The sequence below is a fragment of the Caballeronia sp. NCF2 genome (genome assembly GCF_023631205.1).
GTDB classification, from domain to species: Bacteria; Pseudomonadota; Gammaproteobacteria; order Burkholderiales; family Burkholderiaceae; genus Caballeronia; species Caballeronia zhejiangensis.
In genome coordinates, this window is record NZ_JALQDN010000046.1 from 1 (window position 1) to 52,599 (window position 52,599).

Consider the following 52,599-nt stretch of genomic DNA (forward strand, 5'->3'; position numbering starts at 1 on the left):
GCCGCGTCGGCGGCGTCGAGTGTCTCGGGAGCCGCCGCCGCGAGCAAAGCGGCGGCGCAGAGCGTCAACACGGCGACCGACGCGCTCACAAGCGCCAAGGCGAGCGCAAGTTCGCTCTCGACGAGCGCCGGCGGGTTGCTTTCGAATTGAACGTGTCGGAATGGTCCACCCGGCGGACCAATTCTTACCTCGTCTCACGCATGCGAGTCGCCCGCAAACAGCGCGAGATATCCTTCCGGGTCGACCGGCTTCCCGCCCACACGCACCTCGAAATGCAGATGCGGTCCCGTGGATCGACCCGTCGAGCCCACCTCGGCGATAGTCTCGCGCGGCTCGACCTGCTGTCCGACGCGCACTTCGATCTTCGAAGCGTGAGCGTATCGCGTGATAAAGCCGTTGCCGTGATCGATCTCGACCGTATTGCCATAGCCCGGCATCGGTCCGGCGTGGATCACGCGGCCGCCGGCGGCCGCGAGAATCGGCGTACCTGTCGGGGCGACCAGATCCACGCCCGGGTGGAAACTCAGGTGACGATTGAACGGATCCAGACGGTTTCCGAACGATGAACTCGTTCGTCCGAACGCGAGCGGACGACGCCCCGGAAAGGCTTCCCACGCCGCCTCGTGCTGCGCCGCGTCTTGTTCGAGCGCGTCAAGCGTCGTCGCCAGGCAGTCGAGTTCGTTGCTTCGGTTTCGCGGCTCCGGCCGCGCGTCGGCGGCCTGGCAAGGGCGGGGCGGAAGCTCTGGGCCGCCCGCTGCGTCGCTGGAGGCCGCGCGCACCGAGGCCACTGCGCTGGTCGCCGTGGCGCGCGGCGGTTTTGCGCGCAAGCGTTGATCGAACCCACTGAGCGTGTCCAACTGCGCAGCGAGCCGCTCCACGCGCGCATCGAGCGCGGCGTTCGACGCCTTCAGACGCGCGAGCTCATCGGCGTTGTAAGGGGCTCGGGCGTATCGGACGGCGGCGGGCTCCTGCGCACGCCGCATCTGAACGTCATACTGGCCCAGCGCGAGACCGCCTGCCAGCGCCAGCACCGCCACCGAGCAGGCAGTACCAACGATGGCGCGCAGCGCGCCTCGCCGCATCACGATGTAAAGATCGTTTTTCGAGCGCGAGATGACTGACACCACCCTTATCTCCCTGCAATCAGTGCGAGTTTTGAGATGGTAGGAGCGCGCCGGATCTCGGCCTATCGGACGAATCAGAGAAATTTGGGACAAGAGTCGATTCCGCGGCCTGCGCTATATCCGCTCATACATTCCGCCCTATATAAACAATAAAAATGTTTTGCTTTCATAGATGGTTCTTCTCCCTCAACATGAAGTGATCCGAAAAAGCACTGGAGCGAGACATGGAAAGCACCGCGGATTTGAAGCGCTATGAATTGCTGATCAATGGCGAGTTCGTCCCGCCGAGCGGAGGCGACTACTCGACGAACCTCGATCCTTCGAACGAGAATCCGATCGCCCACGTCGCGCAAGGCACATCCGCCGATGTCGACCGCGCGGTGCAGGCGGCGCGCGCCGCGCTCAAGCCGTGGAATGCGATCCGCGCCGCCGAACGCGGCCGAATCCTGATGAAGCTTGCCGATCTCCTGCGCGAAAATCAGGAAGAACTCGCGGCGCTCGAAAGTCTCGATGCCGGCAAGCCGATCTCCGGTGTACAACGCCAGGACGTGCCCGCCGCCATCGATACGCTCGCCTACTATGCCGGCTGGTGCGACAAGATCAACGGCCAGGTCGTGCCCGCACGCCCCGACGCGCTGACCTACACCGTGCGCGAGCCGATCGGCGTCGTCGCGGCGATCGTGCCGTGGAATTTCCCGCTGATGATCGGCATGTGGAAGATCGCGCCCGCGCTCGCGTGCGGCTGCACGCTGATCGTCAAGCCGGCCGAAATCACGCCGCTTTCGGCGCTGATGGTCGGGCGGCTCGCGCTGGAAGCCGGCGTGCCGCCGGGCGTGCTCAACATCGTGACCGGCAAGGGCTCGGTCGTCGGCGATTCCCTCGTCGCGCATCCGGGCGTCGACAAGGTGACGTTCACCGGCTCGCCGTCCGTCGGGCGCGGCATTCTGCAGGGCGCGGCGGGCAACTTCAAGCGCGTCACGCTCGAACTAGGCGGCAAGTCCGCCAACGTGATCTTCGCCGATGCGAACATCGACGGCGCCGTGCGCGCGGCCGCATCGGGCATCTTCTTCAACGCGGGGCAAGTCTGCTCGGCGGGCTCGCGCATTCTCGCGCAGCGCGCCGTCTACGACGAAGTCGTCGAGCGCCTCGCCCAGCGCGCGCAGACGATCAAGCTCGGCGATCCGTCCAAACGCGAAACCAACATGGGCCCGCTCATTTCCGCCAAGCAGATGAAGAGCGTGCTCGACTACGTGGACATCGGCACGGGCGAGGGCGCCTCGCTCGTGACAGGCGGCAAGCGCGCGGGCGAACGCGGCTATTTCGTGGAGCCGACGGTGTTCGCCAACGTCGAGCACGAGATGCGCATCTCGCAGGAAGAGATTTTCGGGCCGGTCGCGAGCGTGATCCCCTTCGACGACGAAGCCGACGCGCTGCGCATCGCCAACGGCACCGCGTACAGTCTCGCAGCGGGCGTCTGGAGCGCGGATATCGGCCGCGTGCATCGCATGGCCGCGGAATTGAAAGCGGGCACGGTCTGGGTCAATACCTACGGTTTCACGGACGTGCGCCTGCCGTGGGGCGGCGGCGGCGACTCGGGCTTCGGCCGCGAACATGGCGACGTCGCCATCGAGAATTTCACCGAGCCGAAGGCGGTCTGGGTGGCGCTGACGCCTTGACGGAATGAACGCCGCGGCCAACCGCGGCGAAAGGGAAACGGGCGGTCCGACTCATCGAACCGCCCGTTTGGATCGGAAAGACCCGTCAGACGCGCGCCGTTTCCTCGTTGCGCGCCCGCCAGAGCCGCGCCCGCTGCGTGCTGTCTTCATATTGGACCGTGTTTTGCCGGCAGGCTTCGATTGTCGAATTCTTGCGCTCGACGATCGCCTGGCAAAGAAACTCGGCGCTGTAGGCCGTCAGCAAATGCGGAGAATGGGTTGCGATGTACTGTGCGATCTTCCCGTAATCGCTATCCGCCGATGCCAGCGCGCGATACGTCTGCACATCCCAGCGGAACATCAGGTCGAGTTCTTCGAAAGCCGTGTTGAACGCGCAGACTTGCGCCTGAAGTTCGCGGTCATCGTCGTGCGTTGCATGGATCATGATCGTCTCCTGTATGGCCGTGGGGCTTGAATGCAGGATAGAAAAGTCAATCCATATACGATAGTTAAAGTTTTTTCGCTTATCTATTCAGAAAAAATTATGCGTTCGGTTTGCCCGTCTTCGCGACGATTTGCGTGATCGCTTCGATCTGCGCTGCGCCTTCTTCGATCAGAAACTGCTTGAACGCAAGCGCTACCGGCGGTAGCCGCTTGTTGTTCCGATGCACGACGAACCAGTTGAGCATCACGGGAAAGCCCTCGATATCGAGCACCGCCAGCTTTCCGACCTGCAATTCCATGCTGATCGTGTGCGCGGACAAGAAGCTCAGGCCCATGCCGGCGATCACCGCCTGCTTGATCGTCTCCGTGCTGGTGATTTCCATCGCGACGTTAAGGTTCGGCAGCCGTCCGCCGAATCCTTCTTCCATCGAATTCCAGGTGTCGGAGCCACGCTCGCGCACGATGAACGGTTCGTCGGCGAGCGCTTCGAGCGGCAAGTTCCTCCGTCCGACGAGCGGATGATCCGGCGGCGCGACGATCACGTACGGATGGGGCGCGAATGAGACGTTCACCGTGTCCATATCGCGCGGGGGGCGGACCATCACGGCGAGATCGGTGAGATTGTCGGACAGCTGATGCAGCAATTCCTCGCGATTGTGTACCGCGAGATTGAGCCGGACATCGGTATTGCGCTGCGTGAACGCGGCGAGCAAGCGGGGGAAAAAGTAATCGCCGGCGCTGATCACCGCGACGTTGAGCGTGCCGCCCGCGATGCCTTTGAGTCGGGCCATCGCATCGTCGGCTTCGCGGAATTGCTCCAGAATCGCGCGGCTGTAGTGAAGCATTTCATTTCCGGCCGGCGTCAGATAGATTTTCTTGCCGAGCTGCTCGAACAGCGGCAGCCCGGCGTGCTCCTCCAGTTGCTTCACCTGCGTCGAAACAGCCGGCTGCGTAAGGTAGAGCTCTTCAGCGGCGCGCGAGAAACTCAGTCGACGGGCGACGGTCTCGAAGATCTTGAGTTGACGCAGGGTGGCGTTGCGCAGCACAGCAATCCCTCATCCATTAACGATCACTAATTTATACAATAATTTTTTCTAACTTTCCTTAATCGTTTTTCTCCCCCACGATGCTTTCACGTCCGCGAAAGTTGTAAGGCGGACGGGTGCGCCAAGAACGAAGGGCCACGCCAGACCCCAGGCATCGGCCAGTTTGCCGCAAAGCAACATGAGCACACCCGCAGCATGGAAGCCCGCAAACGCTGCATAACCCATCCGGACTTTATTGGGAATCGCTTTGAAATGATTCTTCGATCGCCTGAAGCGGATGTTTGCCGGATGTGCGAATCGATCGCCCACCTCAAAACGCGCGACATGCGCAATACCCGTGACCGGCGGCCTCACGCCCATGCCGCCTGGACCGAGCATTTCCCCTGACCGACCGCTCGCCGCCGACGCACCGCGCCGGCTTCTCGCAGCACATCAAGCGCCGTACGAGCGCTAAGACAGATAACGGAGACAGACATGGCAAGCGCAGACACGGTTGTGTCCGGGCAATCGCACGGGCGTCACCACAACAGATGGATCCAGCTCGCAGTCGGCATCGTATGCATGGGGCTGGTCGCCAACCTCCAGTACGCATGGACTCTTTTCGTCGTTCCGATGGATGCGAAGCACCATTGGGGTCAAGCGGCGATTCAAACCGCCTTCACCATCTTCATCGTCACTGAAACGTGGCTCGTGCCCGTCGAGGGCTGGCTCGTCGATAAATTCGGACCGCGCCCGGTCGTGATGGGCGGCGCACTTTGCGCCGCCATCGGCTGGATGATCGACGCCCACGCCACCACGCTCACGCATCTGTACATCGCCGCCGTGGTCGCAGGTATCGGCGCCGGTTGCGTGTATGGCACCTGCGTCGGCACGGCGCTCAAGTGGTTCCCGGACAAGCGCGGTCTCGCGGCGGGCCTGACCGCTGCTGGCTTCGGCGCGGGCGCGGCTGTCACGGTGATTCCGATCTCGAACATGATCCAGAGCTCAGGCTACGAGCACGCGTTCATGTTCTTCGGCATCCTGCAGGGCGCGTGCATCTTCGTGCTCGCGCTGATGCTCGTGCGGCCGAATCCGCCGAAAGGCATCGTGCCGGCCAAGCGCATCGTGTCGACGAAGATCGACTACACGACAGGACAGATGGTGCGCTCGCCGCTCTTCTGGGTGCTGTATCTGATGTTCGTGTTCGTCGCGGCGGGCGGCGTGATCGCGACCGCGCAGTTCGGGCCGATCGCGAAGGAATACGGCTTCGCCAAGATGCCGGTGAATCTGCTCGGCGTAACGCTGCCGCTGCTCGCGATGACGCTGTCCATCGACAATCTGTGCAACGGCTTCACGCGTCCGCTGTGCGGCTTCATCTCGGACAAGATCGGCCGCGAAAACACGATGTTCATCATCTTTCTCGGTGAAGGCGTCGCGCTGCTCGGGCTGATGGAGTTCGGCCACAATCCGTATCTCTTCATGCTGTTCGCGGCGATGACGTTCCTCTGCTGGGGCGAAATCTTCTCGATCTTCCCGGCGACCTGCGCGGACACCTTCGGCAGCAAGTACGCCGCCGCCAACGCGGGCACGCTCTACACCGCGAAAGGCACGGCGTCGATGCTGGTGCCGCTGGCTTCGGTGCTCGCGTCGATCGGATCGTGGAACGCGGTGTTCATCACGGCGGCGGTGACGTCGATCGCGGCGGGACTGTGCGCGAAATTCGTTCTCGCGCCGATGCGAAAGCGCTGGATCGAAAACACGCTCACGGAAGAGTCGTCGGCCGAATCGTCGATCAACGCGTCGTTACGGACCGGCTCGATTCAATGAAACAGGGCACGCCGACGTTGAGCGTATCGCTGCATCAACTGAGGCTTTTCGTCACCCTCGCGCGGCATCGCAGCTTCACGCGCGCGGGCGACGATCTCGGCATCACCCAATCGGCGGTGAGCCGCAGCATTCGCGAACTCGAAGATGAAATCGCGCTGCGGCTCTTCGATCGCACGACGCGTCAGGTCGCGCTCACCGAAACCGGACGCAAGCTGCTCGCCCGCATTGCGCCGCTCGTCGAGGAACTGGAAGCGACTCTGCGGCCGCGCGCGCAAGAGGGCGGCGAGCCGGGCGTCGTCAATCTCGCGAGCAGTTGCGCTCTCACGGCGAGCGTTTTGCCCGCGATGCTCGCATCGTGTCGCGAATGTCTGCCTGAAGTCACGATCATCGTGATGGATCGGCCGCAAAACGCCGTGCTGCAACTCGTGCGTTCGGGCGAGGCGGAACTGGGCGTCGCGATCGCGCCCGACAATCTCGACGAACTCGCCGCCGAGCCTCTTTTCGCCGATGGACTTGCTGCCGTCGTCAGCGCGTCGCATCGACTGAGCGCGGCGGCGGGCATCGACTGGCAGCAGTTGCGCGGCACGCCGCTTCTCCTGCTCGACGATGACACCGGCAGCCTGGGCGCCATCGAGGCTGCGCTCGCGCTGCACGGCGTCGCGGGCGCGGTGCGCCAGAAATTCACGCAAGCTGCCGCGGTTGCGCGCATGGCGGAAGCCGGCCTCGGCGTCGGTATCCTGCCGATGCACGCGCGCGCTGCCATCGACTGCGCACAGACGCGCATCATCCCGCTCGTGCCGGACACGTCGCGCACGATCATGCTCGTACGGCGCAAGAGCCGCGCGCTGCGCTCGAGCGCGGCGAACGTCTGGTCACACATCGTCGCATCCTCGTCGCATACTTTCATCTCGGGTCAGGCCGTCGAGGTCTGACCGACTTCTTGCCGCTGAAGGAAGCCCGCCGCGCATCTCGCGCATGCGGGTTTTCGCTCGTCTGCGAGCGCACGATTCGCCTTGTCCTGTCTGCACTCGGAATGTAGTATCTTGTATATCAGAGAGATATAAAGCTACAACCCTCAGGAGACGAACCATGAAGATCTGCGTGTACGGCGCCGGAGCGATCGGCGGCTATATGGGCGCGCAACTGGCGCGAGCGGGTGCGGACGTCAGTTTCGTCGCGCGCGGGCCGCATCTCGCGGCGATGCAGGCGAACGGCGTCAAGCTCCGGATCGATGGCGAGGAGCACACCGTCAAGGTGCGCTGCACGAACAATGCCGCCGAACTCGGCCCGCAGGATTACGTGATCGTCGCGCTGAAGGCGCATTCGATTCCGGGCGTCGTCGATCTGATTCCGCCGCTGCTCGGCCCGGAAACCGCGATCGTCACGGCCGTCAACGGTCTGCCTTACTGGTATTTCTACAAACACGGCGGCGAGCTCGAAGGCACGAAACTGCAGAGCGTCGATCCTGGCGGCCGCCAGTGGGACGTGTTCGGTCCGGAACGCGCGATCGGCTGCGTGCTGCTGCCGGCGGCGGAAATCGCGGAGCCGGGCGTCATCGAACATCACTACGGCAAGAAATTTCCCATCGGCGAGCCGAGCGGCGAAATCACGCCGCGTCTGCAGGCGCTGCACGACATGATGGCGAAGGCGGATATGGAAGCGCCGATGCGCGACAACATCCGCGATGAAATCTGGCTGAAGCTCTGGGGCAATCTGTGCTTCAACCCGATCAGCGCGTTGACCGGCGCGACGCTCGACGTGCTCACGAGCGATCCCGGCACGCGCGCGCTCTCGAAGGCGATGATGCTGGAGGCGAAGGCGATCGGCGACAGGATCGGCGTGAATTTCCGCGTCGACGTTGAGCGGCGCATCAACGGCGCGGGCGCGGTCGGCGCGCACAAGACGTCGATGCTGATGGACTGCGAGGCCGGACGCCCGATGGAAATCGATCCGCTGATGACCGTCGTGCAGGAAATCGGCCGCCTCGTGCACGTCGAAACGCCGATGCTCGATGCCGTTCTCGCATTGATCAAGCTGCGCGAAGGCGTGAATCAGGGCACGGCGAAGCCGCTGCCGCTCCCGCAATCTCAAAAAGCCGCCTAAACTGCAGACGAAGGGACCAGCGTTGTTTCTGATATACAAGATTCAAAATACTTGCGTGCTGTTGCGATGCAGCATATACTGAGGGCTCTTGAGTGATTCAACTGGAGCCTGAAATGAGCATCGCCCTGCTGGTTGTTGTCGGATTCGCGCTGGTTGCCGTTGGTGTAGGTGTTACGTTTATGATTGCGTCGGCCGTGCCGCAAAGCATGCTGCAGCGCGCACAGGATCACGGTCGCTTCGCCGGTCTCGCGGCGGATGACCAGAACGGCGGTTCGGGCAAGCGTGTCGACGCTCGCCGTCCGCACTTGGGAAATCAAGCCATCAATGCCATCTGATACTCAATCCGTAGATAGTCCGGAAGTTCGCCCCGATGTACGTCCGCCCGGGCTGACGCTTTCGCTGGAGCCGATCAATGCCACGGTTTCGCTGCGCGATCAGGCGTACGCGAAGCTGCGGCAGGCGATCGCCGAGGCGGACATCTATCGTTCGCGGGAAGAAATCCGTCTCGACGAGAAAGAACTGACCGAAGCGCTCGGCGTGTCCCGCACGCCGATTCGCGAGGCCATGACGCTGCTCGAGCAGGAAGGTTTTCTGCGCACGGTGCCGCGCCGCGGCGTCTATATCTTGCGCAAGACCAAGCGCGAGATCGTCGAGATGATTCACATGTGGGCGGCGCTGGAAAGCATGGCGGCGCGCCTCGCGACGCAGCGCGCGACGGACGAGGAAATCGCCCATCTGCGCCACATGTTCGACAATTTCCGCGACTCGACGCCCGCCGAGCATATCGACGAGTATTCGGAAGCGAATATCGCGTTCCATTCGGCGATCGTGCGGCTGTCGAAGTCGGAAATCATCTTCGACACGATCAAGAACATCTTCGTGCACGTCCGCGCGATCCGTAAGATGACGATCTCGCAGAGCGATCGGGCGTCGCGCTCGATCGTCGATCACATGCGGATCATCGAGGCGCTGGAGAAGCGCGACACGGAGCTGGTCGAGCGGCTCGTGAAGCAGCATTCGCTCGATCTGGCGGCGTTCGTCGAGGCGAATTGCGACTTTCTGGACTGATGACGGATTGAGTTGGAAAGCAAAAAACCGCATGGTGTTCGCCGTGCGGTTTTTTTATTTCGTCGTCGATCGAAACGGTGATGCGCGAAGCGGATAGTCGTCGCTCGGCAGCGCGCCGCGCGTCTCGACGGGCACGAAGCCGGGCGCATGACTCGGAGACGGCGCGACGGCTTGCGATGTCGCGAACGACAGGGCAGTGACCTGGCCGATGCGCAAGGCCACCGCCATCGCAGAGTCGAGGTAGACGAACATGGCGCGGAAAAAAGGCGCAAGTCTATCGATGCTGCCCTTTCTCAGCAATAGCGCGCGCCGTTGCGCGGCCCGCGCCGGTTGCCCGCGTGACTAACGCATCGCGTGCAGCATCGTTTCGCCGAGCGCGGCCGGCGAATCGGCGACGTGAATGCCCGCCGATTTCATCGCGTCGATCTTCGCGCTGGCCGTGCCCGATCCGCCCGAGATGATCGCGCCCGCGTGACCCATGCGGCGTCCCGGCGGCGCGGTCGTTCCGGCGATGAAACCGACCACTGGCTTCGTCGTCTTCGCGTCCTTGAGAAACTGCGCGGCTTCTTCCTCCGCCGATCCGCCGATCTCGCCGATCATGATGATGCCCTCGGTCGCATCGTCCTCCAGAAAGAGCGACAGGCAATCGATGAAGTTCGTCCCGTTCACCGGATCGCCGCCGATACCGATGCACGTCGTCTGCCCGAGGCCGGCCGCGGTCGTCTGCGCGACGGCCTCATAGGTCAGCGTGCCCGAACGCGATACGACGCCGATCTTCCCCGGCCGGTGAATATGCCCCGGCATGATGCCGATCTTGCACTGCCCCGGCGTGATGACGCCCGGACAGTTCGGCCCGACGAGCCGGCTCGACGAACCGCTCAACGCGCGCTTCACGCGCAGCATGTCGAGCACCGGAATGCCTTCCGTGATGCAGACGATGAACGGCACCTGCGCGTCGATGGCTTCGAGAATCGCATCGGCGGCGAAGGGCGGCGGCACATAGATGACGGAGGCGTCGGCGCCCGTTTTCGCGACGGCATCGGCGACGGTGTCGAACACGGGCAAGTCCAGATGCGTCGTGCCGCCTTTGCCCGGCGTCACGCCGCCGACCATGCGCGTGCCGTACGCGATCGCCTGTTCGGAATGAAACGTGCCTTGCGCGCCGGTGAAGCCCTGGCAGATGACCTTCGTATCTTTATTGATGAGAACGCTCATTGGGCCACTCCTTGAGCGACGGCGCTGACGATCTTGTCGGCGGCATCGGCGAGATTTTCGGCGGGGATGATGGTGAGACCGGACGTGCGCAGAATCTCGCGGCCCGCATCGACATTCGTGCCTGCGAGGCGCACGACGAGCGGCACGCTCAGATCGATCTCGCGCGCGGCCGCGACGACGCCTTGCGCGATCACGTCGCAGCGCATGATGCCGCCGAAGATGTTGACGAGAATGCCCTGCACCTTCGGGTCGCGCAGGATCAGCTTGAACGCGGTCGCGACGCGCTCCTGGGTCGCGCCGCCGCCGACGTCGAGAAAGTTCGCCGGCTCGCCGCCGTAGAGCTTGATGATGTCCATCGTGGCCATCGCGAGGCCCGCGCCGTTCACCATGCAGCCGATATTGCCGTCGAGCTTGACGTAGTTCAGACCGTGCTTCGCCGCTTCGATTTCGGCGGGATCTTCCTCGTCCTCGTCGCGCAGTTTCTCGATGTCGGGATGGCGATACAGCGCGTTGTCGTCGAAATTGAGCTTCGCGTCGAGCGCCATCACGTCGCCGGAGCCGGTCACGACGAGCGGATTCACTTCCACGATCGACGCATCCAGATCGACGAACGCCTGATACAGCGCCGTGATGAACTTCGACGCAGCCTTGATCTGATTGCCGGTGAGCCCGAGTCCGAACGCGATCTGGCGCGTGTGAAAGGGCTGAAGCCCGGTCGCCGGATCGATCGCGACCTTGAGAATTTTTTCCGGCGTGCGATGCGCGACTTCCTCGATCTCCATGCCGCCTTCCGTCGACGCCATGATCGTGATGCGCGAGTTGGCGCGGTCGACCAGCATGCCGAGATACAGCTCGCGCGCGATATCGCAGCCTTCTTCGACGTAGAGCCGCTTCACTTCCTTGCCCGCCGGCCCCGTCTGCTTGGTCACGAGCACGGACGCGAGCATCTTCTGCGCGTTCTCGCGCACTTCGTCGACCGACTTCACCACGCGCACGCCGCCTTTTCCGTCCGGATCGTTGGCGAAGCGCCCGGCGCCGCGGCCGCCCGCGTGAATCTGCGACTTCACGACCCAGACGGGTCCGGGCAGCGCGCGCGCCGCATCGGCGGCCTCCGTCGCGGAAAAGGCGACGCGGCCCTCCGGAACCGCGACGCCGTACTTTCGCAGCAGCGCCTTCGCCTGATATTCGTGGATGTTCATCTCGTCTCCTGATGTCCTCTGATGGGAATGAGCGAGCCGAGCAACAGGATCGTCGGCGCGCTGAAATACTGTATATCAGATTTCACGACGCGCAAAAACTTTCGTTTGCGGGCTTTTGCAGCGTTAAACGAGTGCTTAACGGGCCGAGGCAGACGACGGTGATTGATGCACTGCAGAATTAAAAATCGGTCGAGCGTTGCTCACAGCGGCGTTCAAGGGATCGTGCGCTGCATCACAGGGTTTTCATCGACCGGCGGACGGTTGACTAATACTGTGTGTGGAATATTGTATATCACAGGAGACGGGTCGCTTTGCGGTCCGACGGTCTACGCGCTCCGGGCACGACGGCGCGGGACGATGTACAAATAATTGTGAATCTATAAACGTCGAAAGAGAGTGGGAGACAAAGCCATGACGGTGAACACATCTGGCAAGGCGCTGGACGGCGTGCGAATCCTGGACTTCACGCACGTTCAGTCGGGACCGACCTGCACGCAGTTGCTCGCGTGGTTCGGCGCCGACGTCATCAAGGTCGAGCGCGCGGGTTCGGGCGACATCACGCGGGAGCAGTTGCGCGATATCCCCGACGCCGACAGCCTCTACTTCACGATGCTCAACCACAACAAGCGCTCGATCACCATCGACACGAAGAATCCGGAAGGCAAGAAGGTGCTCGAGACGCTCGTGAAGAAGTGCGACGTGCTCGTCGAGAACTTCGCCCCGGGCGCGCTCGATCGCATGGGCTTCACGTGGGAGCGCATCCAGGAACTGAATCCGCGGATGATCGTCGCGTCGGTGAAGGGCTTCGGCCCGGGACCGTACGAAGATTGCAAGGTGTATGAGAACGTCGCGCAGTGCGCGGGCGGCGCGGCGTCGACGACCGGTTTCGAAGACGGTCCGCCGACCGTCACCGGCGCGCAGATCGGCGATTCGGGCACGGGCCTGCATCTGGCGCTCGGCATCGTCACGGCGCTGTATCAGCGCAACACGAGCGGACGTGGCCAGAAAGTGCTCGCCGCGATGCAGGATGGCGTGCTCAATCTCTGCCGCGTGAAATTGCGCGACCAGCAGCGCCTCGAACGCACTGGCGTGATGAAGGAGTACCCGCAATATCCGAACGGCACGTTCGGCGAAGCCGTGCCGCGCGCGGGCAACGCATCGGGCGGCGGCCAGCCGGGCTGGATTCTCAAGTGCAAGGGCTGGGAGACCGATCCGAACGCGTACATCTACTTCATCACGCAGGCGCCGGTCTGGGGTGAAATCTGCAAGGTGATCGGCAAGGAGGAATGGATCGATCATCCGGATTACAAGACGCCGAACGCGCGCCTGCCGCATCTGAAGCAGATTTTCGAGGAAATCGAGCGCTGGACGATGTCGAAGACCAAGTTCCAGGCGATGGAAATCCTCAACAAGCACGACATACCGTGCGGCCCGATCCTGTCGATGAAGGAAATCGCCGAAGAGCCGTCGCTGCGAAAGACGGGAACGGTCGTCGAAGTCGATCATCCGGTGCGAGGGAAGTATCTGACGGTCGGCAATCCGATCAAATTGTCCGACAGTCCGACCGAAGTCGTGCGCTCGCCGCTGCTCGGCGAACACACCGACGAAGTCATGGCCGAACTCGGCTACACGCCGGATCAGATCGCCACGCTGAAGAGCCTCGGCGCGATCTGAGCACATTGCCTTGCACTGACGTCCGCCTTCGAAAGAGGGCGGCGCAGGCCCCTGCACGCCCCTATAACGGAGACGCACCAAATGAACAGCACGGTTGCCCAGGACCGCGGCGAAGCAGCCAATTCATCCACGCACGCGGCGGCGGTCGTTCCGCTCCACGCGCCCGACGCGAAACGCCGCGTCGCGGAAGTGTTCGCCCGAGTGAAGGCGGAAGGCCGCACGTCGCTGACCGCGCCGGAAGGCAAACTCGTCTGCGATGCATACGGCATCGCGGTGCCGCAGGAAGGCGTCGCGAAATCGGCAGACGATGCCGCGAAGCTCGCGTCGTTCATCGGCTTTCCGGTGGTGCTGAAGATCGTTTCGCCGGAAATCCTGCACAAGACCGAAGCGGGCGGCGTGCTCGTCAACCTGAAGAATGAAGCCGATGTGCGTGCCGGTTTCGACACGATCATCTCGAACGCGAAGAAGTACGACCCGAAGGCGACGCTTGTCGGCGTGCAGGTTCAGCAGATGGTCGGCGCGGGGCAGGAAGTCATCATCGGCGCGGTGACGGACCCGTCGTTCGGCAAGCTGATCGCGTTCGGTCTCGGCGGCGTGCTTGTCGAAGTGCTGAAGGACGTGACGTTCCGGCTCGCGCCCGTCACGCGCGAAGAAGCCGCATCGATGCTCGACGGCATTCAGGCCGCAGAAGTGCTGCGCGGCGTGCGCGGCGCCGAACCGGTACATCGCGAGGCGCTGATTACCCTGATCGAGCGCGTGTCCCGTCTCGTCGACGATTTCCCGCAAATCTCCGAGATGGACCTGAATCCGGTGTTCGCGAGCCCGAACGGCGCGGTCGCGGCGGACGTGCGCATCGTGATGGATTTCGCGCCCGCCGAACCGCGCTATCGGCCGACGCAAGAGCAGATCGTCGCGCAGATGAACCGCATCATGAAGCCGGATGCGGTCGCGGTGATCGGCGCGTCGAACGAGGACGGCAAGATCGGCAATTCGGTGATGAAGAACCTCATCAACGGCGGCTATCAGGGCACGATCTATCCGATTCACCCGAAAGCCGACGAGATCATGGGCCGCAAGGCGTACAAGAGCGTGAAGGACGTGCCCGGCGTGATCGATGTCGCCGTGTTCGCGATTCCCGCGAAGTTCGTGGCTCAGGCGCTCGTCGAAGTCGGCGAGAAGAAGATTCCGGGCGCGGTGCTGATTCCGTCGGGCTTCGCGGAAACGGGCAATCACGAAGGTCAGGAAGAGATCGTCAAAATCGCGCGGCAATACGACATCCGCATGATGGGCCCGAACATCTACGGCTTTTACTACACGCCGAAGAATCTTTGCGCGACGTTCTGCACGCCGTACGACGTGAAAGGCAAGGCGGCGCTGTCGTCGCAGTCGGGCGGCATCGGCATGGCCATCATCGGGTTCTCGCGTTCGGCGAAGATGGGCGTTTCCGCGATCGTCGGTCTCGGCAACAAGAGCGATATCGACGAAGACGATCTGCTCACGTTCTTCGAGCAGGACGACAACACCGAAATCATCGCGCAGCATTGCGAGGATCTGAAGGACGGCCGTGCGTTCGCCGAAGCCGCAAAGCGCGTGTCGAAGAAGAAGCCGGTCGTCGTGCTGAAAGCGGGGCGCACGAGCCTCGGCGCGCGCGCGGCCAGCTCGCATACGGGCGCGCTCGCGGGCAACGACAAGATCTACGAAGACGTCTTCGAGCAATGCGGCGTGATCCGCGCGCGGTCGCTGCGCGATCTGCTCGAGTTCGCGCGCGGCATTCCGAAGCTGCCGACGCCCAAAGGGGAGAACACGGTCATCATCACGGGCGCGGGCGGCTCGGGCGTGCTGTTGTCGGACGCATGCGTCGACAACGGCCTCTCGCTGATGGCGATGCCCGACGATCTCGATGCCGCGTTCCGCAAGTTCATCCCGCCGTTCGGCGCGGCCGGAAATCCCGTCGACATCACCGGGGGCGAGCCGCCGTCGACGTACAAGAACACGATCCGCCTCGGGCTCGAGGACGATCGCATCCATTCGATCATCCTCGGCTACTGGCACACGATCATCACGCCGCCGATGGTCTTCGCGAAACTCGTCATCGAAGTGAAGGAGGAGATGAAGGCGCTCGGCATCGAGAAGCCGATCGTGGCGTCGCTCGCGGGCGACGTGCAAGTGGAAGAGGCCGCGGAATACCTGTACGAGCATGGCGTGCCGGCCTACGCTTATTCGACGGAACTGCCCGTTGCCGTGCTCGGCGCGAAGTACAAGTGGGCGCGCGGCGCAGGTTTGATCTGAGGTTTGGAGGAGGGGACAGGGGCGCGGACCACGTATGTCCGCGCCCTTTATAAGGGAGACACACTTGACACACTGGATTCGTTTTCGGGATGCCGGCGGCAGCATCGGTTTCGGTACGCTCGATCAGCATTCTGGCCGCGTCGTGCAGCACGACGGCGCGATGTTCGACAATCCGCGCCCGACCGACATGTCGTTCGCCGTCGACGACCTGACGCTGCTCGCGCCCTGTCAGCCGAGCAAGGTCATCGCGCTGTGGAACAACTATTACGCGCTGTCGCAGAAGCTCGACAAGGCGCCGCCGCAGCATCCGCTCTTTCTCATCAAGCCGCCGATGTCGGTGATCGGGCCGGGCGAGTCGATCCGCCGGCCGAAGAGCTATCACGGCAAGATCGCGTACGAGGGCGAACTCGGCATCGTGATCGGCAAGACGGTGAGCGGGGCGTCCGTGGAGGAAGCCGAAAGCGCGATCTTCGGCTATACGTGCGTGAACGACGTCACCGCGATCGAGCTGCTGCAGGAAGATCCCAACTTCGCGCAATGGTGCCGCTCGAAGGGCTTCGACACGTTCACCTGCCTCGGGCCGGCGATCGTCACGACGGGCAACGGCTTCGACTGGCGCACGGCGAGCGTCGTCACGACACTCGAAGGCGTCGAGCGCCAGAACTATCCGCTCGACGACATGATTTTCTCGCCCGCCGAGCAAGTGAGCATGCTGTCGCAAGACATGACGCTCGTTCCCGGCGACGTGATCGCGTGCGGCACGTCTATCGGCGTCGGCTCGATCAAGGACGGCGCGCGCGTGGATGTGTCGATCGCCGGAATCGGCACGCTGTCGAACGTGCTCGAAGCATGATCGCGGATGGACTCGCGGGCGCGCTCTGCGTGCTCGCGGCGCTGTCGGCGGGTTCGTCGATGCGTGCGTCGCGCGGAAGGCGGGAAACGGGCGCGCTGCTTGCCGCCGCGTGCTTCGCGAGCGGCGCATCGGGCGGAACCGCGCTCGTGCTTGCGCTGGTCGCGGGATTCATCGGGTATCGATCCGCGCGTGCGACGCCGGGTGTATCGGCGCAATCGCTCTTCGCGACGATGGCGTTCGTCGCGTGGGCGCTGCCGGGCCCGGACAGCGCGTATGCGGTGCTGGCGGGCGGCGCGCTGGCGGCATTGGCTTGCGTCGTCGTTCGCCGGCACACGAACGGAGCAAGCGCGAACCTTCAATCGATGCATCTCGCCTGCGCAGGCGCATGCGCGGCGTTCGCCTATGTGCTCGGCGTTCAGTCGGACGTGATTTCCGTCATCGCGATGCTCGCGCTCATCGGCGCGCACTTGTCGCTCGCGATGGGCGGCAACGCGGCCACGCCGGTCGCATACGCGATGAGCGCGGCGGCGGCTGGCGGACTTGCGCTCGCGGCAGCGATCGGCGGTTCGCATGGCGCGCTCGTCGTGGCGGCAGTCGCGATCGCCGTCGGCTGCACGCGGTCGGCGACGCTCGTCGGCATCGTGCGCGAGACGCCATGAAACGACAAAGCCGGCGCAACCTTCGCGCCGGCTTTGCATCGCGATGCCCGAGACACATCAGCGATCGCGATTCCACAACGCGCCGAGCACGAAGCCGACGGCCGCCGCGATCAGCACGCCCTGAATCGGCTGGCTCGCGACCGCGAGACGCACGTTGTCGACGGTCTGACCATAACTTTGCTGCAAGTTGCCGTAAGCCTGCCGCACCTTGCCTTCGGCTTGCGTGCCTTCATCGCCCGTCAGTGCGCCGACTGCGTCCTGCACTTTGCCGACGACCTTCTGTGCCGCGCCTTCCACTTGATCCTGCACCATGGTGCCTCCCTTCGGTTGAGCGGTTTCTCGTAAATCCGGATTCGCCGGAACGCTCATCAGCAGCACGCAGCGTGCCCGGGCCAATTCAGGCCGAACCGATCAGTCCCTTCACGGCGTCGATCAAATCGTCGATAGAAAGCGGCTTGCGGCGAAACTGCGCATGCGGATGCTCGAGCGCCGGCGCATGCGCCGCCGCGCTCATGAGGATCACCGGCACGCGTGCGAGGGCGTCGCTCGCGGCCAGTTGACGGATCAGTTCGACGCCGTCCATGTGCGGCATCATCCAGTCGGTGATGACGAGCGCGGGCGGATTCGAGCGCGCCGCGTCGAGCGCGGTCCGTCCGTTGGACGCGGTCGAAACTTCGTAGCCCTCCATTTCGAGCACGAGGCGCCACGTGGTCAGAATGTCGAATTCATCGTCGACGACGAGGATCTTCTTCATGCGCGCGCGCCGGGGTCCGACACAGACAGCGCGGGCGCGGCGATCGACGGGTGTCCGGACAAGATACCCGTCGAGCCAATGAAGCCTTCGCTGATATGCAGGCCGCGCGAGTCGATCGTGAGACGGCGGATCGCCGAATCGTGCGGGCCTTCGCGCTGCTTGACGATCGACACCATGCGATACAGCGAGGAATTCGCCTCGACATAACGCATGAGCACGATGTTCTCGGTCATCGCGGACGCGCGCAACGTCGTGGGCTGCACCGAATCGCCGTAGAGCGGCATTTCCTCGGTGAGCAGCGTCGTCACGCCCGCGTCGCGCAGACGGTGCGTGAGCGCGTTGAGGAAGAGGCCGAAACGCTCCGTGCGGTTCGCGGACTGAAAAAAGCCGTCGATGCCGTCGACCACGAGCCGCGACGCATTCGTGTTCCGCACCGCGGTCATCAGTTCGACGGCGAGCTCGTCGATTGCGAGTTCGACAGCCGGATGCCAGCGGATCGCGAGACGTCCGTCCTGCACGGCCGGCGCGAGATCGATGCCGACCGACAACGCTTTGGCGAGAAGCCGCTCGGGCGATTCGTAGAGGCCGAAGTAGACGCAGCGCTCGCCGCGTTCGACGCCCGCCTGCAGGAACTTGAGCGACAGCAGCGTCTTGCCGATGCCCGATGGCCCGACGAGCGTCGTCGTCGAGCCGCGCACGATGCCGCCGCCGAGCATCTGGTCGAAATCGGGAAAGCCGAAGCTCAACTTGTTCTTGAAGTCCGGCGCGCCGTCATCGTTCGCGGGCGACGCCTCGATGCGCGGAAAGGTCACGAGACCGTTCTCCGTGATCTTGAAGAAGTGCTTGCCGAGCAGATGATCGCGGGCGCGCAGCTTGTGGACTTCGATTTCGCGGGCACGCCGCATGCCGGTGTTGTAGCGGTTCAGTTCGATGAGCCCGTCGACGAGCGTGTGCTCCGGATGCGGCTCGTTGCCCGAAAGCGGCGCGAGGATCAGCGTCGTGCAGCGCGCGGCGCTCACGAACGCCGAAAGCTCGTGGATGAACTGCGAGAGTTCGAGTTCCGTCGAGCTGAATTCGCGCGCGCTGCGAAAGCCGTCGATGACCATGAAACGCGGCCGGCTCGTCTTGATCGTCGCCGCAATCAGCGCGAGAAAGCCGGACAGGCCGTCGCGCATCAGTTCGTGATAACCGGAGACGAAGAGCATCCGGTCGGAGATGGCGTCGGCGTTGTAGAACGACAGTCCGCGAAGATGAGACAAAAGCTTGGTGTGCGATTCGGCGATCAGCGTGATGTACAGGACCATGTCGCCCTGCGCGACGCGATGAAAGCCGATCTGCGATGAAAGAATCGTCTTGCCCGCGCCCGCCATGCCTTCGATCAGATACAGGCCGCCCTCGACGAACCCGCCGCCCAGGATGTCATCCAGGCCCGCGACGCCCGTCGTCACGTTGCCGTCGTTGGCCGCGTGTTGCCGGGGTTGAGCGGTGGAGTGCTTGTCGTCTTGGTTCATGGGATTTTCTTTTTTACTCGGCGTACCGGCTTTTTTGAGAAGGCGAATTATGGCTGACTATTGGCAAGCCGTGCTGGAAGCCATACCGCTCATGCCCGCCGTCGCGCCTTTGCGTGCGCGGTTTTGGGCGGCCACGCGCCTTTGCGTCGTCGCTGCGGCCTTTTGAAGCGAGCCCGCCGGGGCCGCGCGCGGGCGAATGCATCATGCACGCATTTTCTGCGCCCGAGCGTTTTGCGGATGGGAGCGATTGCCCGCCAACAGGAATTCTTTGAGAACTGTCTCATGGGCACTCGGAGCAGCGGGTGATGAAATGACGAACGTCTTACAGGGGCGCCGTGTTTTCTCCCGCCGCTTCACTCCGGCGCTCGCGCGCCTTCATTGCCTTCATCTCGCCATGCACCGTTCGCACTCGATTCCGGGCGCTCTTGCGCTCGCCGCCAGCTTTTTTGTTCTTTTTGCCGCGACAGCTTCGGCCGCCGCGCCGCACGCCACCGAAAGCCTGCCCGACGCGCGCATTCTCTCGGCCGCGCCTTTCGTTTTCCACGGCGACCGCCATATTTTTTCGCGCATGTCCGTGGAGCCGTCCGATTCGCGCATCTTCATGCCGGTCGAAACGATCCGCAACCTGAGCGAGCCGCGTTTGTCGCAAGTAAGTTTCAAGCGCACATCGACCATTTAAAGACGCACGGATTAACGGCGTTCGAATGAAGTATTGAGTCGTCTGGAATCGATTGCCTTGCCGCGCCATAATTCTTTCCGGGCGACGCGCGTTGCCGTTACGGAAAATCGCAATGAAGCGCTGGGTAATTGCGGAAATCGTGCTGATTGCCGCCGGTTTGTCCGGTCCGTTGGCGCGGGCCGCTGATTCATCGCCGATGAGGCCCGAAGCGGCTATTGCGAGCAATGGCGATGTCGCGGAACTCGAGAATCTGCTTGCCGCCGGGAAAATCACGGCGTTACGCAGGACGTTGAATGGCAGTTATGGCGCGAGTCTCTCGTATTATCCCGACGAGATGATCTATTACGCCGCGCTGTTTCAGCAAAGCAATATCTGGCGCGTGTTCAAAACGCAAAATGACGCGCGGGCCGAAACGGTCTATGCGGATTTCGCCAAGACGTCGAACACGCTCGCCGATGCGGAAATAAAGCGCATCAAGCTCGAAGCGGAGAAGGCATATGCGGACCGGCAGATCGCCGCCCAGCAGGCGCGCGCGAACCGGCTGCAAGCCGATCTCGATATTGCACGCGCGCAGCAAAATCAGGTGACGAGTTATCAAGTGGAGCAGCAGAATGCGATCCGCGAACTTCGCACGGAGCAGGCAGCGGCGCAGGCGCAACTTCGCGCGCTGCAGATCCGCGTGCAGGAGCTTCAGAAGCAATCCGACGGCGACCTTCCGGTCCCGTCCAAATAGGGCTTTCGATACGAGTGCCGCCGGCCTTGTATTTGGGAGTTGTCCGCTTAAATCGCACGAATTGTCACGCTACAATCGCGCAGCTTTCGGATTGCTTATCGAACGTTTGGCGCACCCGAAATCGATCCATCATTTTTCACGTCACCTTTGGGTTGTTCCCCGGCCCGGAATCGAGGTGCGCGCTCAGCGGCTCGCACTTTGAAATTGACTTGCATGACCACCAAGATGCTCACGAAAACCCTTGCTGTTAGTCTTATCGCCGCTGCCGTACTTGCGGGCTGTTCGTCCACGTCGGGACCGGCCTTCAATATCAGCGAAATTCAAACGTCGGATGGCCAGAAGGCTTTTCGCGCCGAATGCTACGGTCTGTTCGAAAACGGCAGCGCCTGCATGACCGCGGCTCAAAAGATGTGCGGCGATCAAAAGGTGAACGTGCTTCAGACGCTCGCCGGAACGAAGACGCCGAGCGATCCGCGCAACGTAATCTTCAACTGCGTGACGCCGCCTCAGCCGGTCGTTGCAACGCCGGAACCGGCGCCAGCGAAGGCCCCGGCTGTCGTGCCGCGCAAGATTTCGCTCGACGAAAAGACGAACTTCGCCTTCGACAGCGCCGCGTTGACGCCGAAGGCCAGGAGCATTCTGGATAAGCTCGTCGCCGACTCGAAGGGTGCGAATTTCGCGTCCGTCACGGTCGAGGGCTACACGGATTCGATGGGCCCGGATGCCTACAACCTCGGTCTGTCCCAGCGTCGCGCGCAGGCCGTGCTCGACTACCTGAAGGGACATGGCCTGAGCGCCGAGAACTTCGCGATGAAGGGTTTCGGCAAGGCCAATCCGATTGCGTCGAACGCAACGAGCGTCGGGCGTGCGGAAAATCGTCGTGTGGAAGTGATGCTTACGCCGTAATTCATCATCGGACGATGTCGAAAAAAAACCCCCGCGAACCGATGGTTCGCGGGGGTTTTTGTTTTGTCGCCGACTGTGCGCTGCTTCAGAAGAGCGCGAGTTGTTCGCGCCCCGGACCGCCCTCCAGCGTGAGCAAATGGCGTTTGCGTTCGACGCCGCCCGCATAGCCGGTCAATTCCCCGTCGACGCCGATCACGCGATGACACGGCACGATGATCGCGACCGGATTGCGTCCGTTCGCGCCGCCGACGGCCCGCGATGCGCCCGCGGGCAAGCCGAGCCGGCGCGCGAGATCGCTGTACGTCCACGCGTCGCCGAAAGGGATCTGGCAAAGCGCGTCCCAGACTTGTCGCTGAAAGGGTGTTCCGCGAAACTGCACCGCAATCGAAAACTTCCGACGCGTACCCGCGAAGTATTCGCCGACCTGCTCGCGCGCATCGGCAATCACGCGGGATCTCGGCGCTGTCTCCGACAGCGTCGGCGCGTGCAGACTATCGGGAAAATACTTCTGTCCGATGAAGAAGAGACCCGTCAGACATTCGTCTTCGGCGCGATACAAAATGTGCCCGAGCGGGCTCGGGCCGACATGGCATTCGATCACTTCGATTCTCCGCGCGGCTGTCTTCGGCGACGGCCGCTTCAGATGAACGGATTATCGGCGGTGCCTGACGGCGCATCCGGCTCGTCGGGCAGCTTCGCGGGCAGCGACGCATCGCTTTGCAACGCTTCGACGATCGCACCGATCGCCTTCTGAAGCGCCAGCGCGTTCGCGAGTCCGGCCTTGTCGCGGGCGATCGTCAAATTGCCGCTGATCGTGAGGCGCTTCACGCCGTTCTCGATGTTGATCGCGTCGCCCGCGATGTTCATCACATCCGTATCGTTTGCAAATGGCTTAAACACCGCGCAATCCTCCAATTCGCTTGTCCTTCAGTCCGTCCGGGATGCCGGGAAACGCGAGTCCGCTCATCGCTTCCAGTTCGTGCACGGTTTTCATCGTGTACGTGTTCGTCGGCGTATTTTCGATCACGACCGCGAACGCGATCTGACGCTGCGGCAAATAGACTACTTTATACAGTTGCGTGGGCACGAACACGCGCGATTCGCCGATCGTCTGCAACTGACGTCCCGAGAAGAGCGGCCCGGTGACGACATACGCTTCGCCCGATTCCTCCGTGAGCCTGCGCACCGCTTGCTCGATGCGCGACCAGATGCGCCGGTTGTTCGACGGATCCTGCGGGACGATGTTCGCGAGCGAGAACGATTCGGCCATGCCTTTCTTGCTTGCGCGATCGCCCGCGGGACTCATGTGGCCGCGGTCGTAACCGCTCCTCTTGTAGTCGGACAGTTGCGCGGCCTCGTCGGGCGGCAGACGTTTGTCGACGAAGAAGCGATTCGTGCGCGTGTTGTTCTTCGCCTGGTCGACACTGCTCGCGGTCAGATGTTCCGCCGACCACAGCGGCCCTTTCGTGATGCCGGAGTGCAGCAGCGCGAAGTCGGAATAGCAGACTTCCTGCGTCGACGCGCGCATCTTCGAATTGACGACGACCGGCGCGCGGCCGTTCGGGCTGAACTGCGGACAGTCGCTCGCGGATGCGCTGATGCACGCGAATGCGAGGAGCGCGGCGGCGAATGCCTTGATGCGGAATTGCATGCTTGGAATGATCCTGACGACGATCGGGGTCGCAAAGTATAAGCGCTGAATACAGCATACGGGCGCGTGCGAAATTCAGCCGCGCTAGAATGCGTCGGCCGACGTCATCTTCAGATCAAAAAATGAAACCAGCGCGCAGCAAGCCGTCCGTCCTTCGATCCTTGATGTTGTGTCTCGCGATGTCCTTCGCTTTACAAGCACATGCCGACGAAGCCACGCAAGCGGCCGGCAATGACGGCCCCGCATACGGCCCCGAGTTGCAGGGCTTCGACTATCCGTATCCGGTCGCGCGCTTCGCGCTTACGTCGCAGCGCCAGGTCGTGCGCATGGCGTATATGGATGTGCATCCGGCGCATCCGAATGGACGCACCGCGGTACTTCTGCACGGCAAGAATTTTTGTTCGGCGACGTGGAAGCAGACGATCCAGACCTTGAGCGATGCGGGCTATCGCGTGATCGCGCCGGATCAGATCGGCTTTTGCAAATCGACGAAGCCCGCGCGCTATCAATACAGTTTCCAGCAACTTGCCCGCAACACGCATGCGCTGCTGACCGCGCTCGGCGTGTCGAAGGCGACGCTCATCGCGCATTCGACGGGCGGCATGCTCGCGGTGCGCTACGCGCTCATGTATCCGCGCGAGACGGAGCAGCTCGTGCTCGTGAATCCGATCGGGCTCGAAGACTGGAAGGCGAAGGGCGTGCCGTCGATTTCCATCGACGACTGGTATGCGCGCGAGCTCAAGACGAGCGCCGACGGCATCCGCCGCTATGAGACGAGCACGTACTACTCGGGCCAGTGGCGCGACGACTACGAACCGTGGGTGCAGATGCTGGCGGGCATGTATCGCGGACCGGGCAAGGACATCGTCGCGTGGAACTCGGCGTTGCTGTACGACATGATTTACACGCAGCCCGTCGTCTACGAATTCGATCAGTTGAAGACGCCGACGCTATTGCTTATCGGCGACAAGGATACGACCGCGATCGGCAAGGACTTCGCGCCGCCGGAGATTCGGCCGATGCTCGGGCGATATCCGGATCTCGCGAAGCTGGCGAAGGAGCGTATCGAAGGCGCGAAGCTGGTCGAGTTTCCGGCGCTTGGGCACGCGCCGCAGATGCAGGATCCGGCCGCGTTTCATAAGGCGCTGCTGGAGGGGCTGGCGGGGCAATAGCTTCGATTCGCTCGCAAAGTTTCGTTGGCTGTTCTGCATTGCGATTTCGCTCAACGTGACCATGATCGTGCCACGCCGACGCAGGGCGGCCATTATCTGGCGCACGTTATTTGCAGGTCTTCTCTTGTCGATGCTGACTGTGCCGACCTCCAAGAAAATCGTTGGACGAAGCGAGGGCAGACTTGCCATCCGCGCTGGAACCCGACGCACCATACCTCACCTTCCCAAAGTCGCACACGAAGCCCGCTCGATCGCCGGCACCTGAATCGCCAACGTAATACCTCTCGCCACCATGAAAACAGTGAGCGCCAGCCACAGCCCGTGATTCCCGAGCGATCCCGCGAGCGCCCACGCAGCAAGCAGAAAGACAGCAAGCGAGACGGCCATCGCCTTCATCAACTCGTGCGTGCGCGTCGCGCCGATGAACACGCCGTCGAGCTGAAAGCCCGCGACCGACGCGAGCGGCAGAACCGACGCCCACGGCAGATAGCGCACCGCCGCCGCCTTCACGACCGCCTGATCCGTGAGCTTGCCGATGATCCATTCGCCGCTAAACCAGAAGACGATGGAAAAGCCCGCCGCGCCGATTGCCGACCAGAACATCGTCACCTTCACGGCCTGACGGAACGCGTACCGGTCGCGCGCGCCCGCCGCCGCGCCGACGAGCGCTTCGGCCGCGTGCGCGAAGCCGTCGAGACCGAAGGACATGAAGGTCTGGAAGTTCAGCAGGACGGCGTTCGCGGCGAGGATCGCATCCCCCTGACGCGCGCCGAGATGCGCGAACCAGCCATACGAACCGAGCAGGCAGATCGTGCGGATGAAGATGTCGCGGTTGATCGCGACGACCCGCCTCAACGCGTGCGCGTCGAAGAGCGAGCGCGGGACGAGCGGCGGGAGGCCGCGCGGACGCAGATGCCAAAGAATCGCGAGTCCGAGCGCAAAGCCGCAGAAATCCGCGAACGCCGTTGCCGCGCCGATGCCCGCGATGCCCCAATCGAAGCGATACACGAAAAGCAGCACCGCGATGATGTTCACCAGATTGATGAAGATCTGCGTGACGAGCGCGAGCCTCACGCGCTGGCAGCCGAGCAGATAACCCAACACGACGTAATTGCCGAGCGCGAACGGCGCGGCCCAGATGCGCGCGTGACAGTACGCGCTCGCGGTGTCCTGCACGGCGGCGCTGCCGCCCAGCGCGACGAGCGCGTAACGAATGATCGGCACTTGCAGCACCAGCACCGCCGCGCCGATCGCGAGTCCGAGCAGCAACGCGCGCAGCACGCTCTTGCGCAAGGCGTCGTCGTCACGCGCGCCGAACGCCTGCGCCACGAGTCCCGTCGTACCCATGCGCAGAAAGCCGAAGCCCCAGAACACGAAGCTGAAGACGAGCCCGCCGAGCGCGACGCCGCCGAGATACTGCGGCCCGTCGAGATGCCCGGCGACAGCCGTGTCGACGGCGCCGAGAATCGGCTGCGTGAGATTCGCGAGAACGATGGGAAAGGCCAGCATCAGCACGCGCTTGTGCCAGTGCACGGGCAGCGCGGCGGCATCGGTTGAATCGGTCTGCAAGGTCGGCGGCCTGAAGTTTCGAGCAAGGGCGTCATTGTCCGCAGCGGACGCGGACCACGCAACGTCTCGCGAACGCCGATAATGCGCCTCATGAAAACGTTCGCGCTCTATGTCGTCACCGCCATCGCCGAGATCGCCGGCTGCTATTTCCCTCATCGATGGCTCAAGGAGGGCGGCTCGCCGTGGCTCGTCGTGCCCGGCGCGCTGTCGCTCGCGCTGTTCGCGTGGCTGCTCACGCTGCACGCCGCGGCGGCGGGGCGCGTCTACGCGGCGTATGGCGGCGTGTATATCGGCGTGGCGATCGCGTGGCTATGGGCCGTCGAGCGCATCCGGCCGACGGCGTGGGATGTCGCGGGCGCGGCGATCGCGCTCATCGGCATGGGCGTGATCGCGTTCCAGCCGCGCGTCTAGAACCGCTCAGGCTTCCAGCGCCAGCAGCGCGAACGTCGCGAGCCAGTGCTCGCCCATGTAATCGCCCGCGACATGCGCAATGCCCGACGCCAGATGTTCGTGCGCCGCCGTCTCGAGCACGGCGATACGCGCATCGCCCGCCGGCAGCGCGCGTGCGATCGTGCGCTGACACCACGCGCGCGAGAGGTTCAGGCCGTCGAGATGCGCGAGCTTGCCGTCGCTGCGATCGGTGACGGTGGCCGGCGCGAAGAGCGTCGCGGGTTCTCGCTCGGCGATGCGCGGCAGAAACCGGTCGAACCAGCCGACGAAGCGCTCGCCCGGCAGCACATGACGCATCAGCACGGCTTCCATCAGCGACGGCGACAGGAACTCGTCGCCCGCCGGTTCCCACGCCTGACAGCCTTCGTCCTTCTCGAACCAGCGCAGGGCGGTTTCCTTCAGCAGATGCTCAAAATCGGCGTTCTGCGCGACGCGCGCGTAACCGATCGAAAGCGTCAAGGCGAACGCCATGTTGAAGTGCGTGCCGACGCGAAGCGGATACGTCGATTTCGGCAGGAATTCCTCGAAGCGTGCGACGAATGCGTCCGCGAGCGGCTGGAGCGTGCGGGCCCAGCGCGCGCCGTCGTCGGAACGCATCGAGCGCAGCTGGCCTGCGAGCGCGAGCAGCCACGCCCAGCCATAAGGCCGCTCGAAGCCGCGCGCGGCGGGACGCTGCAGATAAGCGACTTCAGCGGCGACGTTAGCCTCGGTGACATGCTCGTCGATCACGGCGCGAATGCGCGGCGCGTCCGGCAGATCCGGAAAGCGGTCGATCAGCCGAGCGATCAGCCAGTAACCGTGCACGCACGAATGCCAGTCGAAGCTGCCGTAGAAAATCGGATGCAGCGCGCGCGGGCTTTGCACGTCGGCAACGCTTGCCATGACGTGATCGAGCTTGTTGGGATATTCGCGCGTCAGGTGGCCGAGCGCGACTTGCGCGAATGTCGACGCGAGCGCGGCGTCGAGAATGATCGGTTGATGCTGACTCATGCAGTCCTCGTCGATGTGAATCGTGATCCCGAGACTTTATCGATAAATAATCGTCAAAATCTTTAATCAGGGTAATTACCTAGTACGAACGATCGAGGCAAAGACGATTTATGTCGAAAGCGTTGAACGATGCCGTCGCAAGGGCGGCAAATGCTTTTGCGGCAAGCCTGAGCGGTTGGGGCGGTCATCGGTGAACGCGATGCGGGCGCGTCCTTGCGCGAATTTTCCTACTCCGTCCGGCCGTGTTTCGCGCGCCACGATCGCGCGCCGGTTGCGAAACCGCGTATAAACTTGCGCCCGAACGCCGCCAAGAGCGCCCGGATCGGGGATGAAACCCCGACATACGCCATCCAGACAGTGACCAAGAGATCAGAAACAACATGACCGACCTTCCCGCTTACACCGCAGAGGACACCCGGCGCCGCGTTTTCGCCATCGTCGGCGCCTCGTCGGGCAACCTCGTCGAATGGTTCGACTTCTATATCTACTCGTTCCTCGCGCTGTACTTTTCGGCGGCGTTCTTTCCCGGCGGCAATCCGACGGTTCAGTTGCTGAACACGGCGGGCGTGTTCGCGGCGGGCTTCCTGATGCGCCCGATCGGCGGGTGGCTCTTCGGCCGCATCGCCGACAAGCACGGCCGCCGCAACGCGATGATGATCTCCGTCCTGATGATGTGCGGCGGCTCGCTCGTCATCACCTTCCTGCCGACGTACGCGTCGATCGGCGCGTGGGCGCCGTTCCTGCTGCTGATCGCGCGCCTGTTCCAGGGCTTGTCGGTGGGCGGCGAATACGGCACCAGCGCGACGTACATGAGTGAAGTCGCGCTGCGCGGCCGGCGCGGCTTCTTCGCGTCGTTCCAGTACGTGACGCTGATCGGCGGCCAGCTCGCCGCGCTGCTCGTGCTCGTGATCCTGCAACTGTTCCTGTCGACGGAAGAGCTGAAGGCGTGGGGCTGGCGCATTCCGTTTTTCATCGGCGCGTGCGCGGCGCTGATCTCGCTGTACCTGCGCCGTTCGCTCGACGAAACGTCGACCGCCGAGACGCGCGATCGCAAGGAAGCGGGCACGCTCGCCGGCCTGATGCAGCACAAGGCCGCGTTCATGACAGTCGTCGGCTTCACGGCGGGCGGCTCGCTCATCTTCTACACGTTCACGACCTACATGCAGAAGTATCTGGTCAACACGGCGGGCATGCACGCGAAGACCGCCAGCAACGTGATGACCGCCGCGCTCTTCGTCTACATGCTGCTGCAGCCGCTGTTCGGCGCGCTGTCGGACCGCATTGGCCGCCGCGCCTCGATGCTTTGCTTCGGCGCGCTCGCGACCATTTGCACGGTGCCGCTGCTGCACGCGCTCTCCACGGTGACGAGCCCGGTCATGGCGTTCGTGCTGGTCGTGATCGCGCTCGCGATCGTGAGCTTCTACACGTCGATCAGCGGTCTCATCAAGGCGGAAATGTTCCCGCCGGAAGTGCGCGCGCTGGGCGTCGGCCTGTCGTACGCGGTCGCCAACGCGGTGTTCGGCGGCTCGGCGGAGTATGTGGCGCTGTGGCTGAAATCGGCGGGCAGCGAATCGACGTTCTTCTGGTATGTCACGGCGATGTGCGCCATTTCGCTCATCGTCTCCTGGCGCATGCTCGATCCGAGCAAGGAAGGGTATCTGCGCAACGAACCGTAAGCCGGCCGGCGGCGTGCGCGTCGTGTCGCACGCCCGCATCGGCGCGGACGCCGTTGTCCGCCCGGCTTGCCGATGAAGGTAGTATGGTGTTTTATGCGGTATGTAGACGACGCACCGGCCACGGTGCACGATGTTGATCGGAAAGCGCGGGAACCGGATACGCATGCGCGCAGCGCCGCCGCGCGCAAATCCGATGTGCACGTTCGGGCGCGTCGGACTGCCTGGAGCCTGTTCATGGAAGATTTCGACGAAACGCTGTTCATAGTCTGGCGAGCCAACCTCAATGTCCTGGTCGGCTCGCCGGGCGGCGCTGGCCGCCTCGCGCGCATGATGAACTTCTCGCCGACGTTCATGAAGCTGATCGTCGGCGGTCAGCGCGATTTCAACGAGGAATTCGTACGCGGCATCGAGCTCGTGACCGGCCTGCCGCCGCACTGGATGGACGAGCGCCGCACGCTGGACGAGATTCCGCCCGACGTCCTGCGCGCGATCGACGAGGAAACGCCGATGGCCGTGTTCCGCGGCACGGCCCATCCCGCGCCGAAGCGTTCCGTGTTGCGCGGCCCGGAACCGCTGCTTTCCCAGACCGAAGCGACGCGCCGTGTCGCCGATCAGGCCCAGCAACAGGCCGAAGCCAACCGCCGCGATCTGGTTTTTCGGAAGAATCGCGAGCTGCTGTCGCAGGACTTACGCCGCCTGGAGCGCCAGCTCGGCTTGCTGCAGGTCGAATCGATGCAGCCGAAGGTCGATGAACTCATCGCGTCCGATCGCATGAGCGAGTCGGCGAAGGCCGATCTGACCGGGCGTCTCGAACAGATCGACAAGCACGTCAAGCTGTTACATCAGCACGTCGAGAAGCTCGTGGTGCTGCTCTCGAGTCCGGATGAGCCCGACTCGGGCGAATAACCGAACGACTACTTGTTTTCCGGTCTTCAGGCGATTCCGGCTCCGGATGCACCGCGATCGGATCGCTTGCGGGGAAGGTCTCTTCCAGCGCCTCGTCGAGCAAATCCTCTTCGGTTTCCTTCTTCGGTTGTTCCTGCTTCGAACGTTCATCCCGGCTGGCTTTGGTCATGGTGCGCTCCAAGGTGCGAAATCATGGACGATTCAATATAGCAGCCTCGATGTTCGCGCGCTTCAGCTCTCCCGCCGGTAATCCGCGGGGCGCACGCCCGTCCACTTCCTGAATGCGCGCCGGAACGCGCTCGGTTCCGCGAAGCCGAGCGCATCGGCGATTTGCGGAATCGTCTCCTGCGTATGCGCAAGACGCGCGATGGCCAGATCGCGCCGCAATGCGTCCTTGATCGTCTGATAGGTCAGCCCTTCCTGCTTCAGACGCCGCCGCAGCGTGGCTTCGGCCATATGCAGCGCGGCCGCGATGCTTTCGGCTTCCGGCCAGTCCGTCGGCGCGGTTTGCCGAAGACGCGTCCGGATGCGCGCCGCGAGCGAATCCGGATTGCGATACTTCACGATGAAATTCGCCGGCGCATCGCGCAGGAAGCGCTTGAGCGTGGCGGACGTCTGCACGATCGGCAGCGCCGCGCATTCGGCCGACAGGTCGACGAACGAGCGCGTCGCGTCGAAACGCAGGTCGTTGCAGAACATGAGGCGATATTCGTCGCTGTCGGCGGGCTCGGGGCAGCGCATGTGCGCCGCGAGCACCGGAATGCGCCGCCCGACCAGCCAGCACAAGAGCCCATACACGAGGATGAAGCCCGTCGCGTAGGCGAACATCGACTTCGGTCCGGCTTTGTCGGCGAGCCAGATTCGCACGCGCTTGTCGTTGATGTCCGGCTCGAAGCTCAGATCGTCGAGCACGAGCCGCATGAAAGTCGCGATGCGCCCGAGCGCCTGCGCGCCGTCGCGCGAGGAAAGCGCCGCGTGGCATAGCAGCACGAAGCTGCCGCGCCGCATCGGATGGGCGTCCTGGCCGAAGAACTCGTCGTCGAGCGCGTCGGCGGTGGCGTTCCACAGCTTGCCGTACTGGACCGGCGACACCCGCGCGCGCGGCGAATCGAGCGTCGCCGGCGCGATGCCCGCCGCGGCCAGCAAATGCCCGCGCGCGACGCCGCGCGATTCGGCGCATCGCAATGCGGCTTCGACGAGGCTCACGGAAATCGAGTCGCGCTCGATCTTTTTTTTGGTACTTGGGGTTGTCACTAGGTGGCCAAAGCGCTCAGTTAGCGTGATCGTTTTGGGCATCGGCTAACGTTAGGCGATTGCCTAGACTCGTGCTCAGACGGCCCAGCCGCCCATCATCGACCGGGCGAGCGGCGGCCAGAAAGTTTAAACGATCGATGCGGCGAGCCTCGCCGCGCAAGCCCCCATCACCGAATTCAGAACATGATCGACGCATTTCTCACCGAAGAGCAACGCATGATCCGCGACGCGGCTCGCCAGTTCGCAACCGAAGCGCTCGCGCCGAACGCGGGCCAGTGGGACAAGGACGGCGCGATCCCCGACGCAGTCGTGCGGCAACTGGGCGAACTCGGCCTGCTCGGGATGATCGTGCCCGCCGAACTCGGCGGCACCTTCAGCGACTACACCGCCTACGCACTCGCGATGGAAGAGATCGCCGCCGGCTGCGCGTCCTGCGCGACGATGATGAGCGTGCACAACTCGGTCGGCTGCGGGCCGATCCTCGCGTACGGCACCGACGCGCAGAAGGCCGAATGGCTGCCGAAGCTCGCGAGCGGCGAGGTTATCGGCGCGTTCTGCCTGACGGAGCCGCAGGCGGGCTCCGAAGCGAACAACCTGCGCGTGCGCGCCGTCGAGAAAGACGGCAAGTGGGTCATTTCCGGCAGCAAGCAGTTCGTGACGAACGGCAAGCGCGCGGGCGTGGCGATCGTTTTCGCCGTGACCGATCCCGATCAGGGCAAGCGCGGCCTCTCTGCGTTCATCGTGCCGACGGACACGCCCGGCTTCAACGTCGGCGCGCCGGAGCACAAGCTCGGCATCCGCGCGTCGGATACGTGTCCGATCAACTTCGACGATTGCGCGATTCCCGCCGCGAATCTGCTCGGCAAGCGCGGCGAGGGCTTGAAGATCGCGCTGTCGAATCTGGAAGGCGGGCGCATCGGCATTGCGGCGCAGGCGCTCGGCATCGCGCGCGCGGCATTCGATGCGGCGCGCGCCTATGCGAAGGAGCGCGTGCAGTTCGGCAAGCCGATTCAGGAACATCAGTCGGTGGCCAACATGCTCGCCGACATGCAAACGCAGATCAACGCCGCGCGCCTCTTGATTCATCACGCGGCGCGCATGCGTACCGAAGGCGTGCCGTGTCTGTCGGAGGCGTCGCAGGCGAAGCTGTATGCGTCGGAAATGGCGGAGCGCGTGTGTTCGGACGCGATCCAGATTCACGGCGGATACGGCTATCTGCAGGATTATCCGGTGGAGCGTCATTATCGCGATGCACGCATCACGCAGATTTACGAAGGCACCAGCGAAGTGCAGCGGATGGTGATCGCGCGCAACGTATAAATCTTGGAGACGCAATGAACGAAGCCCAGGCATTCATCGAAGCACGAGACTTCCTGTTTGCTCATCGCACGGACTACGACACCGCGTATCGCGACTTCAGATGGCCGTCGCTCGATCGCTTCAACTGGGCGCTCGATTATTTCGATCCGATGGCGCGCGGCAACGACGCGCCTGCGTTGCAGATCGTCGGCGAAAGCGGCGACGAGACACGGCTTTCGTTTGCGCAGATGAGCGAGCGTTCCGCGCGCGTCGCGAATCATTTGCGGGGGCTGAACGTGAAACGCGGCGAGCGCATTCTGCTGATGCTGCCGAATCGCGTCGAGCTATGGGACACGATGCTCGCCGCGATGAAGCTGGGCGCGATCGTCCTGCCCGCGACGACGCAGCTTGCGAGCGCGGATTTGCGCGACCGCATCGCGCTAGGCGGCGTGCAGCATGTGATCGTCGATGCAGCCGAAACGAGGAAATTCGATGTCATCGACGTACCGGGCTTGCGCATCGCGGTGGACGGCGCGCAGGACGGCTGGCTCGCGTATGAAGCCGCGTACGACGCATCGGCGGAATTCGCCAAGGACGGCGAAACGTCCGCGAACGATCCGTATCTGCTGTACTTCACGTCCGGCACGACGTCGAAGCCGAAGCTCGTCGCGCATACGCATCAGAGTTATCCGGTCGGGCATCTCTCGACGATGTACTGGATCGGCCTGCAACCCGGCGACGTCCACTGGAACATCAGCTCGCCCGGCTGGGCGAAACACGCGTGGAGCTGCTTCTTCGCGCCGTGGAACGCGCAGGCGTGCGTGTTCATCTACAACTTCAGCCGTTTCGATGCCGCCCGCGCGCTCGATGTGCTCGTGAAGCACGAAGTCACGACGCTGTGCGCGCCGCCGACCGTGTGGCGCATGCTCGTGCAGGAGCCACTCGCGTCGTACGAGGTGAAGCTGCGCGAGATCGTCGGGGCGGGCGAGCCGCTGAATCCGGAGATCATCGAGCGCGTGCAGCATGCGTGGGGATTGCCGATCCGCGACGGCTACGGCCAGACCGAAACCACCGCGCAGATTGCCAACACGCCGGGCCAGCGGCTCGTGCCGGGCTCGATGGGCCGTCCGCTGCCGGGTTATCGCGTGGCCTTGCTCGATCCGGATGGCAATCCTGCCGAAGAAGGCGAAATCGCGCTCGCGCTCGATCCGCCGCCGCTCGGCCTGATGACCGGTTACGCCGATAACCCCAAGGCCACCGAAAACGCGATGCGAGGCGGCTTCTATCGCACATCCGATGTCGCCGCGCGTGGCGCGGACGGCTACTTCGTCTACGTCGGCCGCGCGGATGACGTGTTCAAGTCGTCGGATTACCGCTTGAGCCCGTTCGAGCTGGAAAGCGTGCTGATCGAGCACGAAGCGATCGCCGAGGCGGCTGTCGTGCCGAGTCCCGATCCGCTGCGTCTTTCGGTGCCGAAGGCGTTCGTCACGCTGCGTCACGGCTATTCGATCGGACCCGAACTCGCGAAAAGCGTGTTCGCGTTCTCGCGCGAACGGCTCGCGCCGTACAAGCGCATCCGCCGGCTCGAATTCGCGGAATTGCCGAAGACCATCTCCGGCAAGATTCGCCGCGTCGATTTGCGCCGGCAGGAAATCGCGCGCACGCAGGACGGCGCGCGCGGCGAGTTCGAGTTCTGGGAGGAAGATTTCCCGGAGCTGCGCCAGACCAGCAAGGCCGACTAAAGGAATTCATGAGCACGCTTGAACTTTCACGCGACGCGCCCGAAGTCGCCTTCGAGGTCGTGAACCGCGTGGCGATCGTCACACTCGACCGTCCGCATGCCTTGAACGCGCTCTCGCACGGCATGATCGCGCATCTCGCCGAACGTTTCGCGCAATGCGCCGCGGACGATTCGATCGCCGCGGTCGTCTTGCGCGGCGCGGGAGAGAAGGCGTTTTGCGCGGGCGGCGACGTGCGCAAGCTCTATCACGCGGCGCGCAACGATCCGCATCACGAGACGCCGTGGCTCAAGTTTTTCATCGATGAATATCGGCTCGATTTCACGGTGCATCGCTTTGCGAAGCCGGTTATCGCGCTGATGGACGGCATCGTGATGGGCGGCGGCATGGGCCTCGCGCAAGGCGCGGCGTTGCGCATCGCGACCGAGCGCACGCGCATGGCGATGCCGGAGACGCGCATCGGCCTGTTGCCCGATGTCGGCGCGACGCATTTCCTGCGCGTGCTGCCGCGCGATCTCGCGCTTTACGTCGGGTTGACGGGCGCGCGTCTGTCGGGCGCGGATGCGCGGCGTGTCGGTCTCGCGGACGAATGCGTGCCGTCGACGTGGCTGCGCAGTTTCGTCGAGCGTCTCGAAGCTATCCGCTGGGACGATGCGCAGGACACGATGACGCAAGTGGCGCGCGTGTTCGTGCCGAGCGCGAATATCGAACGGCACGCGCCGCTCGACGATATGCGCGCGCAAATCAAACGCCATTTCGCCGTGTGCGCGACGGGCGGCGTGGAACGCATCGTCGCATCGCTCGCAACGGATGAATCCGACTGGGCGCGCGCGACGCTCGCGCTGCTCGAAAGCCATTCGCCGACGATGCTCGAAGTCACGTATCACGCGCTTTTGCGTGGCCGTCAGATGTCGCTCGCGGACTGCTTTCGCATGGAACTCGGCGTCGTGTACCGCGCGATCGATGACGGCGATTTCGTCGAAGGCGTGCGGGCGCTCATCATCGACAAGGACGAGCGGCCGCGTTTCGCGCCGACGACGCTCGCGCAAGTGCGCGCCGAGCGCGTGCAGCACTTCCTGTCATCGCCGTGGCGCAGGGAAATGCATCCGCTCGCCGATCTGTAGGCGGGACCTCTCGACGGAATTCGCAAGCAAATGTTTCTGCAGCGAACCGTCCAGATGACCGATGGTCGAATCGGGCTTATCGAACATCGGACAATTCTGAGGAGGAACCGAACATGGCGAACCGTACGTATCGAACGGCGCTTCTTTCGGCTGGGATCGCATTTGCGGTAATCGCGCCGGGGGCATCGTACGCACAACTCAATCTTCAACAGTTCGGCTTCGGGAGCGGCAAGTCTGACGTGACGTCGGGCGCGAACGGCGCGACGCAGCCTTCGGCGCTGAATTCGCTTCTGCAAAGCTATGTCGGCGCGAACCAGCAAGTGCTGACCGGGCAGTCGACCCTCGCCTCGGCGATGGGCATGTCGAGCGTCGCGAGCCAGGCGCAATCGGCGGCGGGGTTGCTCTCCGGCGCATCGGGCGGGAACGCCGTTCCGAGCACGAGCGTATTGTCGCAACTCGGCGGCACGCAGCAGAGCGTGTCCCAATCGCTGATGCAGGCATTCACGAACGGCTCCGCGACGCCGCCGACAGCCGCCAGCAAGAAGACCTTCAGCGACGGCCTCGCGTCGCTCGGGCAGGGCGTAAAGCAGTACGCCGGCCTGCAATCGAATCTCGGCTCGGTGACGAATTCGATGAACATGTCGTCGCTGCTGGAGGCGGGTTCGAATCCGTCGACCGTGCAGGCGGCGAGCTATGTGGCGCAATCGGCGCCGGGGCAGTTGCAGTCGCTCATGCAGACGCTCTCGCAAGCGGTGCAGTACGCGAAGACCAATGGCATTTCGGTGCCGTCGATCGCGACAGCGGCGCTGAGCGGCGCGCAGTAACGCGATGTGAAGCGGCGATCACGCGCGCAAAGGAAAAGCGGCGGGGCTCATGCGAGCCACGCCGCTTTTTTCGATCGCGGGAGTTGGTTCAGTAGCTTGCCGCCTGACGCATCGCGAGACGCCTGAGCAGGGGCAGCGCCTGCGGCAGGCCCGATTTGGGCATCGAGGGCGGAAGATACGAAACGTCGGCGACGTCGGCGAGTTGCTGCATGCGCGGGTCGGGATCGAGCACTTCCAGCGCGGGCGGCTCGACCGGTTCGGCTGCGACGCGCTCCGGTTTATCGACGGAAATGCCGAGCGAATGACGCACGTCGACGCCACGGATATGCACCTTGTAACCCGCGTCGGTCACGACGCGTTCGCGCGATTTCCAGAATTCGAGTCCCGACGGCGTCATGGGATGCATCGACACGTATTCGACCACGATCTCATAGCCGCGAACTTTCGGATAATTCAACAGCAATTTGCCTGAACGAATATAACGGATGTAGCGGTCGATCTTCTTTGTGAGCAAATCCTGATGCTTCTCTTCATCGCGCCAGTCCAGATCGTCGAAGAGCCCGACATATACGCGCTTGAAGAGAATATTCACTCCGATGTAATCGATGTCGTCCACGTCACGCAAAGACATGGTCAATCCCCTGCGCCCTCAATCGGGCAAATAACGAAGGATTGCATTGTAACGGATATGCATCGCCCAAAAACCGTGAAACACCGTGTTAACCGGCACAAAATCTCATTTTCGTAAGAGTCCGAATTCTCGATTTAAGCGCATTCCGATTGTCGATAAAAAATGCGACAAATCGAGAATATCTTTATCAATTAACTCTGTCTTCCCGATGTATCCGCGAGACCCCGCGCCGACGGGGTGTCCGCGATTTCCTCGTTACTCATCGCTTCGACTTGCGGCAGCGGCGGTTGCTCGTTGATCCACGCGTTCAGAATCGTCGACGTCACGGCGAGAATCACCGGACCGATGAACAATCCGACTATTCCGAATGCAAACATCCCGCCGAGCACGCCGGAGAGAATCAGCAGCATCGAGAGATTCACGCCGCGCTTGATGAGAATGGGGCGCAGGAAGTTATCGAGCATCGCGATCATGATCGACCACACGAGCAGCATCGAAGCGACGACGGTCGATCCGTTCCAGAAGAGCCATGCAACGCCGCCGAGCAGCGGCAGGAGCGGGCCGATCTGCGCGAGGCAGAGCATCAGCATGACCGCGGTGATGATGCCCGCGGCGGGCACGCCCGCAACCGCAAGCCCGATGCCGCCGAGCGCCGATTGCGTGACCGCCGTCACGACGATGCCGAGCGCGACCGCGCGGATCGCGAGGCCGGCGAGCTTGACGGCTTCGGCGCCGCGCTGCACGGCGATGCGCGTCGCGAAGCGCGTGACGAAGCGGCCGGCCGCCTCGCCGTTCGTGTACAGAATGCCGGAGATGATGACGGTGATCACCATGTGCATGACGAACACGCCGACCACGGCCGCATGCGAAAGCATCCAGCGCGCGACGATCGTCACGTAGGGTTCGAGCTTCGCGAGCAGGCCGCCGGGGCCGGCGTCGGAGAGCATCTGCCATTCCTTCGATACGCGCGCGCCGACGAGCGGCACGTCATGGATCCAGCCCGGCGGCGGCGGCAGCGCGTAGCTCGGCAGACTCTTGACGGCGGCCATGATCTCGCCGCCGTGCTCCGCGAGCGTCGAGATCGCCGAATAGAGCGGCAGCACGATGACGACCAGCAGCATCAGCAGCATGACGGTGGTCGCGATCCAGCGGCGATTGCCGCAGCGGCGCTGCACGGCGAGCATGAGCGGCCAGGTCGCGACGACGATCGTCGTCGCCCAGATGAGTCCCGGCAGGAACGGGCGCAGCACGTAGAGACTGCCGACCGTGAGCGCGGTCAGGATCGTGATGACGAGCAGAATGCGCGCGATGTCCACCGGCTGGCGGGGATTCGGATTCGGCTGTCCGTTGGATAGGATGGGCATGATGCGTCCGGATAAAGGTGATGATCGAAGCGGCGCCCGCGCAAAGGCCACGCGCGTGACGAGGATGAACGAGCGATAAGCGAAAGCCGGCGATCCGGCAAGCCGCTCCCGGCATCGACGGGCGCAATCATAACGGCACGCCAATCCATACTACTAAAAATCGGCGCCCGTCTTCCCCTGAAATACCCTTCGTGCAGCGCGTGCCGAAACGAACGCGCGCCTTTAACGAAATCTGGAAATGCATTTTTAAATTGCCTATTCTTTTTTGCGGGCGCAGAAGAGGGCACGCAATGTTCCGCCGCGCATAACGAGGCCCACACAAGAACGATTTGGGAGACTGACATGGCCGGTTTTTCCCGTACCTCGCTCGTTGCGCTCATTGTTGCCGTCGGTGCTTTCGGGATCGTGACATCGCCCGGAATCGAAGCCGCCGACGAAATCCAGAACGCCAACACGACGCAAGCCTCGCCAGTCCCGAGCTCGCTGCGATCCATCTCGCAGCAGCAGCTCGACGGCGCCGCGGGCGACAGCGCGTCGTGGCTGCATTCGAACGGATCGTATGCCGAAACGCGCTACGCGCCCGCGACGCAGATCAACACGTCGAACGTCGCCAAGCTCAAACCGGCGTTCATCTTCCAGACCGCCGTGATGGAGTCGATGGAAACCGCGCCGATCGTCTCGAACGGTGTGATGTTCCTGACCACGTCCTACAACCACGTCTACGCGATCGACGCGGTCACGGGCAAGGAGTTCTGGCATTACAAGCACAAGATGGGTCCGGTCACGACGTTCTGCTGCGGTCCGAACAATCGCGGCGTGGCGATCTCGGGCGACCGGCTCTTCATGGGCACGCTCGATTCGAAGCTCGTCGCGCTCGATGCGAAGACCGGCAACGTGCTCTGGTCGACGCAGATCGCCGATCCCGAAGAAGGCTATTCGGAGACGATGGCGCCCGTCGTCGTCGAAGACAAGGTGCTGATCGGCACGAACGGCGGCGAGTACGGCATACGCGGCTTCGTGAAGGCGTTCGACGCGAACTCCGGCCAGTTGCTGTGGACGTTCTACACGATTCCCGATACCGGCAGCGAAGGCGTCTGGGCCGAGAACGACGCCGTCGGCCGCAACATGAAGCGCGACATCGCGGCGGAAAAGAAGACGCTCGCGGAGAAGGGCGGCGACTTCAACAAGACGCTCGGCGGCGGCGTGTGGATGGCGCCCGCGATCGATCGCAAGACGCGCACGGTGTACTTCGTGGTCGGCAATCCGTCGCCGGACCTCTACGGCGCGATTCGTCCCGGCGACAATCTCTATACCGATTCGCTCGTCGCCGTCGATCTCGACAGCGGCAAGTACAAGTGGCACTTCCAGTACATCGCGCACGACGTATGGGATCTCGACGCGGCGAGCCCGCCGATTCTCATCGACGTGAAGGACAAGAACGGGCAGATGATTCCGGGCATCATCCACGGCGGCAAGACGGGCTTCGTCTATGTGCACGATCGCCGCGACAGCAAGCTGATTCGCGTCTCCGAAGCGATGATTCCGCAGGAAGGCGTGTGGACACTGCCGACGCCCACCGGCGCGCGGATGCTGCCGGGCGCGAACGGCGGCGTCGAATGGTCGCCGATGGCCTTCAGCCCGAAGACGCGCATGGCGTATGCGGCGAACCTGCATCAGCCGATGACGTATCAGGTCGAGGAAGTCGCGTACCCCGGCGGCAAGCTGTGGCTCGGCGGCGCGTTCAAGGTGATTCCTTCCGAGCAGCAATGGGGCAGGCTCGTTGCGGTGAACGTCGATACCGGCAAGATCGCGTGGGGCTTCAAGACGGATCAGCCGTTGATCGGCGGCGTACTCGCGACGGCGGGCGGGCTCGTCTTCAACGGCGAAGGCAACGGCCTGTTCCGCGCCTTCGACGCCGCCACCGGCCGCAAGCTCTGGGAGTTCCAGTGCGGCGCGGGGGTCAACGCGCCGGCGGTGTCGTACATGGTGAACGGCAAGCAGTACATCGCGGTCGCGGCGGGCGGCAACACGCAGCTCGACTTCAAGCGCGGCAACAGCCTGCTCGTGTTCGCGCTGCCTTGATGATGACGCCTTCGAAGCGATCGAAACGCGTGCGTGTCTGGCTCGTCTACGCGCTGTGGCTCGTCGCGTGTCTGCTGTTGTCGCTGCCGTCGCTCTCGCGCGCCGCGGACGCGCAGACGGCTGCCGCGACGAAGGCCGCCATCTGCACATCGTGCCACGGCATCAACGGCAATTCGACGACGGGCGATTATCCGTCGCTCGCGGGGCAAACGTCGCGCTACATTTATGTGCAATTGCGCGACTTCAAGGCGGGCCGCCGCAGCGATCCGCGGATGTCGCCGATGGCCGCGAATCTCACGCCCGACGACATGCACGTGCTCGCCGATTACTTCGCCGCGCAAAAGCCCATCGCCGCCGATTTCAAGGCGGACCCGGTGAAAGTGGAAGCGGGCAGGAAGAAGTCCGAAGAGATTCTGTGCACGATGTGCCATCTCGGCGGCTTCTCCGGGCAGAACGAGATCCCGCGCGTGGCGGGACAGCAGTATCCGTACATCGTGAAGCAGTTGCAGGACTTCCGCGACCGGAAGCGCACCAACGACGCGGGCAACATGACGAGCGTGTCGAAGAATCTGACCGACGCCGACATCGAGAATCTGGCGAACTACATCGCGAATCTGCAATGACGCATGACAAAACGCCTACGCTTGCTGACCATTTTCCTGTCGATGACATGCGCGATCGCTTACGCGCAACAGGACGCCTACACGCTCAACGAACGCCTGCTTTCCGCGACGCGCGAAGGCGATCAGGCGTCCGTCGCGCGCTTGCTCGATGAAGGCGCGGCGATCGATTCGCGCAATCGCATCGGCGACACGCCGCTCATCAGCGCGTGCAAGAAGGGCCTCGCGCCGATGGCGCGCATGCTGATCGAGCGCGGCGCGAACGTCAGCCAGGCCAACGTGCAGGGCATCACGCCGCTGATGGCCGCGGCCTTCGACGGCAACGACGAAATCGCCGCGCTGTTGATCGCGCGTCACGCGGATGTCGCCGCGACGGATCGCGTCGGCAAGACGGCGATCGAATACGCGGCGGGGCAGGGGCGCACGGCGATCGTGCAGCGTCTGCTCGATGCCGGTGTCGATGTGAACGCGGCGTATCGCAATCATCTGACCGCGCTGATGTGGGCGGCAGGCTACGATCGCGACGAAACCGCGTCGATGTTGCTCGCGCGCGGCGCGAAACGCGATCTGCGCGACGATCGCGGCCTGACAGCGAAGGACATCGCCGAGCAGACGCATTCGATGCGCGTCGTCGAGTTGCTGTCGAAGGGTTAATCGGCCGGGGAGCGTTGCGCGCCGACGCGCTGCAAATCGCTGGCCTCGGCCGTTTCGCGAACACGCGGCCGCGTCACGCGAACGCGTCGATGCCATCGACGAGACGTTGCGCGAGACGCGGTTGCCGCAACTGCTCGATCCACCATTGCAGCGCGCGGCCTTCGTGATCGCCGCGCCAGCCCACATACAACACGTTCGGCTCGCGCGGATCGGCGGTTTCCTTTTCGACGAGTTCGCCGCGCGCAAACAACGCCTGCACGCGATAGCGCGGCACCCAGCCCGTGCCCAGGCCTTGCCGCTGGGCGAGAATTTTTGCGCGCATCGTCGGCACGGCGAGCGCGGCCTGACCGCCGAGCACGCCGTAAGCGCGTCCCGCCGAACGCGACGAATCCGCGACGACAACCGCACGATGCGCCGCGATCTGCTCGCGCTTGAGCGGCCCGCTGACGCTCGCGAGCGGATGACGCGGCGACACGGCGAACACCCACTGCATCACGCCGAGCTCGAACCAGCGCAGACCGGGAATCGCGGGCGGCTCGTTGGTCGCGCCGACGATCAGATCCGCGCGGCCGTCGCGCAACGCTTCCCAGGTGCCGGAGAGCACTTCGTGCGTGATGCGCAGCGCCACGCCGGAACCGAGCGCGTCGAACGCCTGCACGACCGGCAGCAGCGTCTCGAATTCGAGGATTTCATCGCAGACGAGCCACAGCCGGTCTTCCCAGCCGCTCGCGACCTGCTTCACGCGTTGCGTGAGCCGCGACACGTCGAGCATCAGGCGCGAGGCTTCATCGGCGAGAAGATGTCCGGCGGGCGTCAGTTGCAGCCGATAACGCCGCCGGTCGAAGAGCAGCGCGTCGAAACGTGTTTCCAGTTGCCGCGCCGCGTGCGACACGGTGGACGGCGCCTTGCCGAGCCGCGCCGCCGCGCGCGACAAGCTGCCGGTTTCACGAATCGCATCGAGCAGCGAGAGTTCTTCCTCTGACAACATGTTCGACTCCATCGAACGAGTTCATCGTCCGGATCGTACGGCAAAAGCGCGGCGGGGGTCCAACCTGAGCGTCATCGGATAACCGAACCTTCGATGGAGCTGAACGATGAAAACCTTCCTGTACACGATTCGCCGCGCCGTTGGCATGCTTGTCGCCGCCGCTGCGCTGCAACCGTCCGCGTATGCCACGAACGCGCCGCGCCCGCCGCAACCGGTCGCCGCCGCGAGCGCGATCCACTCCCGCACGATCGATGCGAACGGCGTCGAACTGCACTATTTGCAAGTTGGACACGGCGACGCGACGCCCGTCGTCCTCCTGCATGGCTACACGGAAACGAGCCGCATGTGGCAACCGCTGATGACGCGTCTTGGCGGTGAGCGCGTCGTAATCGCGCCGGATCTGCCGGGCGCGGGCGGCTCCGCGATGCCCGCTTCCGGCTACGACAAGAAGACGCTCGCGCAAGACATTCACGCGATGGTGCAAGCGCTGGGCTATCGCAAGGTGAAGCTGGTCGGGCATGACATCGGGCTGATGGTCGCGTATGCGTACGCCGCGCAATATCCCGACGAAGTCGAAAGCATCGTGCTGATGGACGCGTTTCTGCCGGGCGTCGGCGACTGGCAGAAAGTCTGGCTGTTGCGCGATAAATGGCACTTCAATTTCTACGGCGACACGCCCGAAAAGCTGGTTCGCGGACGCGAGCGCGTTTTCTTCGAGCACTTCTGGAACGACTTCGCCGCCGATCCCGCGCATTCGGTGAGCGAAGCCGATCGCCGCTATTATTCGGCGCAATACGCGCGCAACGGCCGCATGCGCGCGGGTTTCGAATACTTTCATGGGTTCCCGCAAGACGCGGACGATTTTGCCGCGTTCGCGAAGACGCCGCTTCCGATGCGGATGCTCGTCCTCACCGGCGAGCGCGCGTCGGGCACGTTTCTGATCGATCAGGCGAAGCTCGTCGCGACGAACGTGCAAGGCGTGGTCGTGCCGGGCGCGGGCCACTGGCTGATGGAAGAAGCGCCGGACGCGACGATGGCGCAACTCGTGCGCTTCATCGAGCAAGACTGATTGATATGAATGCCGTGGCGCGCCGATTGCGCCACCCCACGCAAGGAGAATCGAAATGGGACTGCTCGTCGACGGAAAATGGCAGGACAAGTGGTACGACACGTCATCCACGGGCGGACGCTTCGTGCGCAAGGACGCGGCGTTTCGCAACTGGGTCACGGCGGACGGCGATACCGGCTTCAAGGCCGAGGCAGGGCGTTATCACCTGTATGTGAGTCTCGCGTGCCCTTGGGCGCATCGCACGCTCATCATGCGCGCGCTCAAGGGGCTGGAAGCGATGATCGACGTATCGGTCGTCAACTGGCTGATGCTCCAAAACGGCTGGACCTTCGACGACGCGCCGGGCGTCGTGCCCGATTCGATCAACGGCGCGCGCTATCTGCATCAGGTGTACACCGCCGCCGATCCGCATTACACCGGTCGCGTCACGGTGCCGATTCTGTGGGACAAACAGCGCGGGACGATCGTCAATAACGAGTCGTCGGAAATCATTCGGATGCTGAATTCGGCGTTCGACGGCATCGGCGCGAAGCCGGGCGATTACTATCCGCGCGAGTTGCGCGAAGAGATCGACACGCTCAACGCGCGCATTTACGACACGGTCAACAATGGCGTCTACAAGGCGGGTTTCGCGACGACGCAAGCCGCCTACGAGGAAGCGGTGATGCCGCTCTTCGAGACGCTCGATTTTCTCGAAGAACGCCTCGGCACGCACCGCCATATCGCAGGAGACCGGTTCACCGAAGCCGACATTCGCCTCTTCACGACGCTCGTGCGTTTCGACGCCGTGTACTTCGGCCACTTCAAGTGCAATCTGCGGCGCATCGCGGATTATCCGAATCTGTCAAAGTTCGTGCGCGACGTTTACGCGATGCCGGGCATCGCCGCGACCGTGAACTTCGAGCACATCAAGCGGCATTACTACGAGAGCCATCGGACGATCAATCCGACGGGCATCGTGCCCGCCGGACCGGTGCTCGATTTCGTCGCTTCTCAATCGTACTGATACACGCCGCGCTTCGTCTTGCGACCGAGGCGTCCCGCCGACACGAGCTCGCGCAACAGCGGGCAGGCGCGGTACTTGGAATCGCCGAAGTCCTTGAGGAACACGTCCATCACCGAGAGGCACACGTCGAGGCCGATCAGGTCCGCGAGCGCGAGCGGTCCGATCGGATGATTCGCGCCGAGCTTCATGCCGGCGTCGATTTCCTCCGCGCTCGCGACGCCTTCGTACAGCACGAAGAACGCTTCGTTGATCATCGGCACGAGAATGCGGTTGACGACGAAGCCCGGCGAATTGCGCACGCCGATCGGCGATTTGTCGAGCTTCTCGGTGAGTTCGCGCACGGCGGACGCGGTTTCATCGCTCGTCTGCACGCCGCGAATCACTTCGACGAGTTGCAGGAGCGGCACCGGATTGAAAAAGTGCATGCCGATGAAGCGCTCGGGCGTGGCGAGCGTCGCGGCGAGCGCGGTGATCGAAATCGACGACGTGTTCGACGCGATGATCGCATCGGCGCGCGCGGCGTCTTCGATCTGCTTCAGAATGCGGTTCTTGAGCTCCGCGTTCTCGGTCGCGGCTTCGATGACGATGTCCGCTGCGGCGAGACGTCCGTAATCGGTCGACGTTTCGATGCGCGTCAACGCCGCGTCGCGCGCCGATGCCTCCAGCTTGTCCTTCGACACGAGCCGCTCGAGGCTGCCCGTCAGCGTTTTGATGCCTTTTGCGAGCGCGGCGTCGGTGACGTCGATCATCACGACCTTGAGGCCCGCGACGGCGGCGACCTGCGCGATGCCGTTGCCCATGGTTCCTGCGCCGACGATGCCGACGGTCTGAATCTTCATGCTTTTGCTCCTCCTTGATCTGCGCCGGCGCGTGCGGCCGGCAAACCGGAAATGGTCGAAAGCGCGCGAGGCGCGTCCTGGCATCGATTCTAACCAGCGGAAAAGGCGGTCAGATCTTTTGGCGCGATGCCGTTTGCGTCGCAAAACGCAAGGTATCGGTCGAGTCCGCTTTTCCAGTTTTCGGCGGCGAGGACGTGGCCCTTGTCGTTCACGAACAGCAGTTCGCCCTGAATGATATTGAGCGTGACGATGTCCGCGCCCCCCGAATCCGGTGGCAGCGCCTCGGGCGTGTGGCTCGAACCCGCCGTCTCGTACACGATGCTGCCCGGCTCCGCGATCCACTCGTGCTCGCGATATTTCCAGCGCCCCTGCACCGTATAGACGATCACGGTTCCCGTATGACGATGGCGGGGCATCTCGCCTTTCGCCGGCGCCTTCATCATCGCGATGACTTCGCCGCGAACCGGGTCGAGCTTGAAATACTTGACGAGCACGCGCTCGCTGTACGGCGTGAACGGCACCCACGGCAGGTCGGCGTCGTTGAGGCACGAGGTCTGGATCTGTTCGAACAGCATGATGTGGCTCCTTTCGGGAACGGCCATTTTATGCACTGCCGCGCGCGTCGAACATTGGCCGAATGGCCGACCCCTTCATTCAAGCCGGAAGGCGCGGTATCTGCTATCGTCCACGCCATGTCGACCATCATCACCGTTTCCAATCTGTCCAAGACCTACGGGTCGGGCTTTCGCGCGCTCAGGGACATCAACCTCGAAATCCGTCGCGGCGAGATTTTTGCGCTGCTCGGCCCGAACGGGGCGGGCAAAACGACGCTCATCAGCACCGTCTGCGGCATCGTCAATCCGAGCGAGGGCAAAGTGACCGTCGCCGGTCACGATATCGTCACCGACTATCGCGCCGCGCGCGCGATGATCGGTCTCGTGCCGCAGGAGCTCACCACCGACGCCTTCGAAACCGTCTGGGCGACCGTGTCGTTCAGCCGCGGGCTTTTCGGGCGGCCGAAGAATCCGGCTTACGTTGAGAAGGTGCTGAAATCGCTGTCGCTCTGGGCGAAAAAGGACAACAAGATCATGACGCTCTCGGGCGGCATGAAGCGGCGCGTGCTGATAGCGAAGGCGCTCGCGCACGAACCGGAGATTCTGTTTCTCGACGAGCCGACCGCGGGCGTCGACGTCGAATTGCGCCGCGACATGTGGAACCTTGTGCGAGAGCTGCAGGGCAACGGCGTGACCATCATCCTGACGACGCACTACATCGAGGAAGCGGAGGAGATGGCGGATCGCATCGGCGTCATCAATCGCGGCGAAATCGTGCTCGTCGAGGAAAAGCGCGAGCTGATGCGCAAGCTCGGGCAGAAGAAGCTCACGCTGCAACTCGAACATCCGCTCGCCGAAATTCCGACGCAGCTTCAGCCCTACGGCCTCGCGCGTTCGGCGGACGGCGGCGAACTCACGTACACATATGACGCGCAGGACGAGCCGGGCCGCATTATTGCGCTGCTTCGTCACGTCGACGAAGCCGGCGTGCGTTTCAAGGATCTGCAAACGACGCAAAGCTCGCTTGAAGATATTTTCGTGAGCCTCGTCAGGGAAGCCAAATGAATCTATACGCCGTTCGCGCGATCTACCGTTTCGAGATGGCGCGCGCCGGGCGCACGCTGATGCAAAGCATCGTGTCGCCGGTCATTTCCACATCGCTTTATTTCGTCGTCTTCGGCGCGGCCATCGGCTCGCGCATTCCGGAAGTCGACGGCATCAGCTACGGCGCGTTCATCGTGCCCGGCCTCGTGATGCTGTCGCTGCTGACGCAAAGCATCGCCAATGCGTCGTTCGGCATCTATTTCCCGAAGTTCACGGGCACCATCTACGAATTGCTGTCCGCGCCGGTGTCGTACTTCGAGCTCGTCGTGAGCTATGTCGGCGCGGCGGCGACGAAGTCCGTCATTCTCGGGCTCATCATTCTTCTGACCGCGCGGTTATTTGTGCCGCTCAGAATCGATCATCCGGTGTGGATGATCGTCTTTCTGCTACTCACGTCGGTAACGTTCAGCCTGCTCGGGTTCATCATCGGCATCTGGGCCGACGGCTTCGAGAAGCTGCAGATCATTCCGCTGCTGATCGTCACGCCGCTCACGTTCCTCGGCGGCAGCTTCTATTCGATCAATATCCTGCCGCCGTTCTGGAAGGCGGTCGCGTTGTTCAATCCGGTCGTCTATCTGATCAGCGGCTTTCGGTGGAGCTTTTACGGACTCGCCGATGTCCACGTCGGCGTGAGTTTCGGCATGACGCTGGTGTTTCTTGCGGTGTTTATCGCGATCGTCGCGTGGATCTTCAAGACGGGATACCGGTTCAAGACGTAGCGCGGCGCCGGCTGTCAACCAAGGCATGAGGGCGTTCATCGTATGAAGATCATGAGGCGCACGAAGCGCAATTTTCTCGGTGCGATGGCGGCCGCCTTCACGGGCGGGTTTCCCTCGGCGCCCGCCAGATCGTACGAAATCGATCACACCAGCGCGGACTGGCGGCGCCGTCTGTCGTCGGAACAATTCCGCGTGCTGAGGCGCGGCGGCACCGAGCCGCCGTTCTCGAGCCCGCTGCTCAAGGAACGCCGCGACGGCACATACGCGTGCGCGGGATGCGGATCCGCGCTGTTTTCGTCGGCGACGAAATTCGATAGCGGCACCGGCTGGCCGAGCTTCTGGAAACCGGTCGATGGCGCAGTCGCGACGCACGCGGACGCGACCGGCCACATGCGCAACGAGGTCCATTGCCGGCGCTGTGGCGGGCATCTCGGCCACGTTTTCGACGACGGTCCGAAACCTACCGGCCTGCGCTATTGCATGAACGGCGCGGCGCTTGAATTCCTGCACGACGAAGCCTGACATCGCGCAGTCATCCATCCATTTCTAGCCGACTCGCCATGAACGCACCTGAACTCAAGCTCGATGCCGCGAAGACCGCGCTCGTGCTGATCGATTTGCAGGCGGGCATCGCCGCCTTGCCCGTGCAACCTCACTCCGCCGCGAGCGTGCTCGCCAATGCGCGCGCGCTCGCCGACCGCTTTCGTGCGCTCGGCGCGCCGGTCGTGTTCGTCAAGGTCGCGTTTCCGAACGCCCCCGGCGGCTTGCGGCCGATCACCGACGCAGGTCAGGCGCAGGAAGCGCCGGAGCCGGCGGGCTGGAGCGACCTGTGCGCGGAACTGGACGTGCAAGCAACCGATATCGTCGTCACGAAGCGGCAGTGGGGCGCGTTCTACAATACCGACCTCGACTCGCATCTGCGCCGGCGCGGCATCGGCACGATCGTGCTGGGCGGCATCGCGACGGCGATCGGCGTCGATTCGACGGCGCGCGGCGCGCACGAGCGCGGTTATCAGCAAGTGTTTGTCGAGGACGCGATGAGCGATCTCAACGCCGACACGCACGAATCGACCTGCCGCTACATCTTTCCGCGCATCGGGCGTATTCGTTCGACGCAGCAGGTGCTCGCCGCGCTGGCATAGCGGCGCGTGTCGCCTATCCTGTAGCGTACGTCCGATATCGACGGACGCGAGAGGTGCGGCGATGGCGGCCATTCCCAAAGTAGCGATCGCGTGTCAGGGCGGCGGCAGCCATGCGGCATTCGCCGCGGGCGTGCTCGACCGGCTGCTGAGCGGCGAGTTCGTCAACCGCTTCGAACTGGTGGCGCTGTCCGGCACGTCGGGCGGCGCGATGTGCAGCGCGCTCGCGTGGTGCGGACTGCTGCTCGGCGGCCCGCCCGACGCCAGGCGGCGTCTCGCCGCGTTCTGGAAGGATCTGGAGGCGCGCGACGGGCCGGATATCGTCGTCAACGCGGTCGGTACGTGGTACGCACGCTTGCCCGTCAATGCGGAGATCAGTCCGTATCTGTATCCGCCGATAGCCGAAGAACGCCTGCGCGAACTGCTCGCCAAGCATCTGCCTTTCGCGTCGCTTCCCGCCGATCCGCAACTGCGCGCGAAGCCGACGCTTCTCGTCGGCGCAACGGACGTGCGTTCGGGCGACCGCGTGATCTTTCCCGGCGACAGGCTCGATCAGGACCAATTGGTCGCCTCGGCTGCGGTGCCGCCGCTGTATCGCGCGGTCGCGGCCGATGGGCGCATGTGCTGGGACGGCCTCTTCAGCAGCAATCCGCCGGTGCGCGAATTCACCGACTTCGCGCTCGATTCGCGGCCCGACGAAATCTGGGTCGTGCAGATCAATCCGCAGTATCGGCGCGAGTTGCCTGAATCGATGAACGAGATCATCGACCGTCGCAACGAGTTGTCCGGCAATCTCGCGCTCGGGCAGGAGCTTTACTTCACGACGCGCGTGAACGAACTGCTTGCAGCCGATGCGTCGCTCGAAAAGCGCTACAAGCCGATCAAGGTTCGCGTCGTGGAGATGCATCTCGACGCGAAGGATTATCCCGGGCCGCTCGACTATGCATCCAAGCTCGATCGCAATCCGGCGCTGATTCATGCGTTGATGCGCAAGGGACGCGAGCGCGCGGAATGGTTCTTCGACGCCCGCTCCCACTGGCCGCGCGAGGGCACCGCCCCGCACAGAAGCGTCTATGCGACGACGCCCGCGGCGATGTCGGCGAAAGCGTGAGTGGAGATTCGGACTCCGTGACAATCGAACTGCGTTTCATTGTTTAGGAGATTTCTTATGTCCTCGGTTTTTCTGTTCGCCTATTTTTCACTTACTCGCTGGCGGGGCCCCGCCCGTCAATCGAGTTGCCCGTTCATCACCGTGATCGGGAGTAGCGCTTGTCCCCGAGCGCTGGACGCGCGCCGCACCCTACGGCGCGCGTCCCTTTTTTTATGCGGCCGTAGCCGCAACCAGTCGAACCAGCGTGATCTCTGAAGGCGCGCCCAGCCGCTTGGGCGGTCCCCAATAGCCGGTTCCACGGCTCGTATAGACCCACAGTCCGTTGAACTTAACGAGTCCGGCGACGAACGGCTGTTGCAGCCGCACGAAGAAATTCCACGGCAGGAATTGACCGCCATGCGTGTGCCCCGAGAGCTGTAGCGTGAAGCCCGCTTCGGCGGCGGCCGTGGCGCTGCGCGGCTGGTGCGCGAGCAGCACGCGCACGATGGCGTCGTCGGGTGCGCCGCTGATCGCCTTCGCGGGATCGCTGCGATGCGCCGGATCGAAACTGCCCGCGCTGAAATCCGTGACGCCCGCGACCACGGCTTGAGCGCCGTCATGATTCAGCACGACATGCTGATTGAGCAGCACGGTCAGGCCGAGACGCCGAAATTCGGCGATCCACTTGTCCGCGCCTGAGTAATATTCGTGATTCCCGGTGACGAGAAACGCGCCATGCCGCGCGCTGAGGCCCGCGAGCGGGCGTGTGTGATCGGCGAGATTCGGCACGCTGCCGTCGACGACATCGCCTGTCACGGCGATGAGATCAGGTTCGAGCCCGTTCACGGCGGCGACGATGCGTTCCACATAGTGCCGCTTGATCGTCGGGCCGACGTGGATGTCGCTGATCTGCGCAATCGTGAAACCCTGGAGCGCGGCCGGGAGATTGTCGATGGGCACATCCACGCTCACGACCGGCGCGCGCCGCCGCGCGTTGTAGAAACCGATCGCGGAGAAGAGCACGGCGAGGAGCGGCACGGCGAGCGCGCTATAGCCGACGAGCATCGGCGAACCGACGGGCGCGCCGCGCAGCCAGTCGGCGAGATGCACGAAGAGGAGCATCACGTCGCGCGCGAAGGTCAGCAAGAGCAGCGACGAGAAAAAACCGAGCGCCGTCAGCCCGAACCAGGCGAGGCGATCCGCAAGCGACTGCGGTTCGATCTGCCGGGCCGCCATGCCGAGCGGAATCGTGATGACCGATGCCGCAAGCAACAGCGCCGCCAGCACCTTGAGCGGCAGGCCGACGGGCGCATCCGGGATGAGCCGGACGCCCACATAGATATGAAACAGAACGCCGATGCCGATGAAGCGGAGAAAGAATGCCGAGCGTCGCATAGCGCTCCTGGAGAGATCGGGGAAGCGGCAAGGAGACGGGCGGCGCGCGCCCGTGGCGGATATGGGGCCGATTCTACCGGTTAGACGCCGGGCGCGCCTTTGTCGACGCGCGTCGCGGAGAAGATGGCGAATCGTAATATATCGTTCGAATGGCTCGGCGCACGCGGCGCGGACGTTATAAATACGCCGCCTCGACTGTCGTTGCGACAGTCGCACGGCGGAATTTCCGCATCGCGTTTTTATTCGAGGAGTCCATTCAATGAATCTGAAACTGTGTGCCGCTGCAATCCTTTCCCTGTCCGCAATCGTCGCTTCGACGGGCACGGCGCTCGCGCAAGACAGAACGCTGGCGGCGACCGCGGAACAAGTCGTGAGCCAGGAGCAGCCGGTTCATATCCGGGCGCAGATCTCGGCATCGATCGCGCGAATCGCGCGCTGATGGTGCGCGGCGCGAACGGTGATTCGACCGTCCAGGTGGGCAAGGAAGTCAAAGGCTTCGAGCAATTGAAAGTCGGCGACCAGATCGACGTCACCTACAAGGCCGCGTTGCTCGTCAGCGCCGAGAAAGTGACGGGCGCGGCCAAGGGCGACCGTACGCGCATCGATACGACGACCTATCAGCCGACCGTGGGTGCCGACGGCGTGACGGGTTTCGATGCGACGCGCCGCATCGAGACGATCGCGACCGTCGAAAGCGTCGACGTGAAGAAGCGCAAGATCACGCTGCGCGGCGCATGGCGCACCGAGACGCTCGACCTCACGCCGGGCATGGCTGCCGAGAAGCTGAAGAAGGGCGACACGATCCACGCGGTGTACGTGTCGGCGACGGCGGTGCAAGTGACGTCGGCACAATGATCGGCAGGACGTTCTAAACGGCAAAAAGCCTCGGCACGAAATGAACTGACCCCGCAAAGTTGGACAGTTTTGGGCTAGGCCGCTAAGGGCTGAGTTCTGTACATCACAGGACTCAGCC

At 63.5% G+C, this 52,599-nt stretch carries 55 protein-coding genes; 33 read left to right on the plus strand and 22 right to left on the minus strand.

Translation table 11 applies throughout. The annotated features are described in order from the left end of the window. Positions 1-194 precede the first annotated feature (194 nt). Positions 195-1,127 (minus strand): M23 family metallopeptidase, encoded by a 933-nt coding sequence (locus NCS02_RS15265; RefSeq protein WP_502800880.1) that lies wholly within the window; start codon positions 1,125-1,127, stop codon positions 195-197. Between the two features lie 221 nt (positions 1,128-1,348). Here NCS02_RS15265 and NCS02_RS15270 point away from each other — a divergent pair, with 221 nt between their 5' ends. Further along, complete coding sequence (locus NCS02_RS15270) at positions 1,349-2,800, plus strand: aldehyde dehydrogenase family protein (RefSeq protein ID WP_008353906.1); 1,452 nt, start codon at positions 1,349-1,351, stop codon at positions 2,798-2,800. A gap of 85 nt (positions 2,801-2,885) precedes the next feature. On the opposite strand, the gene NCS02_RS15275 is transcribed toward NCS02_RS15270, so the two are convergent. The 3 genes from NCS02_RS15275 to NCS02_RS15285 all read right to left on the minus strand — a co-directional run bounded on the left by NCS02_RS15275 (position 2,886) and on the right by NCS02_RS15285 (position 4,647). After that, the gene (locus NCS02_RS15275; RefSeq protein WP_008353905.1) at positions 2,886-3,224 is read right to left on the minus strand and encodes a hypothetical protein; all 339 of its coding nucleotides are present in this window, start codon (positions 3,222-3,224) and stop codon (positions 2,886-2,888) included. Positions 3,225-3,321: 97 nt separating this feature from the next. Beyond that, positions 3,322-4,266 carry a LysR family transcriptional regulator gene (locus NCS02_RS15280; protein ID WP_033536098.1) on the minus strand — a complete coding sequence of 315 codons (945 nt, stop codon included), beginning with the start codon at positions 4,264-4,266 and terminating at the stop codon, positions 3,322-3,324. Positions 4,267-4,317: 51 nt separating this feature from the next. After that, complete coding sequence (locus tag NCS02_RS15285; RefSeq protein WP_250440432.1) at positions 4,318-4,647, minus strand: hypothetical protein; 330 nt, start codon at positions 4,645-4,647, stop codon at positions 4,318-4,320. Between the two features lie 96 nt (positions 4,648-4,743). Between NCS02_RS15285 and oxlT the strand changes: the two genes are divergently transcribed. The 5 genes from oxlT (at position 4,744) to NCS02_RS15310 (ending at position 9,246) form a co-directional block, all read left to right on the plus strand. Beyond that, the gene (gene oxlT, locus NCS02_RS15290) at positions 4,744-6,075 is read left to right on the plus strand and encodes an oxalate/formate MFS antiporter (RefSeq protein ID WP_008353903.1); all 1,332 of its coding nucleotides are present in this window, start codon (positions 4,744-4,746) and stop codon (positions 6,073-6,075) included. Continuing rightward, positions 6,072-7,007: a LysR family transcriptional regulator gene (locus NCS02_RS15295; RefSeq protein WP_250502748.1), complete on the plus strand. Its 936-nt coding sequence runs from the start codon at positions 6,072-6,074 to the stop codon at positions 7,005-7,007. Before oxlT ends, NCS02_RS15295 begins: the two co-directional genes overlap by 4 nt. 157 nt (positions 7,008-7,164) lie before the next feature. Beyond that, entirely contained in the window at positions 7,165-8,178 is a 1,014-nt protein-coding gene (locus NCS02_RS15300; protein WP_008353901.1) for a 2-dehydropantoate 2-reductase, read from the plus strand. A gap of 113 nt (positions 8,179-8,291) precedes the next feature. Next, entirely contained in the window at positions 8,292-8,513 is a 222-nt protein-coding gene (locus tag NCS02_RS15305; RefSeq protein ID WP_051079075.1) for a hypothetical protein, read from the plus strand. Further along, the gene (locus tag NCS02_RS15310) at positions 8,503-9,246 is read left to right on the plus strand and encodes a GntR family transcriptional regulator (protein ID WP_008353900.1); all 744 of its coding nucleotides are present in this window, start codon (positions 8,503-8,505) and stop codon (positions 9,244-9,246) included. The genes NCS02_RS15305 and NCS02_RS15310 overlap by 11 nt, the downstream gene beginning before the upstream one ends. Before the next feature lie 54 nt (positions 9,247-9,300). Here NCS02_RS15310 and NCS02_RS15315 read toward each other — a convergent pair whose 3' ends face one another. From NCS02_RS15315 to sucC, 3 genes are all read right to left on the minus strand, one after another. Further along, positions 9,301-9,498, minus strand: coding sequence for a hypothetical protein (locus NCS02_RS15315; RefSeq protein ID WP_250481840.1), 198 nt, complete (start codon positions 9,496-9,498; stop codon positions 9,301-9,303). 90 nt (positions 9,499-9,588) lie between these two features. Further along, positions 9,589-10,461 carry a succinate--CoA ligase subunit alpha gene (gene sucD, locus NCS02_RS15320; RefSeq protein ID WP_008353897.1) on the minus strand — a complete coding sequence of 291 codons (873 nt, stop codon included), beginning with the start codon at positions 10,459-10,461 and terminating at the stop codon, positions 9,589-9,591. Then, positions 10,458-11,660, minus strand: coding sequence for an ADP-forming succinate--CoA ligase subunit beta (gene sucC, locus NCS02_RS15325; RefSeq protein WP_175983078.1), 1,203 nt, complete (start codon positions 11,658-11,660; stop codon positions 10,458-10,460). Before sucC ends, sucD begins: the two co-directional genes overlap by 4 nt. Before the next feature lie 411 nt (positions 11,661-12,071). On the opposite strand from sucC, the gene frc reads away from it, so the two are divergent. From frc to NCS02_RS15345, 4 genes are all read left to right on the plus strand, one after another. Then, positions 12,072-13,334: a formyl-CoA transferase gene (gene frc / locus NCS02_RS15330; protein WP_008353895.1), complete on the plus strand. Its 1,263-nt coding sequence runs from the start codon at positions 12,072-12,074 to the stop codon at positions 13,332-13,334. A gap of 81 nt (positions 13,335-13,415) precedes the next feature. Then, positions 13,416-15,623 (plus strand): acetate--CoA ligase family protein, encoded by a 2,208-nt coding sequence (locus NCS02_RS15335; RefSeq protein ID WP_250519874.1) that lies wholly within the window; start codon positions 13,416-13,418, stop codon positions 15,621-15,623. A 64-nt stretch (positions 15,624-15,687) separates the two neighbouring features. Further along, complete coding sequence (locus NCS02_RS15340) at positions 15,688-16,476, plus strand: fumarylacetoacetate hydrolase family protein (RefSeq protein ID WP_250435532.1); 789 nt, start codon at positions 15,688-15,690, stop codon at positions 16,474-16,476. Then, complete coding sequence (locus NCS02_RS15345; protein ID WP_250502750.1) at positions 16,473-17,135, plus strand: hypothetical protein; 663 nt, start codon at positions 16,473-16,475, stop codon at positions 17,133-17,135. Before NCS02_RS15340 ends, NCS02_RS15345 begins: the two co-directional genes overlap by 4 nt. 57 nt (positions 17,136-17,192) lie before the next feature. On the opposite strand, the gene NCS02_RS15350 is transcribed toward NCS02_RS15345, so the two are convergent. From NCS02_RS15350 to NCS02_RS15360, 3 genes are all read right to left on the minus strand, one after another. Further along, positions 17,193-17,447, minus strand: a complete 255-nt coding sequence (locus NCS02_RS15350) for a CsbD family protein (RefSeq protein WP_008353889.1) — start codon at positions 17,445-17,447, stop codon at positions 17,193-17,195. 85 nt (positions 17,448-17,532) lie between these two features. Further along, positions 17,533-17,889: a response regulator gene (locus NCS02_RS15355; protein ID WP_008353888.1), complete on the minus strand. Its 357-nt coding sequence runs from the start codon at positions 17,887-17,889 to the stop codon at positions 17,533-17,535. Then, on the minus strand, positions 17,886-19,400 hold the full coding sequence (locus NCS02_RS15360; RefSeq protein ID WP_008353887.1) for an ATPase domain-containing protein: 1,515 nt from the start codon (positions 19,398-19,400) through the stop codon (positions 17,886-17,888). Before NCS02_RS15360 ends, NCS02_RS15355 begins: the two co-directional genes overlap by 4 nt. A gap of 247 nt (positions 19,401-19,647) precedes the next feature. On the opposite strand from NCS02_RS15360, the gene NCS02_RS15365 reads away from it, so the two are divergent. The 3 genes from NCS02_RS15365 to NCS02_RS15375 all read left to right on the plus strand — a co-directional run bounded on the left by NCS02_RS15365 (position 19,648) and on the right by NCS02_RS15375 (position 21,718). Continuing rightward, positions 19,648-20,079 carry a hypothetical protein gene (locus tag NCS02_RS15365; protein WP_175983075.1) on the plus strand — a complete coding sequence of 144 codons (432 nt, stop codon included), beginning with the start codon at positions 19,648-19,650 and terminating at the stop codon, positions 20,077-20,079. Between the two features lie 112 nt (positions 20,080-20,191). Beyond that, complete coding sequence (locus tag NCS02_RS15370; RefSeq protein ID WP_250440438.1) at positions 20,192-20,812, plus strand: DUF2968 domain-containing protein; 621 nt, start codon at positions 20,192-20,194, stop codon at positions 20,810-20,812. Positions 20,813-21,025: 213 nt separating this feature from the next. Beyond that, complete coding sequence (locus NCS02_RS15375) at positions 21,026-21,718, plus strand: OmpA family protein (protein ID WP_008353884.1); 693 nt, start codon at positions 21,026-21,028, stop codon at positions 21,716-21,718. An 85-nt stretch (positions 21,719-21,803) separates the two neighbouring features. On the opposite strand, the gene NCS02_RS15380 is transcribed toward NCS02_RS15375, so the two are convergent. Genes NCS02_RS15380 through NCS02_RS15390 form a run of 3 tightly spaced genes read right to left on the minus strand, consistent with a single transcriptional unit; the run spans position 21,804 to position 23,369 of the window. Next, complete coding sequence (locus NCS02_RS15380; RefSeq protein ID WP_250502751.1) at positions 21,804-22,319, minus strand: methylated-DNA--[protein]-cysteine S-methyltransferase; 516 nt, start codon at positions 22,317-22,319, stop codon at positions 21,804-21,806. Between the two features lie 38 nt (positions 22,320-22,357). After that, entirely contained in the window at positions 22,358-22,618 is a 261-nt protein-coding gene (locus NCS02_RS15385; protein ID WP_033536088.1) for a hypothetical protein, read from the minus strand. Continuing rightward, positions 22,611-23,369, minus strand: coding sequence for a DNA/RNA non-specific endonuclease (locus tag NCS02_RS15390; protein ID WP_250435541.1), 759 nt, complete (start codon positions 23,367-23,369; stop codon positions 22,611-22,613). Before NCS02_RS15390 ends, NCS02_RS15385 begins: the two co-directional genes overlap by 8 nt. A 179-nt stretch (positions 23,370-23,548) precedes the next feature. Here NCS02_RS15390 and NCS02_RS15395 point away from each other — a divergent pair, with 179 nt between their 5' ends. Then, a complete protein-coding gene (locus tag NCS02_RS15395) occupies positions 23,549-24,541 on the plus strand; it encodes an alpha/beta fold hydrolase (protein ID WP_250502752.1) in 993 nt (330 codons plus the stop codon). 216 nt (positions 24,542-24,757) lie between these two features. Here NCS02_RS15395 and NCS02_RS15400 read toward each other — a convergent pair whose 3' ends face one another. Then, the gene (locus tag NCS02_RS15400) at positions 24,758-26,050 is read right to left on the minus strand and encodes an MATE family efflux transporter (protein ID WP_250502763.1); all 1,293 of its coding nucleotides are present in this window, start codon (positions 26,048-26,050) and stop codon (positions 24,758-24,760) included. 150 nt (positions 26,051-26,200) lie between these two features. Here NCS02_RS15400 and NCS02_RS15405 point away from each other — a divergent pair, with 150 nt between their 5' ends. Next, positions 26,201-26,521 carry a YnfA family protein gene (locus NCS02_RS15405; protein WP_008353867.1) on the plus strand — a complete coding sequence of 107 codons (321 nt, stop codon included), beginning with the start codon at positions 26,201-26,203 and terminating at the stop codon, positions 26,519-26,521. Between the two features lie 6 nt (positions 26,522-26,527). Here NCS02_RS15405 and NCS02_RS15410 read toward each other — a convergent pair whose 3' ends face one another. Beyond that, positions 26,528-27,550 carry a DUF2891 domain-containing protein gene (locus tag NCS02_RS15410; RefSeq protein WP_250502753.1) on the minus strand — a complete coding sequence of 341 codons (1,023 nt, stop codon included), beginning with the start codon at positions 27,548-27,550 and terminating at the stop codon, positions 26,528-26,530. A gap of 380 nt (positions 27,551-27,930) precedes the next feature. On the opposite strand from NCS02_RS15410, the gene NCS02_RS15415 reads away from it, so the two are divergent. Then, on the plus strand, positions 27,931-29,226 hold the full coding sequence (locus NCS02_RS15415; protein ID WP_008353864.1) for an MFS family transporter: 1,296 nt from the start codon (positions 27,931-27,933) through the stop codon (positions 29,224-29,226). A 234-nt stretch (positions 29,227-29,460) separates the two neighbouring features. Further along, positions 29,461-30,132 (plus strand): hypothetical protein, encoded by a 672-nt coding sequence (locus NCS02_RS15420; RefSeq protein ID WP_033536103.1) that lies wholly within the window; start codon positions 29,461-29,463, stop codon positions 30,130-30,132. Positions 30,133-30,363: 231 nt separating this feature from the next. On the opposite strand, the gene NCS02_RS15425 is transcribed toward NCS02_RS15420, so the two are convergent. Beyond that, positions 30,364-31,386: an AraC family transcriptional regulator gene (locus NCS02_RS15425; protein WP_502800879.1), complete on the minus strand. Its 1,023-nt coding sequence runs from the start codon at positions 31,384-31,386 to the stop codon at positions 30,364-30,366. A gap of 186 nt (positions 31,387-31,572) precedes the next feature. Here NCS02_RS15425 and NCS02_RS15430 point away from each other — a divergent pair, with 186 nt between their 5' ends. The 4 genes from NCS02_RS15430 to NCS02_RS15445 all read left to right on the plus strand — a co-directional run bounded on the left by NCS02_RS15430 (position 31,573) and on the right by NCS02_RS15445 (position 36,372). Then, positions 31,573-32,706: an acyl-CoA dehydrogenase family protein gene (locus tag NCS02_RS15430; protein ID WP_250502764.1), complete on the plus strand. Its 1,134-nt coding sequence runs from the start codon at positions 31,573-31,575 to the stop codon at positions 32,704-32,706. A 14-nt stretch (positions 32,707-32,720) separates the two neighbouring features. Then, positions 32,721-34,427, plus strand: a complete 1,707-nt coding sequence (locus NCS02_RS15435) for an AMP-binding protein (protein ID WP_250502755.1) — start codon at positions 32,721-32,723, stop codon at positions 34,425-34,427. 8 nt (positions 34,428-34,435) lie between these two features. Then, positions 34,436-35,548: an enoyl-CoA hydratase/isomerase family protein gene (locus NCS02_RS15440; RefSeq protein ID WP_175983068.1), complete on the plus strand. Its 1,113-nt coding sequence runs from the start codon at positions 34,436-34,438 to the stop codon at positions 35,546-35,548. 113 nt (positions 35,549-35,661) lie between these two features. After that, positions 35,662-36,372, plus strand: coding sequence for a hypothetical protein (locus NCS02_RS15445; protein ID WP_008353855.1), 711 nt, complete (start codon positions 35,662-35,664; stop codon positions 36,370-36,372). 88 nt (positions 36,373-36,460) lie between these two features. Here NCS02_RS15445 and NCS02_RS15450 read toward each other — a convergent pair whose 3' ends face one another. Beyond that, on the minus strand, positions 36,461-37,003 hold the full coding sequence (locus NCS02_RS15450; protein ID WP_008353854.1) for a DUF6572 domain-containing protein: 543 nt from the start codon (positions 37,001-37,003) through the stop codon (positions 36,461-36,463). Between the two features lie 191 nt (positions 37,004-37,194). After that, positions 37,195-38,367 (minus strand): AI-2E family transporter YdiK, encoded by a 1,173-nt coding sequence (gene ydiK / locus NCS02_RS15455; protein ID WP_250502756.1) that lies wholly within the window; start codon positions 38,365-38,367, stop codon positions 37,195-37,197. Between the two features lie 342 nt (positions 38,368-38,709). Between ydiK and NCS02_RS15460 the strand changes: the two genes are divergently transcribed. From NCS02_RS15460 to NCS02_RS15470, 3 genes are read left to right on the plus strand one after another with little or no spacing between them, the layout of a single operon-like run. Then, positions 38,710-40,449, plus strand: a complete 1,740-nt coding sequence (locus tag NCS02_RS15460; protein WP_250523225.1) for a pyrroloquinoline quinone-dependent dehydrogenase — start codon at positions 38,710-38,712, stop codon at positions 40,447-40,449. After that, positions 40,449-41,072: a c-type cytochrome gene (locus NCS02_RS15465; RefSeq protein ID WP_250502758.1), complete on the plus strand. Its 624-nt coding sequence runs from the start codon at positions 40,449-40,451 to the stop codon at positions 41,070-41,072. The genes NCS02_RS15460 and NCS02_RS15465 overlap by 1 nt, the downstream gene beginning before the upstream one ends. 3 nt (positions 41,073-41,075) lie before the next feature. Continuing rightward, the gene (locus NCS02_RS15470; RefSeq protein WP_175983064.1) at positions 41,076-41,723 is read left to right on the plus strand and encodes an ankyrin repeat domain-containing protein; all 648 of its coding nucleotides are present in this window, start codon (positions 41,076-41,078) and stop codon (positions 41,721-41,723) included. 73 nt (positions 41,724-41,796) lie between these two features. Here NCS02_RS15470 and NCS02_RS15475 read toward each other — a convergent pair whose 3' ends face one another. After that, on the minus strand, positions 41,797-42,711 hold the full coding sequence (locus NCS02_RS15475; protein WP_008353847.1) for a LysR family transcriptional regulator: 915 nt from the start codon (positions 42,709-42,711) through the stop codon (positions 41,797-41,799). Positions 42,712-42,817: 106 nt separating this feature from the next. Here NCS02_RS15475 and NCS02_RS15480 point away from each other — a divergent pair, with 106 nt between their 5' ends. Together NCS02_RS15480 and NCS02_RS15485 are read left to right on the plus strand one after the other, a co-directional pair. Next, a complete protein-coding gene (locus tag NCS02_RS15480) occupies positions 42,818-43,780 on the plus strand; it encodes an alpha/beta fold hydrolase (RefSeq protein WP_250502759.1) in 963 nt (320 codons plus the stop codon). A gap of 55 nt (positions 43,781-43,835) precedes the next feature. After that, a complete protein-coding gene (locus NCS02_RS15485; protein ID WP_008353845.1) occupies positions 43,836-44,786 on the plus strand; it encodes a glutathione S-transferase family protein in 951 nt (316 codons plus the stop codon). On the opposite strand, the gene NCS02_RS15490 is transcribed toward NCS02_RS15485, so the two are convergent. Further along, positions 44,774-45,625, minus strand: coding sequence for a 3-hydroxybutyryl-CoA dehydrogenase (locus tag NCS02_RS15490; RefSeq protein ID WP_250502760.1), 852 nt, complete (start codon positions 45,623-45,625; stop codon positions 44,774-44,776). The genes NCS02_RS15485 and NCS02_RS15490 overlap by 13 nt on opposite strands. An 89-nt stretch (positions 45,626-45,714) precedes the next feature. Beyond that, the gene (locus NCS02_RS15495) at positions 45,715-46,200 is read right to left on the minus strand and encodes a 2,4'-dihydroxyacetophenone dioxygenase family protein (protein WP_008353843.1); all 486 of its coding nucleotides are present in this window, start codon (positions 46,198-46,200) and stop codon (positions 45,715-45,717) included. A gap of 117 nt (positions 46,201-46,317) precedes the next feature. On the opposite strand from NCS02_RS15495, the gene NCS02_RS15500 reads away from it, so the two are divergent. The 5 genes from NCS02_RS15500 to NCS02_RS15520 all read left to right on the plus strand — a co-directional run bounded on the left by NCS02_RS15500 (position 46,318) and on the right by NCS02_RS15520 (position 50,252). Continuing rightward, positions 46,318-47,244, plus strand: a complete 927-nt coding sequence (locus tag NCS02_RS15500) for an ABC transporter ATP-binding protein (RefSeq protein ID WP_008353841.1) — start codon at positions 46,318-46,320, stop codon at positions 47,242-47,244. Then, positions 47,241-48,002 (plus strand): ABC transporter permease, encoded by a 762-nt coding sequence (locus NCS02_RS15505; RefSeq protein WP_008353839.1) that lies wholly within the window; start codon positions 47,241-47,243, stop codon positions 48,000-48,002. Before NCS02_RS15500 ends, NCS02_RS15505 begins: the two co-directional genes overlap by 4 nt. Before the next feature lie 42 nt (positions 48,003-48,044). Next, the gene (gene msrB / locus NCS02_RS15510; RefSeq protein ID WP_008353838.1) at positions 48,045-48,524 is read left to right on the plus strand and encodes a peptide-methionine (R)-S-oxide reductase MsrB; all 480 of its coding nucleotides are present in this window, start codon (positions 48,045-48,047) and stop codon (positions 48,522-48,524) included. 38 nt (positions 48,525-48,562) lie between these two features. Beyond that, a complete protein-coding gene (locus NCS02_RS15515) occupies positions 48,563-49,144 on the plus strand; it encodes a hydrolase (protein WP_008353837.1) in 582 nt (193 codons plus the stop codon). Positions 49,145-49,205: 61 nt separating this feature from the next. After that, a complete protein-coding gene (locus tag NCS02_RS15520) occupies positions 49,206-50,252 on the plus strand; it encodes a patatin-like phospholipase family protein (RefSeq protein WP_250502761.1) in 1,047 nt (348 codons plus the stop codon). A 210-nt stretch (positions 50,253-50,462) separates the two neighbouring features. On the opposite strand, the gene NCS02_RS15525 is transcribed toward NCS02_RS15520, so the two are convergent. Next, complete coding sequence (locus tag NCS02_RS15525; RefSeq protein ID WP_008353835.1) at positions 50,463-51,626, minus strand: metallophosphoesterase; 1,164 nt, start codon at positions 51,624-51,626, stop codon at positions 50,463-50,465. A 259-nt stretch (positions 51,627-51,885) separates the two neighbouring features. Here NCS02_RS15525 and NCS02_RS36475 point away from each other — a divergent pair, with 259 nt between their 5' ends. Together NCS02_RS36475 and NCS02_RS36480 are read left to right on the plus strand one after the other, a co-directional pair. After that, positions 51,886-52,065, plus strand: a complete 180-nt coding sequence (locus tag NCS02_RS36475; protein WP_350029892.1) for a hypothetical protein — start codon at positions 51,886-51,888, stop codon at positions 52,063-52,065. A 35-nt stretch (positions 52,066-52,100) separates the two neighbouring features. Then, positions 52,101-52,481: a hypothetical protein gene (locus NCS02_RS36480; protein ID WP_350029893.1), complete on the plus strand. Its 381-nt coding sequence runs from the start codon at positions 52,101-52,103 to the stop codon at positions 52,479-52,481. Positions 52,482-52,599 lie beyond the last annotated feature (118 nt).

What these genes read in the sequence shown, in the direction of transcription:
- NCS02_RS15270 (WP_008353906.1), top strand. Translation starts at nt 1,349, where the DNA reads ATGGAAAGCACCGCGGATTTGAAGCGCTATGAATTGCTGATCAATGGC.
- NCS02_RS15275 (WP_008353905.1), bottom strand. Translation starts at nt 3,224, where the DNA reads ATGATCCATGCAACGCACGACGATGACCGCGAACTTCAGGCGCAAGTC.
- NCS02_RS15285 (WP_250440432.1), bottom strand. Translation starts at nt 4,647, where the DNA reads ATGCTCGGTCCAGGCGGCATGGGCGTGAGGCCGCCGGTCACGGGTATT.
- oxlT (WP_008353903.1), top strand. Translation starts at nt 4,744, where the DNA reads ATGGCAAGCGCAGACACGGTTGTGTCCGGGCAATCGCACGGGCGTCAC.
- NCS02_RS15295 (WP_250502748.1), top strand. Translation starts at nt 6,072, where the DNA reads ATGAAACAGGGCACGCCGACGTTGAGCGTATCGCTGCATCAACTGAGG.
- NCS02_RS15300 (WP_008353901.1), top strand. Translation starts at nt 7,165, where the DNA reads ATGAAGATCTGCGTGTACGGCGCCGGAGCGATCGGCGGCTATATGGGC.
- NCS02_RS15305 (WP_051079075.1), top strand. Translation starts at nt 8,292, where the DNA reads ATGAGCATCGCCCTGCTGGTTGTTGTCGGATTCGCGCTGGTTGCCGTT.
- NCS02_RS15310 (WP_008353900.1), top strand. Translation starts at nt 8,503, where the DNA reads ATGCCATCTGATACTCAATCCGTAGATAGTCCGGAAGTTCGCCCCGAT.
- NCS02_RS15315 (WP_250481840.1), bottom strand. Translation starts at nt 9,498, where the DNA reads ATGTTCGTCTACCTCGACTCTGCGATGGCGGTGGCCTTGCGCATCGGC.
- sucD (WP_008353897.1), bottom strand. Translation starts at nt 10,461, where the DNA reads ATGAGCGTTCTCATCAATAAAGATACGAAGGTCATCTGCCAGGGCTTC.
- sucC (WP_175983078.1), bottom strand. Translation starts at nt 11,660, where the DNA reads ATGAACATCCACGAATATCAGGCGAAGGCGCTGCTGCGAAAGTACGGC.
- frc (WP_008353895.1), top strand. Translation starts at nt 12,072, where the DNA reads ATGACGGTGAACACATCTGGCAAGGCGCTGGACGGCGTGCGAATCCTG.
- NCS02_RS15335 (WP_250519874.1), top strand. Translation starts at nt 13,416, where the DNA reads ATGAACAGCACGGTTGCCCAGGACCGCGGCGAAGCAGCCAATTCATCC.
- NCS02_RS15345 (WP_250502750.1), top strand. Translation starts at nt 16,473, where the DNA reads ATGATCGCGGATGGACTCGCGGGCGCGCTCTGCGTGCTCGCGGCGCTG.
- NCS02_RS15350 (WP_008353889.1), bottom strand. Translation starts at nt 17,447, where the DNA reads ATGGTGCAGGATCAAGTGGAAGGCGCGGCACAGAAGGTCGTCGGCAAA.
- NCS02_RS15355 (WP_008353888.1), bottom strand. Translation starts at nt 17,889, where the DNA reads ATGAAGAAGATCCTCGTCGTCGACGATGAATTCGACATTCTGACCACG.
- NCS02_RS15360 (WP_008353887.1), bottom strand. Translation starts at nt 19,400, where the DNA reads ATGAACCAAGACGACAAGCACTCCACCGCTCAACCCCGGCAACACGCG.
- NCS02_RS15370 (WP_250440438.1), top strand. Translation starts at nt 20,192, where the DNA reads ATGAAGCGCTGGGTAATTGCGGAAATCGTGCTGATTGCCGCCGGTTTG.
- NCS02_RS15375 (WP_008353884.1), top strand. Translation starts at nt 21,026, where the DNA reads ATGACCACCAAGATGCTCACGAAAACCCTTGCTGTTAGTCTTATCGCC.
- NCS02_RS15390 (WP_250435541.1), bottom strand. Translation starts at nt 23,369, where the DNA reads ATGCAATTCCGCATCAAGGCATTCGCCGCCGCGCTCCTCGCATTCGCG.
- NCS02_RS15395 (WP_250502752.1), top strand. Translation starts at nt 23,549, where the DNA reads ATGTCCTTCGCTTTACAAGCACATGCCGACGAAGCCACGCAAGCGGCC.
- NCS02_RS15400 (WP_250502763.1), bottom strand. Translation starts at nt 26,050, where the DNA reads ATGCTGGCCTTTCCCATCGTTCTCGCGAATCTCACGCAGCCGATTCTC.
- NCS02_RS15405 (WP_008353867.1), top strand. Translation starts at nt 26,201, where the DNA reads ATGAAAACGTTCGCGCTCTATGTCGTCACCGCCATCGCCGAGATCGCC.
- NCS02_RS15410 (WP_250502753.1), bottom strand. Translation starts at nt 27,550, where the DNA reads ATGAGTCAGCATCAACCGATCATTCTCGACGCCGCGCTCGCGTCGACA.
- NCS02_RS15415 (WP_008353864.1), top strand. Translation starts at nt 27,931, where the DNA reads ATGACCGACCTTCCCGCTTACACCGCAGAGGACACCCGGCGCCGCGTT.
- NCS02_RS15420 (WP_033536103.1), top strand. Translation starts at nt 29,461, where the DNA reads ATGGAAGATTTCGACGAAACGCTGTTCATAGTCTGGCGAGCCAACCTC.
- NCS02_RS15435 (WP_250502755.1), top strand. Translation starts at nt 32,721, where the DNA reads ATGAACGAAGCCCAGGCATTCATCGAAGCACGAGACTTCCTGTTTGCT.
- NCS02_RS15440 (WP_175983068.1), top strand. Translation starts at nt 34,436, where the DNA reads ATGAGCACGCTTGAACTTTCACGCGACGCGCCCGAAGTCGCCTTCGAG.
- NCS02_RS15445 (WP_008353855.1), top strand. Translation starts at nt 35,662, where the DNA reads ATGGCGAACCGTACGTATCGAACGGCGCTTCTTTCGGCTGGGATCGCA.
- NCS02_RS15450 (WP_008353854.1), bottom strand. Translation starts at nt 37,003, where the DNA reads ATGTCTTTGCGTGACGTGGACGACATCGATTACATCGGAGTGAATATT.
- ydiK (WP_250502756.1), bottom strand. Translation starts at nt 38,367, where the DNA reads ATGCCCATCCTATCCAACGGACAGCCGAATCCGAATCCCCGCCAGCCG.
- NCS02_RS15460 (WP_250523225.1), top strand. Translation starts at nt 38,710, where the DNA reads ATGGCCGGTTTTTCCCGTACCTCGCTCGTTGCGCTCATTGTTGCCGTC.
- NCS02_RS15465 (WP_250502758.1), top strand. Translation starts at nt 40,449, where the DNA reads ATGATGACGCCTTCGAAGCGATCGAAACGCGTGCGTGTCTGGCTCGTC.
- NCS02_RS15470 (WP_175983064.1), top strand. Translation starts at nt 41,076, where the DNA reads ATGACAAAACGCCTACGCTTGCTGACCATTTTCCTGTCGATGACATGC.
- NCS02_RS15475 (WP_008353847.1), bottom strand. Translation starts at nt 42,711, where the DNA reads ATGTTGTCAGAGGAAGAACTCTCGCTGCTCGATGCGATTCGTGAAACC.
- NCS02_RS15480 (WP_250502759.1), top strand. Translation starts at nt 42,818, where the DNA reads ATGAAAACCTTCCTGTACACGATTCGCCGCGCCGTTGGCATGCTTGTC.
- NCS02_RS15485 (WP_008353845.1), top strand. Translation starts at nt 43,836, where the DNA reads ATGGGACTGCTCGTCGACGGAAAATGGCAGGACAAGTGGTACGACACG.
- NCS02_RS15490 (WP_250502760.1), bottom strand. Translation starts at nt 45,625, where the DNA reads ATGAAGATTCAGACCGTCGGCATCGTCGGCGCAGGAACCATGGGCAAC.
- NCS02_RS15495 (WP_008353843.1), bottom strand. Translation starts at nt 46,200, where the DNA reads ATGCTGTTCGAACAGATCCAGACCTCGTGCCTCAACGACGCCGACCTG.
- NCS02_RS15500 (WP_008353841.1), top strand. Translation starts at nt 46,318, where the DNA reads ATGTCGACCATCATCACCGTTTCCAATCTGTCCAAGACCTACGGGTCG.
- NCS02_RS15505 (WP_008353839.1), top strand. Translation starts at nt 47,241, where the DNA reads ATGAATCTATACGCCGTTCGCGCGATCTACCGTTTCGAGATGGCGCGC.
- msrB (WP_008353838.1), top strand. Translation starts at nt 48,045, where the DNA reads ATGAAGATCATGAGGCGCACGAAGCGCAATTTTCTCGGTGCGATGGCG.
- NCS02_RS15515 (WP_008353837.1), top strand. Translation starts at nt 48,563, where the DNA reads ATGAACGCACCTGAACTCAAGCTCGATGCCGCGAAGACCGCGCTCGTG.
- NCS02_RS15520 (WP_250502761.1), top strand. Translation starts at nt 49,206, where the DNA reads ATGGCGGCCATTCCCAAAGTAGCGATCGCGTGTCAGGGCGGCGGCAGC.
- NCS02_RS15525 (WP_008353835.1), bottom strand. Translation starts at nt 51,626, where the DNA reads ATGCGACGCTCGGCATTCTTTCTCCGCTTCATCGGCATCGGCGTTCTG.
- NCS02_RS36475 (WP_350029892.1), top strand. Translation starts at nt 51,886, where the DNA reads ATGAATCTGAAACTGTGTGCCGCTGCAATCCTTTCCCTGTCCGCAATC.